At 51.1% G+C, this 57,671-nt stretch carries 42 protein-coding genes, 1 tRNA gene and 1 riboswitch (1 of these 44 running past the window's edge); of the genes, 18 read left to right on the top strand and 25 right to left on the bottom strand.

Annotated elements, in window-relative coordinates:
• The 3 genes from ACO0LH_RS24115 to ACO0LH_RS24105 form a co-directional block, all read right to left on the bottom strand.
• On the bottom strand, window positions 1-862 hold the 5' portion of the coding sequence (locus ACO0LH_RS24115) for an efflux transporter outer membrane subunit (protein ID WP_422943692.1). 578 nt of this gene lie to the left of the window's left edge; only the first 862 of its 1,440 coding nucleotides appear in the window; the start codon lies at window positions 860-862; the stop codon falls past the left edge of the window.
• Between the two features lie 2 nt (window positions 863-864).
• The gene (locus tag ACO0LH_RS24110; RefSeq protein WP_422943691.1) at window positions 865-4,020 is read right to left on the bottom strand and encodes an efflux RND transporter permease subunit; all 3,156 of its coding nucleotides are present in this window, start codon (window positions 4,018-4,020) and stop codon (window positions 865-867) included.
• A 97-nt stretch (window positions 4,021-4,117) separates the two neighbouring features.
• Window positions 4,118-5,428 (bottom strand): efflux RND transporter periplasmic adaptor subunit, encoded by a 1,311-nt coding sequence (locus ACO0LH_RS24105; protein ID WP_422943690.1) that lies wholly within the window; start codon window positions 5,426-5,428, stop codon window positions 4,118-4,120.
• A gap of 102 nt (window positions 5,429-5,530) precedes the next feature.
• Between ACO0LH_RS24105 and ACO0LH_RS24100 the strand changes: the two genes are divergently transcribed.
• Window positions 5,531-5,695 carry a hypothetical protein gene (locus ACO0LH_RS24100; RefSeq protein WP_422943689.1) on the top strand — a complete coding sequence of 55 codons (165 nt, stop codon included), beginning with the start codon at window positions 5,531-5,533 and terminating at the stop codon, window positions 5,693-5,695.
• Between the two features lie 431 nt (window positions 5,696-6,126).
• On the top strand, window positions 6,127-6,798 hold the full coding sequence (locus tag ACO0LH_RS24095) for a TetR family transcriptional regulator (RefSeq protein WP_422943688.1): 672 nt from the start codon (window positions 6,127-6,129) through the stop codon (window positions 6,796-6,798).
• Window positions 6,799-6,832: 34 nt separating this feature from the next.
• Here ACO0LH_RS24095 and ACO0LH_RS24090 read toward each other — a convergent pair whose 3' ends face one another.
• A complete protein-coding gene (locus ACO0LH_RS24090; RefSeq protein WP_422943687.1) occupies window positions 6,833-7,462 on the bottom strand; it encodes a trimeric intracellular cation channel family protein in 630 nt (209 codons plus the stop codon).
• A 516-nt stretch (window positions 7,463-7,978) separates the two neighbouring features.
• Between ACO0LH_RS24090 and ACO0LH_RS24085 the strand changes: the two genes are divergently transcribed.
• From ACO0LH_RS24085 to ACO0LH_RS24065, 5 genes are all read left to right on the top strand, one after another.
• Window positions 7,979-8,245 (top strand): type B 50S ribosomal protein L31, encoded by a 267-nt coding sequence (locus ACO0LH_RS24085; RefSeq protein WP_422943686.1) that lies wholly within the window; start codon window positions 7,979-7,981, stop codon window positions 8,243-8,245.
• Between the two features lie 94 nt (window positions 8,246-8,339).
• Window positions 8,340-10,058, top strand: a complete 1,719-nt coding sequence (locus tag ACO0LH_RS24080; protein WP_422943685.1) for an ArnT family glycosyltransferase — start codon at window positions 8,340-8,342, stop codon at window positions 10,056-10,058.
• A gap of 1 nt (window position 10,059) precedes the next feature.
• Window positions 10,060-11,475, top strand: coding sequence for an MATE family efflux transporter (locus ACO0LH_RS24075; RefSeq protein ID WP_422943684.1), 1,416 nt, complete (start codon window positions 10,060-10,062; stop codon window positions 11,473-11,475).
• A gap of 136 nt (window positions 11,476-11,611) precedes the next feature.
• Window positions 11,612-11,696, top strand: a tRNA-Leu gene (locus ACO0LH_RS24070).
• A gap of 404 nt (window positions 11,697-12,100) precedes the next feature.
• Complete coding sequence (locus ACO0LH_RS24065; protein ID WP_422943683.1) at window positions 12,101-12,763, top strand: DEAD/DEAH box helicase family protein; 663 nt, start codon at window positions 12,101-12,103, stop codon at window positions 12,761-12,763.
• Between the two features lie 6 nt (window positions 12,764-12,769).
• Here the strand turns inward: ACO0LH_RS24065 and ACO0LH_RS24060 are convergent, their stop codons facing one another.
• Window positions 12,770-13,135, bottom strand: coding sequence for a hypothetical protein (locus ACO0LH_RS24060; protein ID WP_110257271.1), 366 nt, complete (start codon window positions 13,133-13,135; stop codon window positions 12,770-12,772).
• 234 nt (window positions 13,136-13,369) lie between these two features.
• Between ACO0LH_RS24060 and ACO0LH_RS24055 the strand changes: the two genes are divergently transcribed.
• From ACO0LH_RS24055 to ACO0LH_RS24030, 6 genes are all read left to right on the top strand, one after another.
• Window positions 13,370-15,028 (top strand): VRR-NUC domain-containing protein, encoded by a 1,659-nt coding sequence (locus tag ACO0LH_RS24055; RefSeq protein ID WP_422943682.1) that lies wholly within the window; start codon window positions 13,370-13,372, stop codon window positions 15,026-15,028.
• The gene (locus ACO0LH_RS24050) at window positions 15,007-17,265 is read left to right on the top strand and encodes an ATP-dependent DNA helicase (protein ID WP_422943681.1); all 2,259 of its coding nucleotides are present in this window, start codon (window positions 15,007-15,009) and stop codon (window positions 17,263-17,265) included. The genes ACO0LH_RS24055 and ACO0LH_RS24050 overlap by 22 nt, the downstream gene beginning before the upstream one ends.
• A 300-nt stretch (window positions 17,266-17,565) precedes the next feature.
• A complete protein-coding gene (locus tag ACO0LH_RS24045) occupies window positions 17,566-18,291 on the top strand; it encodes a TetR family transcriptional regulator (RefSeq protein WP_422943680.1) in 726 nt (241 codons plus the stop codon).
• Window positions 18,292-19,653 (top strand): ABC1 kinase family protein, encoded by a 1,362-nt coding sequence (locus tag ACO0LH_RS24040; protein ID WP_422943679.1) that lies wholly within the window; start codon window positions 18,292-18,294, stop codon window positions 19,651-19,653.
• Window positions 19,643-20,041 (top strand): DUF6463 family protein, encoded by a 399-nt coding sequence (locus tag ACO0LH_RS24035; RefSeq protein WP_422943678.1) that lies wholly within the window; start codon window positions 19,643-19,645, stop codon window positions 20,039-20,041. Before ACO0LH_RS24040 ends, ACO0LH_RS24035 begins: the two co-directional genes overlap by 11 nt.
• On the top strand, window positions 20,038-20,547 hold the full coding sequence (locus ACO0LH_RS24030) for a DUF2867 domain-containing protein (protein ID WP_422943677.1): 510 nt from the start codon (window positions 20,038-20,040) through the stop codon (window positions 20,545-20,547). Before ACO0LH_RS24035 ends, ACO0LH_RS24030 begins: the two co-directional genes overlap by 4 nt.
• Before the next feature lie 77 nt (window positions 20,548-20,624).
• On the opposite strand, the gene ACO0LH_RS24025 is transcribed toward ACO0LH_RS24030, so the two are convergent.
• From ACO0LH_RS24025 to ACO0LH_RS23985, 9 genes are all read right to left on the bottom strand, one after another.
• Entirely contained in the window at window positions 20,625-21,908 is a 1,284-nt protein-coding gene (locus ACO0LH_RS24025; protein ID WP_422943676.1) for a glycoside hydrolase family 47 protein, read from the bottom strand.
• Window positions 21,909-22,001: 93 nt separating this feature from the next.
• Window positions 22,002-22,919, bottom strand: a complete 918-nt coding sequence (locus ACO0LH_RS24020) for a carbohydrate kinase family protein (RefSeq protein ID WP_422943675.1) — start codon at window positions 22,917-22,919, stop codon at window positions 22,002-22,004.
• Window positions 22,912-24,141, bottom strand: a complete 1,230-nt coding sequence (locus ACO0LH_RS24015) for an AGE family epimerase/isomerase (protein ID WP_422943791.1) — start codon at window positions 24,139-24,141, stop codon at window positions 22,912-22,914. The genes ACO0LH_RS24020 and ACO0LH_RS24015 overlap by 8 nt, the downstream gene beginning before the upstream one ends.
• A 21-nt stretch (window positions 24,142-24,162) precedes the next feature.
• Window positions 24,163-25,596, bottom strand: a complete 1,434-nt coding sequence (locus ACO0LH_RS24010; protein ID WP_422943674.1) for an MFS transporter — start codon at window positions 25,594-25,596, stop codon at window positions 24,163-24,165.
• Window positions 25,597-25,604: 8 nt separating this feature from the next.
• Complete coding sequence (locus ACO0LH_RS24005; protein ID WP_422943673.1) at window positions 25,605-27,947, bottom strand: GH92 family glycosyl hydrolase; 2,343 nt, start codon at window positions 27,945-27,947, stop codon at window positions 25,605-25,607.
• A 61-nt stretch (window positions 27,948-28,008) separates the two neighbouring features.
• The gene (locus tag ACO0LH_RS24000) at window positions 28,009-30,366 is read right to left on the bottom strand and encodes a GH92 family glycosyl hydrolase (protein WP_422943672.1); all 2,358 of its coding nucleotides are present in this window, start codon (window positions 30,364-30,366) and stop codon (window positions 28,009-28,011) included.
• 54 nt (window positions 30,367-30,420) lie between these two features.
• Window positions 30,421-31,407, bottom strand: a complete 987-nt coding sequence (locus ACO0LH_RS23995; protein ID WP_422943671.1) for a LacI family DNA-binding transcriptional regulator — start codon at window positions 31,405-31,407, stop codon at window positions 30,421-30,423.
• Window positions 31,408-31,854: 447 nt separating this feature from the next.
• Entirely contained in the window at window positions 31,855-34,692 is a 2,838-nt protein-coding gene (locus ACO0LH_RS23990; RefSeq protein ID WP_422943670.1) for a TonB-dependent receptor plug domain-containing protein, read from the bottom strand.
• Window positions 34,693-34,886: 194 nt separating this feature from the next.
• Window positions 34,887-35,213: a hypothetical protein gene (locus tag ACO0LH_RS23985; RefSeq protein WP_422943669.1), complete on the bottom strand. Its 327-nt coding sequence runs from the start codon at window positions 35,211-35,213 to the stop codon at window positions 34,887-34,889.
• Window positions 35,214-35,616: 403 nt separating this feature from the next.
• Here ACO0LH_RS23985 and ACO0LH_RS23980 point away from each other — a divergent pair, with 403 nt between their 5' ends.
• Window positions 35,617-35,763: a hypothetical protein gene (locus ACO0LH_RS23980; protein ID WP_422943668.1), complete on the top strand. Its 147-nt coding sequence runs from the start codon at window positions 35,617-35,619 to the stop codon at window positions 35,761-35,763.
• Between the two features lie 30 nt (window positions 35,764-35,793).
• Here ACO0LH_RS23980 and ACO0LH_RS23975 read toward each other — a convergent pair whose 3' ends face one another.
• The 4 genes from ACO0LH_RS23975 to ACO0LH_RS23960 form a co-directional block, all read right to left on the bottom strand.
• Window positions 35,794-38,985, bottom strand: coding sequence for a CusA/CzcA family heavy metal efflux RND transporter (locus ACO0LH_RS23975; protein ID WP_422943667.1), 3,192 nt, complete (start codon window positions 38,983-38,985; stop codon window positions 35,794-35,796).
• 14 nt (window positions 38,986-38,999) lie between these two features.
• A complete protein-coding gene (locus ACO0LH_RS23970; protein WP_422943666.1) occupies window positions 39,000-40,193 on the bottom strand; it encodes an efflux RND transporter periplasmic adaptor subunit in 1,194 nt (397 codons plus the stop codon).
• 12 nt (window positions 40,194-40,205) lie between these two features.
• Window positions 40,206-41,450 carry a TolC family protein gene (locus ACO0LH_RS23965; RefSeq protein ID WP_422943665.1) on the bottom strand — a complete coding sequence of 415 codons (1,245 nt, stop codon included), beginning with the start codon at window positions 41,448-41,450 and terminating at the stop codon, window positions 40,206-40,208.
• Window positions 41,451-41,602: 152 nt separating this feature from the next.
• Window positions 41,603-41,959 (bottom strand): hypothetical protein, encoded by a 357-nt coding sequence (locus ACO0LH_RS23960; RefSeq protein WP_422943664.1) that lies wholly within the window; start codon window positions 41,957-41,959, stop codon window positions 41,603-41,605.
• A 167-nt stretch (window positions 41,960-42,126) separates the two neighbouring features.
• Between ACO0LH_RS23960 and ACO0LH_RS23955 the strand changes: the two genes are divergently transcribed.
• Both ACO0LH_RS23955 and ACO0LH_RS23950 read left to right on the top strand, forming a co-directional pair.
• Complete coding sequence (locus ACO0LH_RS23955) at window positions 42,127-42,945, top strand: hypothetical protein (RefSeq protein ID WP_422943663.1); 819 nt, start codon at window positions 42,127-42,129, stop codon at window positions 42,943-42,945.
• Between the two features lie 228 nt (window positions 42,946-43,173).
• Entirely contained in the window at window positions 43,174-46,023 is a 2,850-nt protein-coding gene (locus ACO0LH_RS23950; RefSeq protein ID WP_422943662.1) for a M16 family metallopeptidase, read from the top strand.
• 107 nt (window positions 46,024-46,130) lie between these two features.
• On the opposite strand, the gene ACO0LH_RS23945 is transcribed toward ACO0LH_RS23950, so the two are convergent.
• The 6 genes from ACO0LH_RS23945 to ACO0LH_RS23920 all read right to left on the bottom strand — a co-directional run bounded on the left by ACO0LH_RS23945 (window position 46,131) and on the right by ACO0LH_RS23920 (window position 54,811).
• Window positions 46,131-50,327: a translocation/assembly module TamB domain-containing protein gene (locus tag ACO0LH_RS23945; protein ID WP_422943661.1), complete on the bottom strand. Its 4,197-nt coding sequence runs from the start codon at window positions 50,325-50,327 to the stop codon at window positions 46,131-46,133.
• 1 nt (window position 50,328) lies between these two features.
• On the bottom strand, window positions 50,329-52,248 hold the full coding sequence (locus tag ACO0LH_RS23940) for an autotransporter assembly complex protein TamA (protein WP_422943660.1): 1,920 nt from the start codon (window positions 52,246-52,248) through the stop codon (window positions 50,329-50,331).
• A 10-nt stretch (window positions 52,249-52,258) separates the two neighbouring features.
• Window positions 52,259-52,702, bottom strand: a complete 444-nt coding sequence (locus ACO0LH_RS23935; protein ID WP_422943659.1) for an ExbD/TolR family protein — start codon at window positions 52,700-52,702, stop codon at window positions 52,259-52,261.
• A gap of 16 nt (window positions 52,703-52,718) precedes the next feature.
• The gene (tolQ, locus tag ACO0LH_RS23930) at window positions 52,719-53,414 is read right to left on the bottom strand and encodes a protein TolQ (protein ID WP_422943658.1); all 696 of its coding nucleotides are present in this window, start codon (window positions 53,412-53,414) and stop codon (window positions 52,719-52,721) included.
• 91 nt (window positions 53,415-53,505) lie between these two features.
• Window positions 53,506-53,904 carry a tol-pal system-associated acyl-CoA thioesterase gene (gene ybgC, locus ACO0LH_RS23925; RefSeq protein ID WP_422943657.1) on the bottom strand — a complete coding sequence of 133 codons (399 nt, stop codon included), beginning with the start codon at window positions 53,902-53,904 and terminating at the stop codon, window positions 53,506-53,508.
• A gap of 154 nt (window positions 53,905-54,058) precedes the next feature.
• Complete coding sequence (locus tag ACO0LH_RS23920) at window positions 54,059-54,811, bottom strand: SDR family NAD(P)-dependent oxidoreductase (protein WP_422943656.1); 753 nt, start codon at window positions 54,809-54,811, stop codon at window positions 54,059-54,061.
• 235 nt (window positions 54,812-55,046) lie between these two features.
• Window positions 55,047-55,177, top strand: a riboswitch (ZMP/ZTP riboswitch).
• Between the two features lie 90 nt (window positions 55,178-55,267).
• Between ACO0LH_RS23920 and glyA the strand changes: the two genes are divergently transcribed.
• Both glyA and nrdR read left to right on the top strand, forming a co-directional pair.
• Window positions 55,268-56,518, top strand: a complete 1,251-nt coding sequence (gene glyA / locus ACO0LH_RS23915; RefSeq protein ID WP_422943655.1) for a serine hydroxymethyltransferase — start codon at window positions 55,268-55,270, stop codon at window positions 56,516-56,518.
• Between the two features lie 59 nt (window positions 56,519-56,577).
• The gene (gene nrdR / locus ACO0LH_RS23910; protein WP_422943654.1) at window positions 56,578-57,030 is read left to right on the top strand and encodes a transcriptional regulator NrdR; all 453 of its coding nucleotides are present in this window, start codon (window positions 56,578-56,580) and stop codon (window positions 57,028-57,030) included.
• Window positions 57,031-57,382: 352 nt separating this feature from the next.
• Here nrdR and ACO0LH_RS23905 read toward each other — a convergent pair.
• A partial coding sequence (locus ACO0LH_RS23905; RefSeq protein WP_422943653.1) for a hypothetical protein occupies window positions 57,383-57,671 on the bottom strand: 289 nt, incomplete at its 5' end.

Raw genomic sequence — 57,671 nt, 5'->3', positions numbered from 1 at the left:
AATCAGATGGCAGATCTGATGGCATGCTCAGTTGCTGATACAAACCGTCTATTGCATTGCCGCGCGCGATGACAGGATTTGTAATCGCGGTAGCAGAGCGCCCCAGCAATACAGCCAGTGCCGATTCACTATTCGACAAAGCCTGTTTGGCCTGAGCATAACTGATTTCAGCAGCCGCAGTTTCTGAATCAGCCACATGCAAATCCAGGTCACTGGAAGCACCGGCATTCTGGCGCTTCTGTTGCAGACGCAGGTTTTCCTGACGGGTTTTTAGTGTCGAGTCAGCCAAAGCCAGTTGTGCGTCATTGGCGCGCAAGCTGAAATAGCCTTGGGCGATATTGGCATACAAGGTGCTTTGTACCAGGCCACGATTGGCTTCTTGCGACAACAGACGGGCACGTGCGGCTTCATCTGCACGCGCAAGCTTGCCCCAGAAATCAATTTCGTAAGAAGCGGTCAAGCCAACCTGAAAGTCCTTGCTGATAGGGTTGACGCCAGTACCTAGCTTGCCTGCGTTTTCGCTGGTACGGCTGCGCGCACCTGAAAGCGTGCCATCCACCGTCGGATAACGATTGGAGTTTGCACCAATTGCCAGCGCACGCGCTTCTTCTATACGCCCTGCTGCCAATACCAGATCCTGGTTATTGGCGGCGGCCTCATCCAGCAAGCTATTGAGTACAGGGTCCTGAAAACTTTTCCACCAGTTGATGTAATCCACTGCTGCCACTTTGTTTTTTGTGGCAATCGCAAAGCTGGCTGGTGTTTCCAGTGCTGGCCTTTGATAATCGGGGCCAACCGATGCACACCCGGCCAGCACCAGGCTGGCGGTGAGTGTGCTTAAGACAATTTTATATCCAGACATTATTATTCCTTCACATCTGCTGGTGGAGCATTGTGCAAAATATGCACTGGGTGTTCGAAATCTTCATCGGTTGTTTTCAGGCGCTTGTCATTGATCAGCTTGAAGAACAAGGGCACAAAGAAAATCGCCAGGAAAGTCGCGCCCAGCATGCCACCCAATACACCGGTACCCAGTGATTGACGTGCAGCCGCACCTGCACCGTGAGAAAACGCCAGTGGTACCACACCCAGGATAAACGCCAGCGAAGTCATCAGAATCGGACGGAAACGCAGACGTGCTGCTTCCAGCGCTGCTGCCACAGGTGCATAACCTTCATGCACTTTCATGACCGCAAATTCCACAATCAGAATCGCATTTTTGGCGGACAAGCCTAACAGCGTGACCAGGCCGATCTGGAAGTACACGTCATTGTTGAAGTGACGCAGGTACACCGCCATCAGGGCACCAAAGATACCGAAAGGCATGGCCAGCAAGACCGAGAACGGCAAAGACCATTTTTCATACTGTGCTGCCAGAATCAGGAAAATCATCAGTACACCAGCACCCAGGGCAAGACCCGCGGCATTGCTGCTGCGTTTTTCCTGGAAGGATGCACCACCCCAGTCGTAGACAACGTCAGCAGGCAAAACGTTTTTCGCTGCACGTTCCATCGCTGCAATCGCCTGGCCAGAACTGAAACCTGGCTTGGCGTCACCCAGCAATTTGATCGATGGCAAGGCATTGAAACGCTGCACGGAATCAGGCCCGGTAACGAATTTCACTGTCGTAAATGCACGTACCGGTATCATCTGACCAGTGGCAGAACGTACATACATGCTGCCGATATCATCTGGCTTGGCGCGATACTGTCCTTCTGCCTGCAACTGCACGGTATAGATACGGCCGTTCTTGTTGAAGTCATTGACGTAGTAGCTACCCATGGTGGCTGCCAGCGTGTTATAGACATCGGACAAGGCTACACCCATGGAGCGGGCCTTTTCATTGTCCACGTCCACATACAACTGTGGTGAATTGGCTTGCCACAAGGTTTTGACGCCTGCCAGCTCTGGCTGCTTGTTGGCTTCAGCGATCAACAAAGGCAGCAACTGCGCCAGGCGTTTGACACCACCTTCGCCTGCATTTTGCAGATAGAACTCAAAACCACCGGTCTGACCCAGGCCCTGAATGGCAGGCGGGGCAAAGAACAAAGGCAGGCCTTCCTTGATACGGCCGGTTTTCATATAGCTTTCGCCTACCATCTGCTGGGCAGACTGGTGACGTTCTTCCCATGGTTTCAGCGGGAAGAACATCGTTGCAGCAGAAGATTTCAAACCGCCACCGCCCAGGAAATCCAGACCGACCAGAGCAAAAGTGGTATCGATATTCTTGTTGGTTTTCATGATGGACTCAACCTCACGTACCATCGCGTCGGTACGGTCCAGTGAAGCACCATCAGGCATGATCGCAGCACCGATAAAATAACCTTGATCTTCATCTGGCACCAAACCGCCAGGTACGTTCTTCCACAACAAACCAGTCAGGGCAACCATGCCCAGCACCAGTGCGATACCCAATACAGCGCGCTTCATGAAGAAGGTAACGCCATTGGTGTAACTCTTGGTCAGACGCAGGAAGGCGCCATTGAACCATGTGAAGAAACGGTTATGATTTTCTGAACCTGGTTTGAGCAAAATAGCGCACAAAGCTGGCGTCAAGGTCAAAGCAACGATACCGGACAAGACCACAGCAATAGAAATCGTGACCGAGAACTGACGGTACAATTCACCAGCCAGACCACCCAGGAAAGCGATAGGGCCAAATGCGGCAACCAGTACCAGCACAATCGCAATAACCGGGCCGGTTACTTCATGCATGGCTTCAATGGCCGCATCTTTCGGCGACATGCCTTCTTCGTTCATCAGGCGCTCGACATTTTCCAGCACCACGATCGCATCATCCACCACGATACCAATCGCCAGCACCATACCGAACAGTGTCAGCGTGTTGATGCTGTAACCCAGCAAGTGCAAACCTGCCATGGTACCGATCAGCGACACAGGCACAGCCAGTGTAGGGATGATGGTGGCACGCCAGCTTTGCAGGAACAGGTACACCACGATAAACACCAGTACCATCGCTTCAGCCAGGGTTTTCAGCACTTCGGAAATGGATTCAGTAACGAAAGGTGTCGTGTCGTAAGGTGTCGCGTATTCCATACCTTCAGGGAATTTCGCTTTCAGGTCTTGCAGGGTTTTCTCGACTGCCTTGCGGGTTTCCAGCGCATTCGCACCAGTCTGCAAGAACACACCGATATTGGCTGACGGGTGTCCATTGACGCGACCATAAAGGTTGTAATCCTTGGAACCCAGTTCAACACGGGCAACATCGCTGATACGGACAGCAGAACCGCCCTTAGCCGATTTGATGATGATATTGGCAAATTCAGATGGTTCCAGCAAACGGCCTTTGGCAGTCACTGTCATCGTCAGTTCTTCAGTATTGTTAGGTGGTGCACCAACTTTACCGGCGGCATACTGGGCATTTTGCTCGGTAATGGCGGTGGCAATATCATTCACAGTCACACCCATTTGCGCCATGCGGTCAGGCCGCATCCAGATACGCATTGCATAATCTTTTGCACCGAAGATCTGGATATTGGTGGTACCTGGCACACGCTTCAGGGCATCCAGCACGTTTTGCGTTGCATAGTTTGACAAGAACAGTGCGTCGTAGCGGTTATCTGGCGAGAATAAGGCAGCAACGACCAGGAAGTTGGACGAGCTCTTGGACACTGTAACACCCTGACGCCTTACCTCTTGCGGCAACTTGGCATCTGCCTGACGTACACGGTTGTTGACGTTAACCGCAGCGATGTCAAGATCGGTGCCGACTTCAAACGTGACGTTGATCGATACACGACCGTCAGCAGAAGAAACCGAATCCATATACAGCATGTGTTCCACGCCGTTGATCTGTTCTTCGATAGGGCCGGCAACAGTACGTTCAACCACTTCGGCAGACGCACCTGGGTAGACCGCAGTCACATTCACTACCGGCGGAGAAATCTCGGGGTAGCGCGAAATCGGCAGGACGCGCAAGGCGGCCAGACCGGCCAGCACGATGATCAGCGACAAGACAGTCGCGAAGATCGGCCGGTTAATAAAAAATTTTGAGAACATGAATTATTCCTTGTAGCCTTAGCTTTGTTATGCAGCGAATTTCCAGCTTAATACTTTGGCTTATCTATAAAGCTTATATGGCGCTTAGATATAGGGCTTAGTGTTTTGCCTCGACGCTGGCGGCTGCCGATGCTGCTGGCGCTGAAGCCGCCGCACTGGAAGCCGCAGGTTTGCCATCAGCCGCCGGGGCGCCTGGTGGCGCGCCAGTTGGGGCCGCCTGCGTTGCCGACTTGGCCGTAATCGCCACTGGCGTTACCGTCATGCCAGGATCATGCGCTTTGATGAAACCATCCACCAATACACGGTCGCCACCTTGCAAACCCTTGGTTACTATCCATTCACCATGTGACCAGCCATCGAGTTCAACCGGTTTTGGCACCAGTTTGTTGTCAGGCGACACGGTGAATACGATCTTGCCCATGGGGCTGTCAATTACCGCACGTTGCGGTATCGCAATGGCGGCACTGCGGGTAGCACCACTCAATATCACGCGCACGAATTGACCTGGACGCAAAGTACCATCAGGGTTCGCGACCTGGGCACGGGCATCAAAACCACCAGTGTTAGGGTTCACTTTTTCACTGACAAAATTCATTTTGCCTGTGACTGGTGACATGCTGCCGTCAGCCAGTTTCAACTGCACATCAAAAGCCAGGCTGCCGTTATTGGTTTTCTTGCCAGGCAGGGCAATCTTGCCAGCGCCGACATCCTTGCTCAGTTTCAGGTAATCCGCTTCTGGTACGCTGAAGTTGATATACACAGGGTCTGTCTGCACGATGGTGGTCAGCAAACTATCCGCCGCAGTGACCAGGCTGCCGTTGGATTTGGCAGCGACACCAGTCACACCGTCGATAGGTGCCACGACACGGGTATAACCCAGATTGAGTTTGGCTTCATTGACCTGTGCCTGCACTTGCTTGAGACTGGCTTCAGCGGTTTCCAGTGCAGACTTGGCATCATCAAACTCTTTCTGGCTGATGGCTTTTTCTGCCGCCAATGGCGTCAGGCGGGCAAATTCACGTTTGGCCTGGTTCAGTTTGGCTTCAGCTACACCAGCGGCTGCTTCAGCAGATGCCAGTTGTGTACGGTAAGCGCCCTGATCGATCTGGAACAGAACTGTGCCTGCCTTGACGCGGGAACCTTCTTCATACAGACGGTTTTCCAAAATACCGGCAACACGTGCACGTACTTCAGTTTCGCGTGAACCTGCGGTTTGCGCCGCATATTCAAAATCCATACCCAGGTTGCGGGGCTGCACTGTAACCACATTCACTTCAGGCGGCGGCATTTTGCCCGGGCCACCGGCATTTGCTGCGCCTTTATCACCACACGCTGCCAGCACCAGCAAAGGCAGGGCGACAGCGACAATACGCAGAGCAGGCAAGGCCTGTGTCATATGACTTGTCATCGAAGATAGCTTAAATACATTTGTTATTGGTTTTGCAGGGGAGCGCATAGGAGATTCTTTCTTCTAAATGGAAAGGCGGTGTGCTATTATATACATTCACGAATGTTTGTAAATAAAGTTTTTATACAGCCCTACGGTATGACAGGGATTTTTGGTGAAGCTGGATTTATTCCGACCTATGAAAAACCACCGCAACGCGGCTGCAATTTTTCCTGGGTCTTATTTATTGACGCTGAGCTAGCTCTTCGTGAGCCGTTTTTAAATTAACAAAAATTGGGACTAGCCATCCGCGACCTGCATGGGAATACAGTGCCGCATCTTTATCTATATTACTCAATCGCTTATTTATAGCGTGATATGGTTAAAGCCTCATGACAAGCTGGTGATGTGAGTTGGCATGGGCAAAATGTTTAAGCAAGATAACAAGTATAAAGCAGACAAAAAATTTCTGCTTTGCAGCATTAAATTTGATCTGTATCAGTTCCGCGTTAAAAAATATTGTCAGTATCAATCAGTAACAATGCAGGTCTGGCAAATATAAAAAAGGTCTATATATACCTATTCACCAGAGCGAAAATAAGAAAGTGGCCAGCCCTCGGCAATGTCATTTTATGGTGACTCTATATATGACGAAGAGACAGCAAAAAAATTGTACCCGGCGATAAATAAAATTGGCCGTGTACGCAAAGGAAGCAAAAATGGTCAGGAAAACGAAAGAAGAAGCGCAAGAAACCTATAATACGCTGCTCGATGCGGCAGAAAAAGTCTTCGCCGAAAAAGGTGTCACCAGTACCACACTCAATGATGTTGCCAGTGCCGCCGGCATGACACGTGGTGCGATTTACTGGCACTTCAAGGATAAAAACGCCCTCTTCCAGGCCATGTGCGACCGCGCCTTCCTGCCCATGGAAGCCTTGCTCAATGAAATTGTTTCCACTCCGCACAAAGACCCGCTGGCGGGAATCAAGCAGTTAAATGTCCACTTCCTCAATCTGGTCACTGGCAATGAACGTCAGCAAAAAGTCTTCGACATTATTTTTCACCGCTGCGAAAAAAACAGTGAGCTGATCTTTTTCAGCGCAGAAAGCGAAAAGCGGGTTGAATGCCTGGCCAAAGTGCAGGCGATGATCCAGCAAGCCGTTGACCAGGGCCAGTTGCATCCCAACACTGATACGTGGATTGCCATGCAGGCTATCCACGCGTATGTCATCGGCATTGTCCATGAATGGCTGGAAGATTCTTCTGCCTATTGTCTGATGTTGCATGCCGAGGACATGGTCGACATCTTCATGGCTGGCCTGGTGGCCCGTCCACCATTAAAAAAGTCAAAGCCACTTGAGCAACAATGCGAACAAAAAGCGGCGGCTTAATTCACTTTACCACCTGGTTCAGGCGCAGCCGATTTTAAACCGGCAATTTCCAGTCAAAGCGCACTGCCAGCATGCGCAGTGCAAAACAGATACCGACACCAAACAGCAAGGCCGCGGCCTCGGCCACCTGCAACCAGTTCAATAGCAGGTAAACCCAGCAACCGGCAAAAGCACAGGTTGCATATAAATGACTGCGGCGAAATACCAGTGGTATCTCATTGCAGATGATGTCACGCAAGACGCCGCCAAAAATACCCGTAATCACACCCATCATCACACAGATAAACATGGGCATTTCTGCTTCCTGCGCCAGCGAAGCCCCGGTCACGCTGAACAGCCCCAGACCCAGCGCATCGGCAAACACAATCGCGCGCTCTGTCACTGCCTTGCGTAAATGACGCAAGAACGGGATGGCAATCAGCGACAAGACGAAGATAAGGATAGGATATTCCTGGTTTTCCACCCAAAACAGGGGTCGCCTGTCGAGCAGCAAATCGCGCAGCGTACCGCCGCCAAACGCAGTAATGAAAGCCACAGTAAACACCCCCACCACATCCATACGCTTGCGCCGGGCTTCAATGAAGCCAGAACTGGCGAAGGCCAAAATACCAGCCACTTCCACTGTATGCAACATTGAACTCATGCCCAGATAGCTCGTTGTCATGGTTCCCTTTCAAGATTCGGTTTGCAAAATGGCATTTTAGCAAGCTGATGGAGGAAGGAGATAGATATGAATGGAGAAATTAGGCTTAACACCTCTCGCCACAGAGACACCGAGACACCGAGACACAGAGAAGGGCAAAAGAAGGACAAAAACCAGAGGGCCACGTAAAGAAAATTCACTCAAATTCGTCGCTCCTGCGCAGGCAGGAGCCTAGTGGCGTTTGTTGCACACCAATACAAGTCATAACAAAAAGAGTTTAAAACATACACAAAAAACAACATCATATCGCTCAAAACTCACTTATCCACCTCATATTTATCTGCGCTAAGCCCCAATCCCCCACAACATTCCATCGCAAAAAACCCAATTTTCGTTGTATAATCACCGGCTTGGCATTTTGGACACCCGAAATCCAGACAACTATTTAACCTTTGGCAAGTGATAATGCAATCGGGTCAAGAAGCAAGGCGACCGACGAAGTGCTTATTGGCTACCTACATTATTTTCGAGGCAAGCATGAGAGATGGCATCCACCCAAATTATCGCGAAGTGTTGTTCCACGACGTTTCCAATGATTTCAAATTCATCACACGTTCCACTATCAATACCCGCGACAAAGCGGAATTTGAAGGTAAAGAATACCCACTGGTAAAGATCGAGGTTTCTGCAGAATCCCACCCTTTCTACACTGGTAAACATAAAATCGTTGATACTGCTGGCCGCGTTGAAAAATTCCGCCAAAAATTCGGCAAAGTCGGTTCCAAGACTTCCATCGCCGAGTAATCAGCACAAGATTTTTGAGAAAAGGCAGCTTAGGCTGCCTTTTTTGCTGCTGCTTTACCCTACAATAAGCATCCTTTCCTTCCATCATTAAGATATGAAGCCAGTAAGACTTCCAGCCGCCGCTACAGTTGCGCTACCGCGCTGGGGAATTCTCGCCCTGTGTCTGCTCTATATCTTGCCCGGCCTGATAGGCCGCGACCCGTGGAAAGGCGATGATGCCGCCGGCTTTGGCATCATGTGGACGATGGCGCACGGCACCCTGGCCGACTGGCTGTGGCCCCATGTGGTGGGATTGCCCATGCCTGAAGAAGGCCCGCTGGCATTCTGGCTGGGTGCAATATGCATTAAATTATTTGGCGGAATTTTCGGCGACCCCATGGCCGCCCGCCTCAGTACCGGTTTTTTCTTTTTGCTGGGTTCGATCTCGGTCTGGTATGCCACCTATCTGCTTGGCCGCCGTACCGAAGCCCAACCACTGAAGCTGGCATTTGGCGGCCAGCCTGAAGCGCGTGATTTTGGCCGCACCCTGGCTGATGGCGCCTTGCTGATTTACCTGGGTTGCCTGGGTCTGCTGTTACGCAGCCATGAAACCAGTGCCGAATCACTGCAAATTTCGCTGATCGCCTGCACCCTGTATTTCTGCATCCGCCTGCTGGATGAACCCAGCAAACGCACTGCCTTAAAAATTGGCGTCATCCTCGGCCTGCTGGTGCTGACACGTGGCTGGGTCTTGCCCACCGCCTTGTGGCTTAGCGTGCTGACGGTGTGCGCTTATCGCCAGCAAACCCAGCCTTTGCGGCAACTGGTTTTAATTGCCCTGCCCATTGCCTGCGTCGTGGCAGGTATATGGCTGACGGCAATTACCCTGTTTCACCCTTATGACAGCTCGCCCTACCAAGCCTGGATGTTATGGAATTATCGCCAGTTCAGCATACCTAACCTCGACAGCATCAGCTACCTGCTGCGCAATGGAATCTGGTTTAGCTGGCCCGCCTGGCCCTTTGCTGCCTGGGCAATTTACGCGTGGCGCAAGCAAGAAAAAGCCCTGCACATTTCATTACCAGTCGGCTTTCTGGTCTGCTTTATCGTGTTGGCCGTGGTCAACCATAATTCAGAACAAAGCCTGCTGCTGCCGATTTTGCCGCCGCTGGCCATATTGGCAGCCTTTGGCTTGCCCACCATGAAACGCAGCGCCATCAACGCGGTAGACTGGTTTTCAGTCATCGTGTTTACCGGCGCCGCCAGTTTTATCTGGATAGTCTGGATAGCACAACAAACCGGCTGGCCAGCGAAATGGGCGAAGAAGGCGGTGTTGATGGTGCCGGGTTATCAAGCCAGCTTCAGCCCCTTCGTTTTTGTCGTTGCCCTGACTGCCACCGTTGCCTGGTTCTGCCTGGTATATTGGCGCATATCACGGCAGCCAGCGGTATTATGGCGCGCCGTTGTGCTTTCCAGTGGCGGCGTCATTTTAAGCTGGGTATTATTGCTCAGCCTGTGGTTGTCGTGGTTTGATCAACGGGTCAGCTATGCGCCGCTGGCAAAAGAACTGGCAGCGCACATCCCTGACAGTAATTCCTGCATACAGGCCAATATCGATCCTTCGCAACGTGCGTCGTTTGCGTATTTTGGCAAGTTGCATTTTTCCGGTTTTTCTGACAATAACTGCCCGCTGCTGCTGATACAAAATACCAAGGTCGCCTCGCGCGAATCCACGCTGCCGCCAGAATACAAGGCAGCACAATGGAAAGCCATCTGGTCTGGCCACAGGGCCGCCGACAAAGACGAACAGTTCACCCTGTACCAGCGCAAGTAAGATGAAGACCGAACACCCCAGCACGCTACGCGGCAACATCAAGCGCATCGCCTCACTGTCATGGCCCATGATGGTGGGACAGATGGCCGTGGTAGGCAACGGGGTGATAGACACCGCCATGACATCGCGCTTTTCTGCGACGGACCTGGCCGCCCTGTCGATAGGCATCTCGATTTACGTCAGTATCTTCGTCGGCCTGAACGGCATTTTGCAAGCTATCTCACCCGTCGTCGGGCAATTGTTTGGCGCACGCAAATTCAAACAGATAGGCGCAGAGATCAAGCAAGGCGTATGGCTGGGCTTTTTCCTCGCCTGCATAGGTTGCCTGATACTGATCTTCCCGCAAAGCCTGCTATCCATCGCGCAGGCTTCACCCGGTCTGAACCAGAAAGCTGCCCAGTATCTGCAAATTTTGGCCATCGCCCTGCCCGCCACGCTGGGCTTTCGCATCTATGGCGCGCTCAACAATGCGGTAGGCCGCCCTAAGATGGTGATGGCTATCCAGCTGGCAGCGCTGGCCATGAAAATCCCCCTGAACACCCTGTTCATATTTGGTGGCCTGGGCATACCCGCCATGGGTGGCCCTGGCTGCGCCGCCGCTACTGCCGTCAATGCCTGGCTTATGCTGGTTACCGCCTGGCTCATGCTGAAACACGTTAAATATTATGAATTGTTTGCCTTGTTTGGCAGCGGCTTCGTCAAGCCCCACTGGGCAGCCTTGCGCAGCCTGCTGAACCTTGGCATACCCATGGGCTTAAGCTACCTGATCGAAGTGACCGCCTTTGCCTTCATGGCCCTGTTTATCGCCAGACTGGGCGAAGTGGCCGTGTCAGGCCACCAGTTGACTGCCAACTTCGGTACCATTCTATACATGCTGCCACTATCCATTGCCAGCGCCACCGGCACCCTCGTGGCGCAAGCCATTGGTGCCAACCAGATGCAGGCTGCACGTGTCACTGGCAATGCCGGCATCATATTGGCCGCCATGCTGGCCGTACCCATAGGCATTACCATCTGGTTTGCGCGTGACCTGATCTTGCATGCCTACACATCCAACCCCGTCATCATCGCCGCTGCGCTGCCGCTGTTCACCTTCATCTCCGTCTATCAGATTTTTGATGCGATACAGGTCACCGTCGCTTTCATCCTGCGCGCCTACAAGATTGCCATCGTCCCCACCATTTTGTATGCCTTTGCCCTTTGGGGTTGCGGCCTCGGTGGCGGCTTCATCCTGGGCCTGGACCCCTTCCACATCAGCCCTGCCTTCCTGCACGGCGCAGCCGGTTTCTGGATGGCCAACAGCACCAGCCTGGCCCTGGTCGCCTTCAGCCTGTGGTACTACCTGCGCATAGTACAAAGACGCTTCCCCATCCCCGCCATGTGGCGCAGGAATGTGAATATTGATTACCCTGGCTAAACCACCTCACGCGGGGCCAGCAAAGCAAAACCCTGAAAACCCCGCTAAAGAAAATAGGACAAAGCAAGCCAGCAAGGCCAGAATCAACAGACTCTTGCAAAAAACAAGTAGCTCTGTCATAATTTCGGTCTGCGTTGCCGAGATGGCGGAATAGGTAGACGCACGGGACTCAAAATCCCGCGCCGCAAGGCGTGCCGGTTCGATTCCGGCTCTCGGCACCAAAAGCATTTGTAAGGCCCTCCATGTGAGGGCCTTTTTGCTTTTCTTCGATCGACTCTATAGTTCGGGCAAAAATGACACGATTGCCCTGATTTCTTAAAGCGGAAAATCGACGAAAAATCATGTATTCAATTGCGCTACCATCAATTCAGCGCCCATAATTGTGCTCTAATAAGACGTACGAAAAATAGCGAACCTATCCATTGATTGCGACAAGATGCTGTATTCAATAAAGAAACTGCAAATCCCTTAGCAATCACGAAGAACAAGAATTTCCCCACGGTGACTTTACGCTATAAAGAGACAACACAAAAGTGGATTTGAAATCTATTGAGAGACTCTGCCTGCTGTTTAAGCGTTAAGCATGCGATCTGCTTGAACTGACACAACAATAAACAGGAATGTTATGAAGTTTAACGAAGACAGCCGAGTAAAAATCCCGACCACACTCCACCTTATGAGGCTGGGCTATCAATATCTGTCGCTTAAGGGTCAAAGTTGGGATCTGGACACCAACATTTTTCCTGAGTACTTTAAAGCGGCAATATCAAAGATCAATCCGGGTATTGAGTCGGATGCTATCAACCGCTTGCTGGAAGACATTAAACTTGAGCTTGATAACGAAGATTTAGGACGAGCATTTTTCGAGCGCCTCACCGCGCGCGGCTTGACTGTACACACCATTAGTTCCCGTGACGCTTTCGCCAAAGACATTAAAGCGACCCAGGTAATTCACAACCATTCCGGCAAGCCCGAAATCACTGTGGTGAATATCCAGAAGTTTCAGGATGACCCCGATGTGCTATCCACTAAAGACTACGATATCAACATTCAGCGCATCTTTATATTGGATGAGGCCCACCGCAGCTACAACCCCAAGGGCAGTTTTCTGGCAAACCTATACCAGTCAGACCCAAATGCCATCAAGATTGCGCTTACAGGCACACCGCTGATTGTTGATGAAGACAAAGCCAAAAAGAATCCCGATACAAAGGCAATAAGTTCCAAACAGATCTTCGGTGACTACATACATAAGTACTACTACAATGATTCTATTGCCGACGGCTAACCCAGCTCAATACCTATGCTCATCCACCAAATGCTTATTAAAACTATACTTACTCCCGCCTTGCAGCACATCGGTCAGGCGTTTGGGGTTGGCGGATGAGATGAAGATGTCGGCGATGCCGTCCTTGACGCGGAACTTGGTGGCGGGGCTGAGGATGTTGTTGGCTTTGATCATCAGGTGGCGGATGATTTTGGCTTTTTCGCTGCAGATGAGGAAATGGTTTTCTTTTCTGAAATTGGTCAGGGGGATGTTGAGCCACCAGCCTTCGTCGTTGCCGTAGCGGACGACTTGGGAGAATTGGGTGTTGCCTTCGTTGAGGACGTTGGCTTGCAGGGAATCGTTGGCGATTTGGATGGCTTCGGCTTTGTTCATTTTTTGATCTTTTGGAAATTGTGAGCAGATGGGATGGCAAATTGCACCTGGGGTTTTCGACTGAAACCCATCCCCATCCCAACCTCCCACTTGAAGGGGAAGGAGTATGTGGCGGTATTTTAACCGTTGCAGCTTCAATACAGACGGAATTGGTCACAGTTCTCGTTTACCCTTCATGCTACATTGCGTTAAACTGTATGCATATACAGTTATTTAAACGCCATCCCCTGCCTCATGCTTGCCAATCTGGATAATCCTTTTTACTACCTTGAAAACTTCCAGGCCTTTCTGGACTGGGTGGGTGGGCGTTATGCGGATTTGCTGACGGCAGAAGAGTTAGCCTTCATGCAGCAGTTTGCGGGCTTGCCGCAGGCTTCACGGGCTTTGTATGTGCGCATGGTGATGCGCAAGGCCAGTGTGTTCAGGGCCAGCAAGCTTGACTATGTAGAGATTGGTGACACCGCAACCGCCATGCAGGCGTTGGTGGACGTGGGCTGGGTGCAGGCTGACCCACAGCTTGATATTGCTGGCTTGTTTGGTTTATTGCAAAAACCTGAACTGGCGGTGGTTTTTGGCCTGACGCCTGCTGAAAAAAAATTGCCCAAGGCTGAACAACTGGCCTTGCTGGCTTTGCAGCATGTGGCTAGCAAGGCTTTTTCTGCCTGGTCTACGGGCTGTGGCAATGTGGCAGATAGCGCGTATCAGGTGTTGAACAAGGCTTTGTGTGATCGCCTGCGGTTGATTTTTTTTGGCAACCTGCACCAGGACTGGTCTGAATTTGTCTTGTCTGACCTGGGCATTTTTCAGTATGAAAAGGTGGAGTTTTCACCTGCCTCACGCGGTTTTACATCACGGGCAGATATTGATGCTTACCTGGCGCTGCATGCCTGTCGTGAACTGTTTCATGCGGCGGCACCCATGTCTGAGGTGCTGGCACAACTGAGCGAAGCTGCCATCGCCAATAGCTGGCTGGCCAGCCGTCGTAATCGTCTGCTGTTTCAGGTTGGTGAGCACCTTGAAAAACAAAAAGACTGGGTGCTGGCGCATGAGGTGTATGCAGGTTGCACTTACCCGGGTGCGCGCCTGCGTGCCATACGCGTGCTGGAAAAAAGCGGGCAAAGCCAGGCAGCGTTTGAATTGCTGACGCTGGCGCAACAGGCACCAGAAAGCGAGGCAGAACACCAGCAAATGCTACGTATTGCACCGCGCCTGCATCGCAAGCTGGGTCTGGAAAAATTGAGTCCGCAGGCCAGTCCTGCACCTGCCCGGATAGATTTACAGCTCCCCTTTCCCGAACAGGATTATGTGGTTGAATATGTGGTGCGTGACCATTTGCACAGTGTTGATGCGCCGGTGGTCTATGTGGAAAATGCGCTCATCAATTCGCTGTTTGGGCTGCTATGCTGGCCGGCTATTTTCAAGGCAATACCGGGGGTATTTTTTCATCCCTTTCATCGTGAACCTGCGGATTTGTTAAGTGCTGATTTTCATGCGCGCCGGGCAGATGATTTTGCCGCCTGTTTTGCACAACTCGACAGTGGCGATTATCGCCAGACGATGCGGCAAACCTATGCAGGCAAATTTGGTTTGCAGTCACCGTTTGTATTCTGGTCTGTGATGACGGCAGAGGTGCTTGAAATGGCACTGACCTGCATACCCGCCGCGCACCTCAAGCATAGCTTTGCGCGCATCTTGTTTGATATCAAGGCTAACCGCAATGGCTTCCCTGACCTGATACAGTTCTGGCCGCAGGAACAGCGCTATCACATGATAGAAGTCAAAGGCCCAGGCGACAGGTTGCAAGACAACCAGAAACGCTGGCTGGATTTTTGTGCCACACATGACATGCCGGTCACGGTGTGCTATCTGGAATGGCAAGAGGTTGCGCAGTGAGTTATCGCATTGCAGTGCGCGCCCTGTGTGAATTTTGTGCCAAGCAGGGCGATCTGGATTTGCGCTTTACGCCCTCGCCCACTGCCGAGCAAGGCATGGCCGGGCATGCTACCGTGGCGCTGCGCAGAAAGACTGCTTATCAGCGTGAAGTAAAACTGGAAGGTGAACATGGCCTGTTGCATGTGCGTGGCCGTGCCGATGGTTACGATCCTGACTTGCAGCAGGTGGAAGAAATCAAAACCTATCTGGGCGATTTGCATACCATGCCAGAAAACCACCGGCATTTGCATTGGGCGCAGGCCAAAGTGTATGGACATTTGCTATGCCAGAAACTGGGACTAAAAAAAATCACGGTAGCCCTCGTCTATTTCAATATACAGAGCCAGCAAGAAACCCTGTTGAAACAGGAACACACCGCTGTTGAACTGGCGGCTTATTTTACGCAGTTATGCGAGCGCTTTTGTGCCTGGGCGGCACAAGAAGTTGCGCACCGCACTGCGCGTGATCAGGCATTGGCAGGCATGCGCTTTCCCCATGCCGATTTCAGGCCGGGGCAAAGGCAGTTGGCTGAAGCGATGTACAAGGCCAGCACCCGGGGCTGCTGCCTACTGGCGCAGGCACCGACAGGCATAGGCAAGACCATAGGTAGTTTGTTCCCGTTGTTGAAGGCCAGTGCAGAACACAGGCTGGACAAGATTTTCTTTTTGGCGGCAAAAACTTCGGGGCGGCAACTGGCTTTGCATGCGCTGGAGACGATCAAGAAAAGCACACCGGACCTGGGTCTGCGCACGCTGGAACTGGTGGCAAAAAGCAAGGCTTGCGAATACCTGCAAGCAGCCTGCCATGGCGATGCCTGCCCGTTGGCGAAAGGTTTTTATGACCGCCTGCCTGGCGCACGTGCAGCCGCTGCTGCGCATCAAGTGCTGGATAAGGAGGGCTTGCGTGAAATCGCCCTGGCGCACCAGGTTTGTCCCTATTACCTCAGTGTGGAAATGGCGCGTTGGGCAGATGTGATTATTGGCGATTACAACTATTATTTTGATATCCACGCCTTGCTGTTTGGCTTAAGCGTCGTCAATGACTGGCGGGTGGCCGTTCTGGTTGATGAGGCACACAATATGGTTACACGGGCGCGGCAGATGTATACGGCAGAGCTAAGCCGCCATCATTTGAAAAGCCTGCGTAAAGCCGCGCCTGCGGATTTAAAAAAATCGCTGGACCGCCTGTACCGCGTATGGCTGCAACTGGAAAAAGAACAGTCACAAGACTATTCAAGTTATGCAGAAATACCGGAAAAATTGCTGGCTGCCTTGACCCGTCTGTGCACTGATATGGGCCTGTTCTTTGCCGACCAGCCCACGGAACTTGCGCCAGACTTGCAGCAATTCTATATGGATGCCCTGCTGTTTAACCGCCTGGCAGAAAGCTTTGCCGGACATTCCTTGTTTGATATCAGCAAAGAAAACCGTACATCGGTCTTATGCATCAGGAACATCGTGCCTGCGGCGTTTTTGCAACCGCGCTTTGCCGCCAGCCATACGACAGCGCTTTTTTCTGCGACGCTAAGCCCGTGGAATTATTATGGCGACACCCTGGGTTTGCCAGACAATACCGCCTGGGTCGATGTCGAATCACCTTTCACCGCTGACCAGCTTGCCGTGCATGTCATAGACAGTGTTTCCACACGTTTTGCTGACCGTGCACATTCTGTCGCCCCCATTGTTGAACTGATGGCACAGCAATATACGAAACAGCCCGGCAACTACCTGGCTTTTTTTAGCAGCTTTGATTACCTGGAACAGGTCAGCAACAGCTTCATCAAGCAACATCCTGATATCGCCGTACGCCTGCAAACCCGGCGCATGCAAGAAGCTGACCGCGCAGATTTTTTGGCGCAATTTACCGAAACCAGCCAGGGCATTGCCTTTGCCGTGCTGGGCGGTTCATTTGGTGAAGGCATAGACCTGCCCGGCACGCGCCTCATAGGTGCCTTCATCGCGACCCTGGGCTTGCCACAGATGAACTCGGTCAATGAACAGATCAGGCTGCGCATGGAGCAGATCTTTGGTGCGGGTTACGACTATGCCTATCTTTATCCTGGCCTGCAAAAAGTGGTACAGGCAGCAGGCCGTGTGATACGGCAACCCAGTGACCGTGGGGTGGTATATCTGATCGATGACCGCTTTGCACGCAGTGATGTGCAGGCCTTGTTGCCAACCTGGTGGCGGTTGGGGTAAGAAGGAAAATTGTACGATAGATTGCGCCTGGTCTCACAGGGATTCGCTCGGTAGGTTGAGTTTATCTCGTAGGTTGGGCCGGGCTTCGCTGGGCTGCGGTTTACCAGCCCAACGATCGGCTTATAAATCACGTATTCGTTTATCAAAGGCCCAGTGTTGGGCTGATAAAGCGTAGCCCAACCTACAATCGCTCCTAATCAATAAAAACTCTCGTTTAATCAAGTAAACCTTGTTGTTTAAAGAAACAATGTATATATTAACTGCATTGAATTCCATTTTTAACGATAGCGTGTCTTGATTATGAAAACTTCCAAGTCCCAGCAAGAGCAAACCCGGCGTAGTCTGATACGTACTGCGGTCGATCTGATTACAGAGAAGGGGTATGACGCCACCACGATGAAACAGATCGCCCGTGAAGCGGGTATAGGGGATGCGACAATTTATAAATACTTTCCCAGCAAGGAAAAAATCTTGCTGGCCTACTACGAACTCAGCATAGAAATCGTGCTGGAAATGTCGCAGGAAACGCCGGGCTGGGAAGAGTTCAGCCTGCAAGAACGCCTGCAAAGGCTGGTTGATGCGCTGCTGGAATTGTTACTGGGCGACCGGGAGTTTGTCGAAATCACACGTAGCATCGTTGGCCGTTCCCCGTTGCTGATGATGCGCGACAACATGCCAGGTCAGCAAGTGCTGAAAGATGAAATCATCAGTTACCTGACCATGGCAGAAGAAAGTGGCGAGATTGCGCCGTGTGACTTCAAGAATATGCTGGGAGGCTTGTTTGCCGATTACCTGTTTGCGGTGATAGCGTATTGGCTCAAGGACGAGTCAGAAGAGTTTTCTGATACGACACAACTGGTCGACCTGACGCTGGCCATCGTAGTGATGGCCTTGAAGAGTGGGGTCGTCAACAAGCTCACCGAGCTGGCGGGATTTTTAATGCGCAACCAGTTGTCACGACTCATGCAAAATGGTTCTGGCATGCTGGATGTACTGAAGCTGATGCGCCGCGGCATGGGGGCATAAATGGTGAAAGTTCCACCTACCAGCAAACTGGGGCGCACTGCTGTGACTGGTCTTGCGCTGGCACATGCCGGCGCCAGCCGCCTGGGGCACAAGGCACGGCAGGTCATGCGTAGCAATGAAGAAAAATCGTCTGCACAGGAAGAGCATGAAGCACAGCTGGGCCGCATCCTGTTTCGCGCCCTTAATCAATTGAAAGGCAGTGCGCTGAAGATATCGCAACTGCTGAGCATGGAAGCTGATTTCTTGCCAGAAGGCATACGACGCGAACTGGCAAAAGGTTGTCATCAGGTGACGCCTCTGAACCGTGCGCACATACACAAGGTGTTCCAGCGTGAATTCAATGATGCGCCAGAAAACCTGTTTGCCCACTTCGATCCACATGCCTTTGCCGCAGCCAGCCTGGGGCAGGTACATCATGCCAGCCTGGCCAATGGCAAGGCGCTGGCGGTAAAGGTGCAATACCCGGGCATAGCTGCTTCCATCAGCAGTGATGTACGCATGTTGCGCGGCATTTTCATGACCATGTCTGTCGGTACCGACCTGCTGCCAGACAAAAGCCTCATCGACAGGATGACGAATGAACTGGAACAAAAGCTGGGCGAAGAACTCGATTATGAACATGAGGCGGCTGAACTGGCCTGGTTCCGCGAACGCACTACCCTGCCCGGCATAGTCATACCCAAAAGCCTGGATCAACTGTCCAGCAAGCGCGTGCTGACCATGGAAAGACTGGATGGCCTGCACCTGGATGCGTGGCTGGCGACAGCACCCAGCCAGGCACAACGCAATCACTTTGGGCAATTGTTGTTTGACTGGTTCTGGTTCAGTGTCCATACGCTGGGGCGTGTGCATGCAGACCCGCATCCTGGCAACTTTTTATTCATGCCGGATGGGCAATTGGGCGTGCTGGATTTTGGCTGCACTAATGTTGTCTCACCTGAATTTTGTGCGTTGATGGCAGAAAGCTGGCGTGCCCTGTTGATGCCAGATGAAGTTCAACGCAATCTCGTCTTGCGTCGTATCTATATAGACCTTGGGCTGTTTTCAGCAGACCTTACGGCAGAAGATTTTGATACCCAGGTCATACCTGCACTGAAAGAATTACATGCATGGAAAATCGAACCCTACGGCGTACGCAGATTTGACTTTGCCAATAAATCGCCGTATCCAAAATCCATGGACAAGCAGCATGGGAAAGTATTGTCGCGCCAGTTTGCTGGCTACCATGCCGACATGCCCTATTTCGACCGCGCCAATCTGGGCTTGATGAATATGCTGAAAAAGATAGCTGCGGTTGTCAACACAGATAACCCGTGGACCACCACATCCTCATTACAGGAAAGGACATCCTATGCAAGTTAAATCAAGAAAAGTATGGATAGGCCCCTGCTTGCTGGTCATTGCAGGCGTACACACACTATTCGCAGGTTTGATTTATGGCGATGTATTTCTGCACATGCTGGAACGCGGGGTATTCAACACCGTTAACCGTGATCCGCAACGCTCTGCCGCGACCTGGTTCTTATTGTTCGGCTTGGTGCTGGCCCTGCTGGCATTGACGATTACGACGCTGGAGAAGAAACAGGATTTTCCCGAAGCACGCAAATTGGGGATAGGTATATTTCTATTGTGTGCCTTCAGCATTGTGTTGATACCGGCATCTGGTTTCTGGCTGGCTATTCCGCCAGCCATTGCCCTCATGCTAATATCGCCATCTTCCAGAAACTCAAGATTTCAGGTGCAATCATGAAACCTGTCGTTAAAGAGATTACGGTTCCCTCTGGCAGCGAAATCAGCAACAAGGTGGCTGGTGCCTATTTCTACGACAGCTATCAACTGGCGTTTGAGCATGAAGGCATATCGGCCATGCAGCTGTATCTGAATACCTTCGCCAAATCACCGGCATGGGTTAACTTTTTGATGGGTGTGCGTAACCGCGTCGTTGGCCTGTTTGGCCTGAAAAACCTTGGCGGCATGAGGTCTTTAAAGGTGAGCAAACCTGCCAGCGCCTATCGTGTTGGTGACAGGGCCGGCATATTTTCTGTACGTTACCTGAGTGAAAATGAAGTGATACTGGGTGATGACGACAAGCATCTGGATGTGCAGGTTTCAGTACTCAAACAGCTCGTTGATGGGCAACAGTTCATCGTTGTAACGACGGTTGTGCATATCCATAACAACCTGGGCAGGGCCTATATGTTTTTTGTCGGCCCCGCCCATAAACTGATTGCACCTGCGGTATTGGCAAAAGCTTAGCCGGGTCTGTTAATGGCAACTTGTTTCTCTCTTGTGAAATACAGACCAGGACTTAACTCGACCAATACAGCCATGTGCTAATCCAGGCGCAAAGGATGTGCTTCCGTATTAAATGTCACTTTATCAAAATCCAATGCAGATCGGGGCGCAAACAAAAGGTAATAGTATTTGAATGTTTCAGCGAATAAAAAACTTTCCATTGAATCGTCTTTTTCCTTGCTTATTACATTTTTTAAAGCAGCATATCCAGTCTTGCTGCGGCAATGCTTGACGAAATCGTCAAAAAATTCCTTACCCATGACGCGGTATTTTGCATCACCTGTAATGTGATACAAGTAGTAGGCTGACTCAATGATTTCTGGACGCAAATGGTAACTGGGTGAGGTGACTGTCATGGTTTTATAATCCAGGGATTCTGGTTCTATCCCATTTAATCGCCACATCCTCAATCCAGAATCCTGTAATCGCCTGGCGCGTTCAACATCCCCACTCAACACCAGCAAAGCGGGCATGAAGGCATCCAGAGCCCCATAGCGGGTTGCAGTCCGAACCCCACTTTGCATGTTTGCACGCCCATACCAGAATCCACCATCGACCTCGTCACCAAGATAGCGGTTAACGCTGTCTATGCTGGTATCCCACATGGCTTTGCAATCTGTATCGCCAAACAAGCGCCAGCATTTGTAGATATATTCATAGTAAGAATCAATACCACCACCGATGTGGGAATTCTGGTCTGCCCACTCCCCTGTTTCTACATTGATACGCGCACCAACCAGGCCTATGGATGAACGGCGCTCATAGGTTGCCACCAATGCCCTTTTAGCCTTTTGGAAATAGATGGGGTTATTGCTCAGTTTGCTGAGCATGCCAAACTCCAGAAGCAGCGTACCAGTCTCTGCCGGGTTGCTGACATTGCCGCGCACTTGCCCGGTTTTAAGATTGACATGGGTGTAAGGCAAGCCGGTGGGTGTTTCAAATACCGGCAATAATCGATGTCCCAGGTCTTCAGCCAGGTTCAGCAGGCGCTGGTCTTTTGTTATTTGGTAAGAAGATAATAAGCCTCCCAGTAAACGTATGGTGATCTCAAAATTCTGGACATAGATATCCTGATCAAAATTGAGTCTGGTGACGATCAGGTCCTGCGCTTCTTTCGCTTCTTTTTTCAAGCCCATGATCAGGAGGGTATCCAGCGCGTCCACCGGCGTCATCAACAGCGAAGTGCCGTACCAGTCATGCGGTGCCTTGCTTAATGGCATTACCGCATCATGTCCCCAGGCAAATTGCTTATATGCTTGCCATGCATGCTGGGTTTCGTGTTTTACTTTGTTGGCCATGACTTGTGACTGGGCTTCACTCATGCTGTTTTCTGCGTGGGATTGACTGCTCCCAATCGACAAAAAGAAGACGGCACAACTGATACATAGGGTCTTCAACATAAAAAATTCTCCGGATTAAATTTTCTTGATTTTCTCGTACAGGGTCGATACCTGCGTAAGACTTGGTGCTTGCGCGCCGGCTGTCAGGCACGCAGCAGCACCACTGGCGACTGAAAAATTCAGATGTTCTTGCCAGTTTTTTTCTGGTGTCACCTGCAAGCTGAAAAGCAAGCCCGCGATACTGGCATCGCCTGCACCTATGGTGTCAATGACATGGATCTGCGGTGGTAATGCCTGCCAGGCCTGGTCACCCAAGTGCAATGAGGCCCCTGCCGCACCACGGGTATACAGGTAAATTGCCTCAGGATTGAATTCCCGCAATTGTGCCAGGGCCAGGTCGGCATTATCATGGCGAAACAAGCCACGCAAATCTTCGTCGGAAATTTTTATGACGTCAGCCAAATGCGTCATTGTGCGCAAGGTGGCGTCGTACTTTTTATCCATGAGATTGCGGAAATTGGGGTCGTAACTAATCTTCACCCCACTCTCTTTGAGTTGCATTGCCAATGAGATCAATGTTGTTGCCAGTGGTTCACGTGCCAGACTGATGCCGCCAAAATGCACCCATTGCAAATCACGATTCCACCCCGTCGGCAAAGCTTTGGGTGAAAAGTACAGATCTGCGCTGTCCTCACCAATGAAGAAATATTTTGGCGGCGCAGTTTCAGCGACGATGGCAAGTAAGGGCGATTTGCGAAAGCGCTGTAGCAAACGTATGTCGAGGCCAGCCTCTTCGCTGGCGGCGTACAGTGCGTCACCAAACACATCTTCACTGATCGCCCCCGCAAAACCTGTACGCAGGCCGAGCTTTGCCAGGTTACGGGCAACATTCCAGGTAGAGCCACCAACCATGCTTTTCCAGTCATCGACACCCGTACGCAACATATCGGTCAAAGCTTCTCCAGCGCAGGCGAATTGAGGAAAATCAGACATGATGCTTACCCAGGTTCAATACATTCAACACTTCATAACAAGCGCCCATGGTATGGTAATCAGATTTGCCGGCAGGGCTCTTCTCATCGCTGATCTTGAGATTGCTTTTATCCAGAATGCGGTACCAGGCACCGTATTGGTGATCGACAAAATGCATCCAGCTGTATTGCCAGATTTTGTCGTACCAGTCCCAGTATTTTTGCTTGCCTGTACGTTGTGCCAGACATGCTGCGGCTGCGATAGATTCTGCCTGCACCCAAAAATATTTATCGCCATCGCAAATGCTGTGATCTGGCGCAAAGCCATAATAGATGCCGCCATGTTCCGTATCCCAGGCGAGATCGAGCGCTGTATCAAACAGACGTTCGGCCGTTGGTAAAATCCATGCTGAATCACCTTGCAAATTTGCAGCCTGTGCATCCAGCAGCACCAAAAGTTTGGACCATTCTGTGAAGTGCCCGGGCTGGAACCCCCATGGGCGAAATAAATTCGCCTTATCCTCAAGATTGTATTTCCAGTCTATTTGCCAGGCATAGTCGTAATGTTCCCAAATCATGCCGCCGGCTTGTGAGGCTTGTCGCTGGGTGATGGATTTGGCGATTGCTTCCGCACGGTGCAGGTGCATAAGCTCACCAGTTGCCTGATAGGCTGCCAGCATCGCTTCGCAGCTGTGCATATTGGCGTTCTGGCCGCGATAGGTGTCCAGGTGGGACCAGTCCGCACTGGCCTGGTCTGCATAGAGATCAAATTCCGGTAACCAGAATTTATCTTCCATAAGAGCGACAGTTTCATCGAGATACGTCCGTGCCTCATTCATGCCTGCCATGACCGCATGTGAATAAGCGAGCAAAACAAAGGCCAGGCCATAGCAGTGATTATTGTTGTCGATGATATGCCTGTTGCCATTATCCCAGCTCACTTGCCAGGCATAACCACCATTGACAGGGTCACGATGTACATCGCGCAAGAATGCGACGCCATGTTTTACCATATCCAGGTATTGTGGATCAGAAAACTGCCGGTAGGCCATCGCATAGTTAAAAACGAAACGTGTGCTGCTGACTAAATGACGCGTTGTCACATCATAGACCTGACCGTCATCTTTAAAATAATGATAAAAGCCGCCGCTACGATCGATGCAGCGCGGGTGGTAAAAACGCATGGTGTGTGCGATGTGCTCAGTCAGGGTACTGACAGCACGAAAATCTGGGAAAGTCGTCATCATTATTTGAAGTGGTTTGAACTAATGCGGGGAAGTCGTTTTTCTCTGTAAATCTATTCCTTGTCTGGCCAGAATCGCTTTCACCTTCCAGGAATAAAAAGCCAGGTAAGAAAAACACGCTACGCCTACGAGGTAACTCATTTGTATTCCAACTTTGTCGGCAACAAAACCCTGCAGCCAGCTCACCACGCCACCGCCCATGATCATCATGATCAGGAAATTACTTCCCTGTCCGGTATGCTTGCCCAGACCACTGACGGCCAAAGAAAAAATACATGGCCACAAAGTGCTGCAAAACAAACCTATGCTGGTGAATGCATAGATACTGACCATGCCGCTGCTGCTCATACCGAGTATCAAGGCAGAAATGCCCAGTACGGAAAAAATGCCCAACATGCTTGCGGGGTTTCCTTTGCTGGCAAGATCAGCGACAATCAAGAGCAATACAACAGCACCGTACACATAAAATCGGCCCAGTTCATGTTGCGCTATGGCGTTCACCACGAGAAACACGCTGAATGCCAGATAGGGTGCGAGAAATTTCGCCAGCTTTGTCGCGCCGTCACCAAGTTGAAAAGCCTCGACCGCTCCTGTCCAGCGGCCTATCATCAAGCTGCCCCAATACAGGGATATGAATGGCGCGATATCCTTGGTCAAATATCCCTGCGTCAATTCCATATAGGCGGGCAAATTGCTGGCGGTAGATACCTCGACACCGACATACACAAAGATTGCCAGCATGCCCAATACCAATTGCGGGAATTGCAATGCGGAGCTTGCGCCATGTGTATGAACGTCTTGCGCGTCTTCTTCCATTACCGGACGATCAGGTAAAGATGAAAATTTAAGAAGAACAGCAACCAGTAAAAATACCAGCCCCAAAACCAGATACGGTATCTTGACGCTCTCTATACTGGCAATCGCATTGTTTGACGATGGGGTACCGAATATGGCAAAGCTCACTATCAAGGGGCCTATGGTGGTACCAAAATTATTGATCCCGCCAGCGAGGGTCAGGCGTTGTGAGCCGGTTTCACGCGAGCCCAATGCAATTGCCAGTGGGTTAGCCGCGGTTTGCTGTAATGAAAAACCGAGCCCTACAATAAACAGACCTGACAACATCAATGCAAACGAGCTTGAATTGGCTGCGGGATAAAATAACAAAGTACCCAGCGCAGAGATGCAAAGCCCAAGTGCCAGACTGTTTTTGTAGCCTATTTTCTGTATGAGATCCTGTTTAAGGATTGCAGAAACCAGCAGGTACAGCAAGGAACCAACCGTATAGGCCACGTAAAAGGCAAGCGATACAAACTGACTTTGCGTTTGCGACAAATGAAATGCCGCCTTGAACACAGGAATCAAAATATCATTACTGGCTGCGACAAAGCCCCAGAAGAAGAATACCGTCACCAGTGGTATGAACTGTCCCCAGTATGTGTGCGCTGACTTGTTCATCATCGGCCTCATTGATATGGCGTTTGTGTATAGGGTCGTGCATCTTTAGGATTGCCCCACTTCTTGTTTGGCTCGGCCTGCATGACAAACACCAGCTCACCACCAGCCATGATCTGTTCATGACGCAGATAGTTTTGATCCAGCATTTTCCCATTCAGACTCACGCTTCCCACATAGGGGTGCGCGTCGCTCAAATTGTGCGCACGTATGGTGAACTGCTTGCCATTCGGTAATTGCAATGTCGCTTTATCGAGGAAGGGCCGACCAAGTATGTATTCGTTACTACCAGGCGCTACCGGGTAAAAACCAAAACTCGTGAACATAAACCAGGCAGACATCTGACCAAGATCATCGTTGCCAGACAGGCCATCAGGTCTGGCCTGATACTGGCTCTGCATGATTTGCTGCAGGCGTTGCTGGGTTTTCCATGGCGCACCGAAGTAATTGTATAAATAGGCGACATGATGCGAGGGTTCATTACCATGCGCATAGTGCCCTATCAGGCCGGAAATATCTTCCATGTGTGCATAGACTTTTTGATCGACTTTTGCATCAAATACCTGGTCGATTTTTGAGATGGCAGCGGCGTCACCGCCCAGCAGACTGATCAGGCCGGCATTGTCATGCGGCATATACCACGAATATTGCCATGCACTGCCTTCAGTGTAATCACTGCCAAAATTGGACGCGGTGGGATCAAAAGGCACGCGGAATTCACCATCCGATTTGCGCGCGCGGATAAAGCCAGTCCTGGTATCAAACACATTACGGTAATTCTGGGCACGGGCATAATATTTCCTTGCGATATCAGCCTTGCCCATCTTCTCGGCCATACGCGCAATTGTCCAGTCATCAAACGCATACTCCACAGTTTTGGAAGCTGCTTCTGGTTCCAGATCGGTTGGCACATAGCCCATTTTCATATAATGTTTCAAGCCGCCATAGGGACCGTATTCAGCGCTGGCCATCATCGCATTCAGGGCGCTGTCTGCATCAAACCCGGGGATACCCTTCATGTAGGCGTCGGCGATGACTGGCACGGCGTGATAGCCGATCATGCACCAGGTTTCTAGACCATGGAATTGCCATACCGGCAGTATGCCCTCAGGACTGTATTGCTGCGATGCCAGCAGCGAACGCACAAAATCGACGTTACGCTGTGCTGGCTGTATCAGTGTCAATAAAGGGTGCAGCGCGCGGTAAGTGTCCCATAACGAAAAGGTGGAATGAAAACGGAAGCCATCCGCCTGATGCACCTGACTATCTGGCCCACGGTAACGGCCATCCACATCCATAAACAGGCTGGGGGCCATCATGCTATGGTACAGGGCGGTATAAGCCTTGGTACGCATCTCAGGTTTTGCTTCTATGCTGACTGCTGACAGGGCATCGTCCCAGGCCTGTTTCGATTTGGCGCGCTGCGCTGTAAAGTCCCAGTCCTGGATTTCAGACAGGTTGGCAATCGCACCTTCTTCACTGACAGCCGAAATCGCCACTTTGACCATCAGAGTCTGGTCGTCGGGCACACCAAAATCCAGCGCAGCAACCAGTGCCTTACCCTCGACTTTGGCTTTATCCTGAGGGCCACTGCCCGGCCCGGCAAAGCCCCGGTATTCCACTGCGTCTTCCCGGTTATGGATTTCACGAGACAACAATGGCCTTGAAAATTGCATGGCAAAATAAACCTGGCGCCCAGCCGCCCAGCCACGGGTTTCTCGCATGCCGGTAATGATGCCGTCCTTGCGCACGCGCATGCTGGACCACAGGTTCTTTGTCTTGTAATCATAAATACTGCTGCGCAAATCGACGATCAATTTGGCGGCTTCACCTTTGGCAAAACGATAGCGATGCATCCCTACCCGTTCGCTTACCGTCAATTCGACATCAATTTCATGATCCAGTAATTTCACTGCGTAATAGCCAGGTTCGGCATGCTCTTCTTTATGGCTGAAACGTGAGCGGTAACCGCTGAAAGGACGTTCTGGATAACCCGGCTCCAGTTTGGTGTCACCGCTATAGGGCATCAATAACACATCACCCAGATCAGAATGTCCTGTGCCAGAAAAATGCGTATGCGAGAAACCGAGTATGGAATCATCTTCATATCGATAACCTGCAGCCCAGGGGTAACTCTGGCGGAAATGTCTTACCTGCGTATCCGGGCTTAATTGCACCATGCCAAAAGGGCGTGTCGCCCCCGGGAAGGTGTGACCATCACCACCAGTGCCTATGAATACATTGACCGCATCAACCGGGCGTGAACTACTGACAGGCGCGGCGTCAACATCATGAGATATCAATGCACAGAACAATGCACAAAATAACGCAAACCCGCAAATACGAAACATCATAGCTAGCCTTTAAAATAGATTTTTTACCGTTACGACAAATAGCAAGCGTTTCAATTCAAAATTATTCAAATGAAGGAGGTAATTCGCCAGATTTGATGGCCCATTTTTTATTGGCTTGTTCACCCAACCTGAAATCCAGGTTCAGCTTACCGTCCAAAGCAGTTTCATCGAGCCAGGATTTGGCCATTGATTTCCCGTTCAACATCAGGCTCTGCACATATTTAAATTGTGCGCCAGTTTGATCTGTCTGAATGGTCAGTGGCCCTTGTGAGCGTTGAACCACGATCTTCCTGAAAGTCGGGCTGGCGATCAGCAATTCTGCACGGCCCGGATATTGTGGATACAGGCCCATCGCTGCCCATACATACCATGCTGACATCTGACCCAGATCATCGTTGCCAGGGATACCATCCGGGCGATTGTGCCAAAGCTGTTGCAACACTTCACGCACGACTTCCTGGGTTTTCCATGGTTGTGCTGCATAAGAATACAGCCAGGCAGCACCGATGGAAGGTTCATTATCCATTTCTGAATGATGTGCACCAGAGACAGTCAGTGCCCATGCGCCTTGATCATTCTTGAAGAACTTATCCAGTCGCTGGGTGGATTTTTCGACGCCACCCAAGGTGCGGATCAAACCGCCCGCATTGAATGGTACCATCCATAGGTACTGCGCACCGCTTCCTTCGACCATGCCCTCATCTGAAGCAGGATCAAATCCAGATACGAACTGACCATCCTGTTTGCGCTCCTGCAGATAACCAGTGGCGGGATTAAAGTGATTTTTCCAGTTTTGTGCACGAGCAAGGAATTCTTTCTTTGCAGCATGATCACCGAGTTTTTCAGCGAACGACGCCAGGGCAAAGTCAGCGCTGGCATACTCCAGTGCATCCGACACCATGCCCCAACCGGGCGCTGATTGTGGCATATAGCCATACTTTATCCATTGGTCCAGGCCCGGTCTTTGTCCCACACACATGACTGGGCAACCGTCCCTGGTCAGGTCCTGGCTTGTAGGAGTCCGGGCAGCTTTGCTGAGCGAGGCAAAAGCGCTAGACACATCAAAATCACGTGCACCGAATGCATACATGCTGGCAACCGAAGCAGCCGCGGGATCACCATTCATGACACCGGTGGCACCGTTGTTATGCGTCCATCTGTCCCATACACCATTGTTTTGCTGCGACTGATTCAATAAAGATTGCGCAATGTCACTGGCGATTTTGGGTTCGATCAGGGCAATTAATTGTACTTGTGAACGGTAAATATCCCAGCCTGAAAAATTGGCATATTGCGCCAATTGCGGAGTCTTTACCTTATGCACCTTTTGATCAAAGCCTGCATACTCACCATTGACATCACTAAAGAGATTCGGGTGCAACAGGGAATGGTACAGGGCGGTATAGAAAATCGTTCGCTGGTCTTTGTCCCCACCCGTCACATGGATCTTTGCCAGTTGCTGATTCCAGGCCTGGCGACTATCTTTTACTACTGCCTCGAATGATTTTTCCGCCGTTATTTCTGCATTTAAATTTTCTGCTGCGTTTGCTACGCTGACATAGGAAATACCAATGCGAGCTTCAACATTTCTGGCTTTACCAAAATCTATCCAGGCACCTGAACCCTTGTCAAGTTGCGGGAAACCTTTATCATCCAGCCCGGTTGCGCCTTCCGCACTTATCCCATTGGGAATGATTTTCTCGTTTTGCCAGGTGGCGGTCGCGGCAAATTTCTGCTTAAAGCGGGCTACGAAATGAATTGTGTAATAGGGTCTGCGTGTTACAGGATGCAGGTATCCGCAAAAATTGCCGCTGCTGACTGAGCCGCTGACGGTATTGTTCTCGGTATCTATTTTTAAATTGGCAGCAAAACTGCCTAATTGTGAATCAGAATTACGTATCAAAATAGCTGCCTTGCCCTCTGCCGGATAGGCAAAGCGCGCAATGCCTGCACGCAGGCTGGCGCTTAATTCAGTCTGTACGCCATTTTCCATGCGCACGCGGTAATAGCCTGGTTGCACTGTTTCATTCAGGTGAGAATAGCGGCTGGTATAAAGTTCGTCTTTGCTGTCCAGTGAAGGTGACGTGCTCAGCTCTGTCGTGACAGGCATAAAAGGTATGTCACCACTGGCACCACGACAACCGGTGCCTGACAAATGTGTGAGACTGAAGCCACGTATTTTTCTGGCTTCGTACAAATATCCTCCAGGCGCTGCGGCCTTATTTTTTTCACCTTTACTGGTCTCTGGGCTGAAACTGAGCATGCCAAAAGGCATGACCGCTCCAGGAAACGTATTGCCCAGGTTGGTAGTACCTATCAGCGGATTGACCTCAGCAGCAAGATCTGTCCCCGCATTGGCATGCAGCTGTGGTAAACAAAGTAGCGTAATCGAAGCAAATAAAATGGTAGAGCGACGCATGTTTTTCCCGGAAATTTTTTAGGGTTGATAGTTGAGTCCGACGTTGTTCAGTTTTTAAACAGAAAGCACACTACTGCCCCGCACAATCAATTGCACGGCAAGTGTTGTCTCCAGGTTTTCTGGTTGCGCATGGCGTAGCAGCATGGCCACTCCTTCTGCCCCTAGTCCTTCCTTATCAACGGCAATGCTGCTTAACGCTGGTTGGGCTTTTGCTGCCGCGCGGATATCGTCAAAACCGACGATGGCAATATCATGAGGAACTTTCAAACCCAGATCGAGGCAGGTATTCATGGCGGTCAATGCGGTATTGTCGTTGTAACAAAATAGGGCATCTGGTGGCTCAGACATGGCCAGTAAATCTGTGACTGCCTGCCTTACCATTTTTTCTTCCTCTGCCTGATGCGGAATCGCAATTTCATAGTCAGGATTGGCCAGCATTTTTGCTTCAAACAAGGCTTTACGAAAACCATGTACACGTTCTTGTATGCTGTAATGTGCATGCGGTCCACTGAGCATACCTATCCGCTTACGCCCGGATTTGATCAAATGCTGCGTAGCCAGATAACCGCCCAGCCGGTGATTGGGGTTAATTGAAGTAAAGCCTGGCAAACGCATATCAATCAGCACCATGGGCTTTCCTGATGTGCGTATCGCCTCCAATAATTCTGTTTCGAAAAATCCCGCACACACAATGGCATCTGGCTGATGCACCCTGATTTGTTCCATCACCGGCTCAGATGGACCAACTGCAACAAATGACAAAGCAATTCCAGCCCGCCGGCAAGCAGCTTCGACCCCGTGCAAAACGATAGAATAAAATGGGCTGCTCGATAAATTATTATGCTGACGGTGCAAGAGAAAAGCGATGCGGCGCAGGCGTCCATGCTTTAACTTTGACAGGTCATAACCCATTTCCTGCGCAGCGTGAAAAATCATTGCACGCGTGGTTTCAGTCAAACCAGTCTGGTTTTTGAGCGCACGGGAAATCGTGCCCACTGAAAAACCAGTGGCTTCGGCCAGGTCGCGTATGGTGATGCTCATGCCAGTGAAGGAAAAAACAAAGTCATCATGATTTACTAAACAAATTGAAGGAATTGCTGTAAAAACGATATCTGATGTTAGCTTTATCGAGAAAAACCGGTCAATCAATGTCTGATTGTGACTTTTAGTTTAGTTGGTTTACTAAACAAGAATGATGGTTTTCAACAACGGCTTATGGTTATCGGCAGAAGATTGAACAAAGCAATCGCAGCACGTCACATTATCTGCACGATATGGCTGACGCGCTGCCTGGCGCAGTGAGGGCGAAACCTGTTCCCCACATACGCATGCTAATGCCTGTCAGTCGCCTTATACGGAATTGGAGTGCCCTTCACCAGATTTCATTCATCGTTGAAGAGATACGTAAAAATAATAACGGGTGTCGACGTCCCTCATCGACGCCCGTTACATCCACGGCCACTTCAAAATACAAGGTTTCTTCTCGCATCAGAACTTGTAGATCGCACCGATATTGATGAAACGCCCAACCGCACCGGCCGAGTGCAAGGACAGATTGTATGGACGCCCGCTGCCATAAGTGCTGACGTCAACCGGTGGAGCTTGATTGAACAAATTGGAGACCGAGGCATGCAAGGTCCACTGTTTGCCCAACTGGTAGTTCAACGACAGATCCGTTTCCAGGAAGGATGCAACCCTGCAAAAACGCGCAGGTGTATTTCCTTCAGGGAAGACACCATTCATTTTGCCACCCTCACTGCATGTTGACTGTCCAAGGGTAGGATCAGTCAAATCGTAGCCAGAGATCCAATGCAGGCTGGTGGCAACCTCCAGTTGGCCCATATTCCATGTCAGATCCAGCTGTGCGCGGTCTTTCGGGTTAGCCGTATCTGCGCCGATACCGGCCGGACCGTGGGTACCCGCCAGTTCGTACGTCTTGCCGTCGATAGTCATGGCATAGCTGAAGGCGTGGGTATATTGAAATTCGGCTTTTAGGCTGCCATAGTCACCCAGCTTGAACTTGTAGCGGGTATCGAATTCGATACCGCGGGTACGCGTGCTGTTGGCATTGATTGGGGTCGCTGGATAGTAGGCGATCCGGCCAACACTGGGTGTACACGTGGTGCTGCCACCATTACCGTCAGCGCAATCGCTGAGTTCAGGCGTATTGCGCACCGGTGTGCCGGACAGGGGGCCGCCAATAATCTGATCCTTGACGGTGATCTGGTAGAGATCAATCGCCGTGCTCCAGCCTTTCACTGGCTCCAGTATCACGCCCAAGGTGGCTGACGTTGACTTCTCGGGCTTCAGATCCGGGTTGGTGGTGGTCAGACCGATCAGCGACTCGTTGCAAGAGGCGATGACAGTCCCTTTTGGATACATGCCATTGGCCATATAGCCGCCTGGGCAGAGCAGCGGATCGTTCGCATTACCGACCCCGCCGCTGCTGGCAGAATTGCCGTTCTCGGCTGGACCTGGCGCACGGAATCCTTTCGACATAGTGCCCCGCAGCGCAAATGCATTGCTCGGCGTCCATTTGAATGCCAGCTTGGGCGTGCTCGAATTGCCAGCCAGACCGTAGTGATCAAAACGGACGGCACCGTCGATTTCCAGGCTCTTCAATACCGGCGCGGTGAATTCCGCGTAGGCTGACGTTGCCGTCTCAGAACCAAAGGCATACGCGCCATTGGTATGGCCATCCGCCTGCGGCATGGAAGGCGCCGACAACCTTGTGTGAAAAGACTGCGCGCCCAGACTCACCATCAGATCGCCGCCTTCCAGGTGTGTCAACGCGCGCGCAGCACGCAACTCGGCAAACGAGAGTTCAGAGGTATCGAACGAAGAAACGGTCCGGAAGATGTCTGCCATGTCGGCCGCACTATTGCCCCCCGTCACCGAGTAGGGATTGGTGCTACGACTCAAGGCCGCACTCATTGCCGGCACATTCACATTGCCCGTGCTTACCCGGTTCAGATTGTTACGCGTATAGCCAAGCGAGGCATCGAGATCCCACGCCCCCCAGGTACCGCTTAACTCAGCCACCAGACGGTAGGCCTTGGAATCGGTAGTGATGTTACGTGCCGGTGCGCCTGGGATGGGGCCCCGTACGATGGCTGGTACGCCAAACGGATTTCCTGGATAGTCGGCAGGCACGCGGATGGAGGGAATGGCGGTACCAGCGATATAGTGCGGTGCCACGCCGGACACCATTTCCAACTGGGTGGCATAGGATGAAGGGAAGTTACTGAAACCCTGTGGCAGGGTAGCCTTGCTCTCGAACAGGGACGCCTTGATATCAACTTTCCAGTCCTGACCCAGATTCCTGGTATAACTGCCCACAATATTGATGTTTTCCGTCTTCGGCTGTAGTTGTTTAAACGGGTCATCATAGGCACAGCCGCCAGATGCCAGTTGGGTGTAGCTGCCGCAAACCGTGCCGGGCAAGAAAGCGAAAGCAGCGCTATTGTCAGCGCCGGCTATCCGCTTCACGTTAGGATTCAACAGATAAGGCGATAGCACGGTGGGAGCCGTTGATTGCGGCGTCACGACACCCAGCGCTTTGTTCGCGCCACCGTAGGCCGACATATCCAAAGACTGCCACAGCCCGGAGTCACGGCGCTGGGTATAGTAAATAGGATCCTGCTTGCGATATTCCACGCTGACATAAGTATTAAAACCGTCGTGGTCCAGATTGCCGACGCCGTGGCTGAACGTTGCATGAGTTGTGCTGCCGCCGCCCTGGCTGGTGGTGCCCGTCTCGGCCGACAGCGTGGTGCCGACCAGATTCTTTTTCAAAATGACGTTGACCACCCCGGCCATGGCGTCGGAGCCGTAGACAGCCGACGCACCGTCTTTGAGAATTTCAATCCGCTCGACGGCATCGAAGGGAATATTCGAAATATCCACAAACGAGCGCGAGCCATCATCGGCCAGCGGGTAGCCTGCCATGCGGTGACCGTCGATCAGTACCAGGGTCGCGTTGTTGTTCAGACCGCGCAGTGAAATGCCGCTGCCGCCCGCTGCAAAGCCACCGGAAAAGGTTTGGCTCAGTGTTCCCGCGCCGTTGGCCGTGATGTGCTGTAATACCTCAGACACCGAGGTGTAGCCGGAATTTTTCAGGTCGGCCGCGTTGATTACTTGCACCGGACTGGGGGTCTCAGCATCGGCGCGACGTATGTAGGAGCCTGTGATCTCGACGCGATGTACAGGGGCTGCCTTGGGGTCAGTATCTTGTGCGATTACGACACCGGGGAACGAAGCAGAAAATGCTCCGGCGGCAATGAGAGATGCAATCGTCTGGGGTAATACCTTCAATTTATTGTTCATATAAAATCCTTTAGGTTTATTCAAGTCTCCGTGTTTACACCCTATACAGGCCAGCTATCGCTCGGCAACGATTGCCATACCAATTCCTTGATGCTTGAGTTTTAACAAGGGCGGGAACGATGGCGGAGCATCCCCCTTTGTGCCACACCAAGCCAAGCCAAGATCGCTTGCTACGACATGCGTGCCGCCAAATGTCAGGCTCGCAATACCAGCTCAGCCGGTAAAAACGGCATCTGATAGTCTTTACCACCCATGCCGGCATGGGTGCCGTACACGTCTTTATGAAATGTCTTATGAAGAAGCGAGCGACAGAGCCCCGCATAGAAAGCGCTTGACTGACCGGCCATACCGTCGATGAAAAAAATCCGGCGCGGCATGACATTGCACACTGCGGTGACGCGCTGATTACTGGCGTCGATGTCGGCCAGGTTTGCGCGGTCCTTCTGGTTTTTCAACCTACGCGAAAGAACGCCCACAGCAACAGCGATGGCTTCAGCGAAATTAGGTATGATCAGGCTCATATTAATAAAATTCGCAATCACTAAACACGAACAAAAGACATCAATGCAAACGATATCTGATGGTATCTTTGTGCTGAAAATTCAGTCAATCAAGGCCTGCTGATGGCTTTCAGTTTAGTGTGTTTACTAAACCACGCTGATGGATTTCAACAACGATTTTTTGGAACAAAGGGCATACGACAAGCGCTCTCCATCCATCTTCAATTCAGGTATTTTCCGTCTATCTTTCGCACAGCTTTGCCTGACCGGAATCTCCTGAAATGAAGCTTTATTTTCCCCGGTGACATGAAGCATTTAAAGCTCAGCAAACCTGTCAGCGCCTATCGCATTGGTGACGGGGCTGACATATTTTCTGTGCTTTACCTGACTGAAAATGAAGTAAAAATGGAGTGAAAATCGAGTGATGCAACGTGATGACGACAAGTATCCGGATGTGCAGGCATCGGTACTCAAGCAGTTTGTTGATGGCCGCCAGTTCATCGTCGTAACGACGGTTGTGCTTATCAATAACAAACTGGACAGGGCCTATATTTTTTGGCCCCGCCCATAAACTGATTGCACCTGCTGTATAGGTAAAGGCTTAGTTGAAACTGATCACCGGTAAATTTTTTGCTTCTTCGTTCTTATGCAACAAGCGATAAAGTAAAGGGAGCACCAACAAGGTCAGCACGGTAGAAGACAAAATGCCGCCTATCACCACCGTAGCCAAAGGCCGCTGCACTTCTGCCCCAGTACCGGTCGCAATTGCCATGGGAATGAAGCCCAGTGAAGCTACCAGCGCTGTCATCAGTACCGGCCTTAAACGTGTCAGCGCGCCGGTATTGATGGCCTGGTCCAGCAACATGCCTTCATCGCGCAGACTGCGTATGAAAGAGATCATCACCAGCCCGTTGAGTACCGCCACTCCAGACAAGGCGATAAACCCCACTGCTGCCGATATCGACATGGGTATATCGCGCAAATAAAGTGCAACGACGCCACCCGTCAACGCAAACGGAATGCCGGTAAACACCAGCAGACCATCCTTGATATTGTTGAACATCACAAATAGTAAGATGAATACCATCAGCAAAGCCACAGGCACCACCACTTGCAGGCGCTGGCTGGCGGATTGCAATTGTTCGAAAGTGCCGCCCCAGCCAAGCCAGTAAGCAGCCGGGATACGAACTTCTCTCTCAATCAACTGTGCTGCTTCTGGTACAAAACTGCCTATGTCACGACCACGCACATTGGCACTGACAACAACGCGGCGCTTGCCATTCTCACGGCTGATCTGATTGGGGCCGGGTGCAAAATCCAGGCTTGCTACTTCAGTCAACGGGATATAGCTGAGCTTGTTGCTGTTGTTACTGCTGTTGACGCTGTTGCCGTTATCAACACGTGCAAATGGCAGAGGGATGGGCAAACGCTTCAATGCTTCCAGATCGCTACGCATGTCTTCTGGCAGGCGTACCAGGATATCAAAGCGGCGGTCGCCTTCAAACATTTTTCCGGCCTCCTTGCCACCCGTGGCGATTGCCACGGCATCTTGCACATCGGCCATATTCAAGCCATAGCGTGCTGCCTTTTCCCTGTCTATATTCACCGTCAGCATGGGCAGGCCTGAAGTTTGCTCTACCCTGACTTCGGTGGCACCAGGTACACGTGCCAGCACTTTGGCGATCTTGCTCGCAATCTCATTCAAGACCTGCATATCATCGCCAAACACCTTGACGGCAACATCGGTACGCACACCGGAAATCAATTCATTGAAGCGCAATTGTATCGGTTGAGAAAATTCATAGCTATTGCCCGGATAAAGACCCGCTTCCTTTTTGATTGCCTGCAAAAGTGCATCGCGTGATTTTTTCGGTGTGGGCCATGCAGATTCAGGTTTCAGCATGATGTAGGCATCAGAAATATTTGGCGGCATGGGATCAGAAGCAATTTCTGCCGTGCCGGTGCGGGCAAAAATTCTGTCGATTTCAGGAAAATTTTTCTTGAGGCCATTTTCCAGCTGTTTTTGCATTTCCAGTGATTGTGTCAGGCTGGTGCCGGGTATACGCAAAGCCTGCATGGCAAAATCACCTTCGTTCAGGCTCGGCACAAATTCAGTGCCCATGCGCAAAGCGAGCAGGCCAGACAGGAGCATCACCACAATTGCCGTAGCAAACACCGTAGACTGATACTGAAATAACTTACTGAGCAATGGCGCATAGATGCGTCTGGCAAATACCATCAGGCGGTTTTCTTTTTCTGCCACACGCTCACCAATAAACAGGGCGATTGCTGCGGGAATGAAAGTCATCGATAAAATCATTGCCCCCAGCAAAGCGGCTACTACGGTAAATGCCATGGGGTGAAACATTTTCCCTTCCACACCGGTCAGTGCAAAGATGGGCAGGTAGACAATCATGATGATCAACTGGCCAAACAACAAAGGGCGGCGGGCTTCTCTGGCAGCGACAAAGACTTCATGAAAGCGTTCCGCCCTTGTCAGTGCATGCCCCTTGCTCATCTGCGTATGGGCAAGACGACGCACACAATTTTCCACGATCACCACCGCCCCATCAATAATGATGCCAAAATCGAGCGCGCCCAGGCTCATCAGGTTGGCACTGATTTTATAACTGAACATGCCGGTGAATGTGAACAGCATCGCCAGTGGGATCACCATCGCGGTAATAACGGCGGCGCGTAGATTGCCAAGAAACAGGAAAAGTACGGCAATCACCAGCACCGCCCCTTCCAGCAGGTTTTTCTTGACGGTGTGGATGGCCTTGTCGACCAATACAGTGCGGTCATACACGGTGACAGCTTTCACACCCGCCGGTAAAGTGCGGTTAATTTCCAGCATCTTTTTATCAACGGCCTGAGATACCACCCGGCTATTCTGGCCTGTCAGCATGAAGACGGTACCCAACACCACTTCGCGGCCATTTTCTGTCGCCGCACCGGTGCGCAATTCACGGCCAATGCCAACTTCCGCCACATCGGCAATGCGTATCACCTGACCCTGTACATGAGAGAGCATGATATTGCGGATATCTTGCACGGAGTTGATCTGACCGGGTGCGCGTATCAGATATTGTTCACCCTGTTTTTCTATATAGCCAGCAGCGACATTGCCGTTATTACGGTCCAGCGCACTAACAATATCCTGCATGCTCAGGCAGTAAGAAGCAAGCCTGGCAGGGTTGGGGGCGATCTGGTATTCCTTGGCAAAGCCACCAATGGTATTAATTTCTGTAACGCCGGCTACATTACGCAGTTGTGGTTTGATGATCCAGTCCTGTATTTCGCGCAGGTCTGTCGGTGTGTAGGCGGTGCCATCGGATTTTCTTGCACTATCTTCCGCTTCCACTGTCCACAGGTAAATTTCACCCAACCCCGTAGAGATTGGCCCCATCTGCGGTGAGATGCCGGCTGGCAGACGCTCTCTGGCTTCTTGCATGCGCTGGTTGACCAGTTGGCGTGCAAAATAGATGTCGGTGCCATCCTTGAAAATTACCGTCACTTGCGACAAGCCATAACGCGACAGCGAACGTGTCTGTTCCAGATTTGGCAAACCTGCCATGACTGTTTCTATGGGAAAGCTGATGCGCTGCTCCACTTCCACAGGTGAATAGCCCGTAGCAGCAGTGTTGATCTGCACCTGTACATTGGTGATGTCAGGCACGGCGTCAATCGGCAGTTTTTGATAACTGAACACACCGATTACCATCATACCCAGCGTTGCCAACAAGAGCAGCCAACGCTGGGCGATGGAAAATTGAATAATTTTTTCAAACATGCTCATTCTCCCGGTTAATGATCATGTTCTGCACTGTCTTTACCCTGCTCTGCCTTGATGACAAAGCTGCCTGCAACGGCATATGGCGTACCCGGTTTCAGACCCTCTACAATTTCCACATATTTGCCGTCACTGCGCCCGGTTTTTACTGGCAGCGGCTGAAAGCCATTGTCCGTCCTGATGAACACGACGGGCTTGTCCTTGATTGTTTGCAGTGCCTCAGCCAGTATGGCTACCGGTACTTCGGTTTCATTGATCATCAGCACCACGTCAACAAACAAGCCCGGTCGCCAGGCCATGCCGGGGTTTGCCAAAGTCACGCGTGCCTTGGCGGAGCGGGTTTGCTCACCGAGTAGTGCGCTTACATAAACTATTTTTCCGCTCGCCGTCGCTGTAGAGGCTGTCGCCTTGACCGTAACAATTTCACCCGTACGAACAAAATCCAGATCTTTGGCTGGCACGGTAATTTCTGCCCATACCGAAGATAAATCAGAGATGGTAAAAGCACTGCTGTCTTCCTTGACCATTTCACCCTGCGACAAATGTTTTTCTACAATCACACCGTCGAAAGGCGCACGTAATTCATAGCGATTAAAACTACCTGTTGAGCCAGCAGTGGCACCCAGCGCAGCCAGTTTTTGCCGTGAATTTTGTATGGCGATTTCCAGTTCTTTGAGATTTTGGCTTGCCTGCAAATAGTCTTGTTCAGCCGAGATTTTTTCTTGCCATAATTTCCTCTCACGCTCAACATTGATTTGTGCCAAGGCTTGTCGTTTTTGCGCAGACAATAATTCACTGCGCAATTCCGACAGCTGAGTGCTGGCTATGACGGCCAACAGCTGTCCCTTTTTAACTATTTGGCCCAGGCTGGCGGGTACGCTTTCCACCACGCCGCCCAGTCGTGGAACCACGTGCGCAGTCAAATCTTCGTTGAAGCGGATTTCGCCTGTGAGTTGCACAACATTGCCTATATTCGCTGGCGCTGCATTGCTGATGGCGATGCCAGCCTGTTTGATTTGCGCCTCAGTGAGTGCAATTATTTCTGGCTCACTTTCTTCATGATGTTGTGCTGTCGGCGTGACAAGCGATGCATCCGGCGCCGCTTGTGGTTTGCCAGAAAAGATAATCAAGGCAGCCAGTATCAAACCGGTCAGTAAAACGAGCGCAATAAGGATGCGTTCTTTTTTGTGAAGATGGAATATTTTCATGATGGGGTGCGATCAAGGTTGTGTGCTGATATGTTCATTGCGACGGCTGCCAGTCAGACGCTGGATTTCTGCGCTGGTGCGATAGGACTCGGCAAGGGTATTCAGGTATTGGAGTCTGCTTTGCAACAGACTTCGTTGTGCATCCTGCACTTCGAGAAAACTGAATTTCCCCAGCTCAAAGCCCTTGATGCTTGCATCGACAAGCATCTGTGCAGGGGGCAAAATTTCATTTTTCAATACCTGCAATTCATTCATGGCAAGCTGATGCTGCTGATAGATTTCAGCCAGTGCCAATGTCAGTTTTTTTTCAAGCATGGCCTGCTCTTCACGTGCCCTTTCGGTTTTACGTAAAGCGCCCAAGACATTGCCCTGGTTATTGTCAAACAGCGCAAGTGGTATGGAAAAACCGACAATGACCTGACTGCGCCCAACCTGTTCATCACGTTTGCCGCCAAGGCTGATGGTCAGGTCGGGGATACGCTTGCTGCGCTCCTGACGCACTATGGCCTGCTGCTTTTGAATTTCCAGTGCCGCACGTTGCAGGGCCGGGCTGCTTGCAAGCCGCCTGCTTAATTCTGGCAAGGCTGGCAGATGCCCTTCCCCGGCATCCGGCATGGCTACTTCGGCAAAGTCCGTAAGGGTATTGCCCCATGTGGCAGCCAGCTTTTGCCTGGCAACAAGCAGTTCGCTGCTGGCCTGGTTGACACTGATCTTGCTGCTGGTTTCGGCAACTTTGGCACGTACTTCTTCCATCGCGGCGATCTTGCCAGCCGCTACTCGCCGCGAGGCCGCCTCTGTGGCACGCTGCGACAATTGCTGTGACGTCTGTGCCAGCGTCAATTTTTCCTGTGCCATCAAGACTTGAAAAAAAGCGGTCACCACGCTGGCATGTACGTCGATGCGACGCTGATCCAGATCAGCACTGGCAATAGAGCGGTCAAACTCTGCCACATTGATTCTGGCTGCCCGCTTGCCACCCAGTTCGAGTGTCTGATTCAATTGCACAGTACTCGTGCGGTTCTCTCTTTGTAAGCCCTCTGCAAGTACGGATAATTCTGGGTTACGCCAGGCACCGGCTTGTTTGAGCTGCGCGTCGGCAATCTCCAGGTCTTTTAAAGCCAAGGACAAGTCAGGGCTGTTTTGCAACGCACGTTGCAAAGCATGGGCCAGTGTCAGAGAAGGAAGCGTTTGCGCAAAGGCAAACAGGGGCTGGACAAACAAGATCGCCAGGCCCATTGATACATATAAGGATCGCAAGGAATTCTCCTGTAAATAAAAGGAAAAATCCGGCGACAAAGCACCTGTCCGCCAATGCGCAAATGCGTTAGCAGTTCATCAATCATCGTATGCGTGAAATACAGGCCGAAGTCGCCGTAATTTTCGTGTGGCGCAATAAGCGCTTGTGAAAATTAAGCGAGAGCCATCCACTGAGGGCGATCTGGCATGCCCATATAAGGTGCGGGAGGGGTAAATAGTGGGAAAGCGAGCTGGTGGCTTAAGCCAGGCAAGGGGCTGGCCACAGCAGCATGCCAGGGCATTGCAGTCATTGCGCTGTGCACACATGAATCACAATCTGCATGCGTAGCTTTCTGCCTGGAATCCGGAGATTTTTCATCATCTTGTGCAGCATTATCATGCTGGTGAGGATGATGCCCAAAATGACTGGCTGACTTGTCTGTCTCATGCAGGCAATACGCACTGGCAACCGTCCAGTTAAACTGGATAGTCAGCGCAAGTATCAGCATGGTCAGGATTTTTTTCAGCATGGCTAAATTATACGCGGAATTGAAATTGGCGTTTTTAAACACCATCCACTTTCAATGCCACAACACAAGGACTACGTATTTCCCCTCATCATTTTTGTCATGCAATTGTCATATTTCTCGCATATAGTAAAATGACTAAAACAAAAGAGAAAAGGAGATTAAAGACAATGCTAAGTCAATTAAAACAAAAATATCAAATGATGCGCGCCAGGAACATCACCAAGTCTTCGGATTACAGGCGTCAGTTAAGCGAGATCCCCAATGCGGTATTTTTGCATTGGCAAAAAAACGCGATGAAAGAATTTCCCGGCATCCCTCGTGATGCCATTTTTTTTGCCCGCGCAGCCGAGGGGCTGATGATGTTCTTCGAGTATGTCAGCCACAGCAAACAAAGCTGCGCCTTGCCGTCGAAGGCAGCGGATTCTGTCTGGCATGCATGGTATGCGTGGTCCTCAGCCAATCTGGATAATTTCTGCCTGAAACACTACAAACGCTGCATACCGCATATAGAAGCGGCGCAAATGGCAGGGGCGATGGATGCCGCACTGGCCAGCTGTCTCATCACCGCCCAAAAAGCCGAAGGCAAAGACCCCGGTAGCGCGACCGTACCGCGTTTATTCGCCCTTGACAGCAAATTGCGCATGCCTGATGGCTATGCCTACTTTGCCAGGGTGAGCCGTATCGGCTTCCAGAACATGGATAGCCGTGGTGTGGCAACCGGTAAATCCACCTATCCAGAAAGCTTTGACGCAGCCCAGTTGCTGGCAGCCGGCCTGATTACTGCCCTGATTTATGAGGAAATGATGGCAAAACAAGCGAAGGCCGCTACCGCAGGCGCATCTTGCGGTGGCAGTAGTTGTGGCAGCAGCGGCGATTCAAGTGGTGGTGACAGCGGCGGTTGTGATGGCGGCGGATCGAGTTGCGGCAGCAGTTGTGGTGGTGGCTGTGGCGGCGGGGGATGCGGCGGCGGGGGATGCGGCAGTTAAGCGATCTTTCAAACAGCCTCAAAATTCCTTTCGTCATACTTTCACCCTGTCATACTGAATGAAAAGAATGGAATTCATGACGGTTTTACACAAACAGATGCGTCCTGCCAATTTATCAGCAGATCTGTTCCAGCGTTATGGCTGATCTGTAGCAAATCGATACAAAGCCTTCACTGCCGGCTTTCCAGCAACAGGGTACACTGGCATTTTTGTCCAGCGCCCCTGACCATGCCGATCACCTCCTCTTCCCCGTATCACAGCAAAGCATTGAAGCTGGCTGCTGCGCTGACTGTATGCCTGGCTGTCTGGCCAGCTTATGCAGCAATCAGCCTGACTGACCCTATCCCTGTCAATCCTGACCTGAAAATGGGCAAGCTCAGCAATGGCCTGACTTATTATATACAGCGCAATGAATCGCCACGAAAAAAAGTGGAACTGCGCCTGGTTGTGAAAGCTGGCTCTGTGCTGGAAGACGATGATCAGCAGGGCCTGGCACATTTTACCGAACACATGGCTTTCAACGGCTCGCGCCATTTCAAGAAACATCAATTGATTTCTTATCTCCAATCGATAGGTGTGCGTTTTGGTGCTGACCTGAATGCTTATACGAGTTTTGATGAAACCGTCTATACCCTGCCGATTCCTACTGGCAAGCAAGCCTACTTGAAGACAGGGTTTCAAGTCCTGGCTGACTGGGCGCAAGGCGTGCAGATGAAAGATGTCGATATCGATAAAGAGCGCGACATCATCCTGGAAGAAGCCCGGCTGGGCAAAGGTGCGGGTGACCGCATGACGCGGCAGTTATTGCCAGAGGTGTTCAACGGTTCGAAATATGCCGAACGCCTGCCCATAGGCAAGGAAGACATCGTCAAGAACTTCAAGCATGAGGCCTTGCGTCGCTTTTATAAAGACTGGTATCGCCCCGATTTAATGGCCGTGGTGGTGGTGGGTGATGTTCAGCCAGTTGAAGCTGAAAAAATGATACGTGAGTATTTTTCGGGCTTGCAAAACCCGGTACCTGAACGCCCGAGGACAGATACCAGCATCCCCAAAAATGTAGCATCCAAAGCCCTGGTGATTACCGACAAGGAAGCGACCAGTAATTTGCTGATGATACGCTATCCTTTGCAGGCGGCAATAGTGCATAACACCATCGGTGATTACCGCCAGGATATCATCAAGGGCATGTATAAATCCATGCTCAACAAACGCCTTGACGCCTTGACGCAGCAACTGCAGGCACCGTTTCTGGGTGCCTCTGGCGGTGCGCAACAGGTCATCAGTGGTTATGAATCATTTGTCTCGGTTGCCGTGGTTGCCAAAGCCGGCATCCCTACCGCCATGAATGCGTTGATACAGGAAACCAATAGCATACGGCAATTTGGCTTTACCGCTGCTGAGCTTGATACTGTCAAGAAAATTGAATTGCGCGATTATGAAACCATGTATAACGAGCGCAACAAGTCGGAATCTTCAGAGTTTGCGGCAGAATATATACGCAACTTCCTCAACGGTGAATCGATACCCGGCATCGCCAATGAATATGCTTATTTCAAGGAGTTTTACCAGGGTATTTCGCTGGAAGAAATCAATCAATATGCAAAACAGGCCACACCTGATGGCATGCAAAAACTGGTCTTCTATGTAGGTTCAAATAAAGCGGGTGAAGTCATCCCTACCAGCGCCGAATTATTGGCCATGGCAGACAAGTCAGAGCAGCAAGCCGTGTTTGCCCGTGCAGATACTGCGGTGACAGCGAACCTGATGACTACCCTGCCCACGGCAGGACAGATTATTTCTGAAAAAGAAAACAAGTTATTGGGTGTGACGGAAATGACCTTGTCCAACGGTGTCAAAGTCACCTTGAAAAAGACAGATTTCAAGAACGACCAGGTATTGATGAGTGCACGTCGGTTTGGTGGCATGTCGCTATATGCAGACAATGATTTTTACAGCGCCTGGTATACCAACCCGATCGCCTGGAGCATGGGCTTAAGCAACTTTGCACCAAAAGATGTGCAGGAAACTTTGGCTGGAAAATCTGCCAATCTCAGGACCAGCATCGATAACTACACTGAAACTTTCGGCGGTGTTTCCAGCAGTGGTGATATAGAGACCATGTTGCAGTTGCTTTACCTGCGCATGACCAGCCCACGCAAGGACGAAGCCCTGTTCCAGGCTTTTATCAGCTCGCAAAAAGAAATGGCGCGTAACGTCAGCTCGCAACCAGAGTCCATTTTTGCGGATGAGATTACTGGCACGCTGTATCAAAATCACCCTCGCATAACACGCCTGAGCAAAGTCGAGGATTTTGACAAGATCGCGCTTGACCGGGCGATGACAATTTTCCAGGAAAGATATGGCAGTGCAAAAGATCTCAACTTCATCTTTGTTGGTAGTTTTGACCTGGATAAAATGAAGCCACTGCTTGCAACCTACCTGGCCAGTTTGCCGGTGGCTGATATCCCTACAAAATATCAGGACCTGCACATCAACCCGGTGCAGGGCATCGTCAAAAAAGAAGTGCATCTGGGCAGCGAAGAAAAAAGCATCGTCTCGCTTTCATTTGCTGGTGCGGCGACTTATTCAAGGGAAGAGCACAATCGTTTCTACGCAATGATAGATATCCTGAATTTGAAAGTCATTGATGTATTGCGTGAAAAACAGGGCCTGATTTATAGCGGCGGCATCAGTGGCGATTTTGGCCGTACCCCGCAAGGGCATTACTCCATACAGGTAGAATTGCCTTGCAGTCCTGCCAATGCAGACAAGGTGATCAAGGCGATGCTGGCCGAGATACAAAAAATCCAGCAAACCGGCCCATCGGCAGATGACCTGAACAAGGTCAAGCAGGCCTGGTTGAAAGATAACCAGATTTCATTACGCCTCAACGAAAACTGGCTCAATCATTTACAGATGTCGGTGCTGTATCAAACTGACCCGGAAGCGATTCTGACATACGAAAAACGTGTCAAGGCAATTACTGCGGCACAGATAAAAGAATCGGCAGCACGTTATTTCAATTTGCAAAACTATGTACAGGTAGTGCTGTACCCTGAAGTAAAGAAGGAACAGTAATTGGCTTGACTGCTTAATTTCACTAATGCGTTTGACCAATTGAAGTAAATGGCGGTCAGCCAGTGAACTATTCACTGGCTGACCGTTTCAGTTAATCAGCATACATTTTAATTGAAAGAGAAGGTGTAGTTGACATCCACGGCAGACTCACTGCCGGTACGGCCGATGAGACTGATTCTCCGGGTTAATTGCCAGCTCAGCTTGATCGCACCACTGGCATCTGACAAGCCACGCTCTACCGACAGTACCAGGCCAGGCATGATGCGTTTGCCGACACTGACGACCTGGTCAGTGGTGGCCGTGGTGTTGCCCGTAGAGCCGGCGATGGTTTGCCCTGGCAGGCGGCTGGATGAATTATTGCCTGCCGCACCGATGGAGAACTCATCAAAACCCAGGCCCTGTACGATATCGCGCGGCACATTACGGCTGCCATCACCGCCAAATATGGCAGTTGCTGCGGACATGAGCAAAGACGCATCACTGCCTGCCAGTTGATCAGAGCCACGACCCAGCACCAGCCAGGACAGCTTCTCGGAATCAGGCACCGAGGGTTCTGAAACCAGGCGTACCTGAGGAGCGGCAACAGTACCGACAATTTCGACCCCTGCTTCCACTGGCAAGCCCTGGCGCAGGGCGCGGATGTTCAAACCGGGATTGGCAGGAGGCCCCTGAAAATTCAAGATACCGCGTTCTATCGCCAATTGCTGTCCATAGCCTTCGTACATGCCTTTCACCGTGCGTATGGAGCCATTGGCCTGCAATGGGTTGCCATCAATCGAGCGAAGGCGCAGGCTGCCTTCCAGGCCGGTGTCAAGGCCACGGCCAACAAATATAAAATGCGACCCCATGTCAAAACTGACATCAACACGGGTTTTCAAACCTTTTTTGGCGGTATCGGTTTCAGCGGTCTTGACTGCCAGTTTATCGCTTTTGCGTATGACCACGACGTCACTTGACAAGCTGGGCGGCGGCAATTTTGGCAATTTGAAATAAGCGCCATCGGTGAGCACTTTGCCAGTCAGGCTCCAGATATTATTTGCTTCGACGATATTGGCCTGTCCGGAAACGACAAGCCATCTGTCCTTGCGCTGCAATAAAGGAAACTGTTGCCATTGCGCCTGTATGCTGCCGGTCTCCTTGCCTATGTCGACCTCACCGCTGGCCTTGAACTCACCTTTTCTGCCCAGCATATCCAGGCCTTGCAGCTGCGCGTGGCGCGGTATGTTACTGACGGTATTGGAGAATTGCAAATTGCTGAGTTTCAAACGCCCATCTTCAAGCTGTGCATCCATGCTGCCATTCGGTAACAACAAACCTTCAGAAGCAAAAGCCACTTCCAGTTCACGCCCGGTCAGGTCAGCGTGGTAACGTGGCTTGCCCATATTGCCCATCAGGCGCGCATCCACATTCAGCTTACCTTTCAAGACCAGGCCAGGATTGATCCAGGGTCCCAGCCATTGCAGATCAGGAATGGCTGCACTGATCTGCCCATTCAATGCAGCCGTTGGCAATATCTTCCACATTTCATTTTGTTTGCTAAGGACGGTATTCGCCCTGACTTGCCATTGCCCGAGGCGGCTACCATTGGCGTTGATATTCAAGCTCAGGTTTTCGCCATCTGTACCAGCAACCAGCCCACCAACCTTCATCTGCATTTGCAGTTCGCGCATGCCCAGTGCTACTGCTATACCGGTACCATCAGGATCATTAAAACGCAGGTCACCGCTCTGGCGCTGCAATTGAATTTCACCCTGCGCCTGCTCTTTCAAATTCAGATTCCATTGCGCACTAAGTTTCAGGTTACCTGTCACAGAAGACTGCGGCTTGATCAGGTTGGCAATAGCAATGACCTGTGCATCGCTGATACGGCCTGTGGTCTTCAATGCCGAAGGCGTCCATTCCAGTTCATCAAGCATCAGGTTGCCAAGCTCGCTATGAATAGCGAGTGTACCCAGGCGCACTGACTGCGATGAAATTTGCAAGGGGCTGCTGCTTTGCAGGCGCGCATCGGGGTTGCCATGCAAACTCAATGCCTGCAATTGCCCCTGCCAGTTCCATGGTGCACTCTCATTTTTCGCTGCCTGCAAACCACCTGTAGCCACCAGGCTGAGTACCTGCTTGTTGGGGAAGCTGCTCTCCAGTGTCAGCGTATGCGCGTCGCGTCTACCTTTCAGTTGCAGGCGAACTTGCTCCAGCTTGTCGGTTGAAGCAATCTGTTCAGCACTGTTGTTGAGATTCAAACTCGGTAAGTCGCCACCAATATGACTGGCGACTATTTCGCCGTCAAAGCTACCTTGTTCACCGCTGTTGAGCGCCACCGTCGATTTGAGCTGTGTTATATGGAATTGCTGATTGCCGCGCTTGACACTCAGCATTTGCGCGCTCGCATCAAGCTTGCCCGCTGGTTCATTGAAGCGCCCGCGCAAATCGGCTTCGGCTTTCAGGCTGCCCCCCAATGCCAGTTGCAAATTGGTGAGCAAGGGATTCAGGCTGCTCAGGTCCGGGGCATCCAGTTTCAGCTTCAGTACATCATCAGTCCCGCCCCAGTTGCCCTGGGCATTCAGGGCATTTTTACCCCAGTGCAGGTCAAGCTGTTTGACTTGCAATTGCTGGTCTTGCAACCAGCGCATGTCGAGACTGCACTGCACTGTTTGCCCGGCATACTGACCTTGCAACTGTGGCAAATTCAGTTGTACATTCAGGCGCGGCTGAATTTGTCCATCGGCACTAAAATCCGCCTGGAGCCGACCCGGCTGTGTCGCTACCCAGCGCGCCGGGTCGAAATTTTTCAGGCTGGCCTTGAGTTTGAAAGCTTGTTTTCCTTCAAAGCTGATTTCACCTGTACCTTGCAGATGTGAGTCTTCTGCCTGCAAATCAAATTTGCTCAAATTCAGCAACAGCTTTTCAGTGTGGTAACTGGCATCAGCCTTCAGGCTGGCCCTGGCATCTTGCAATTGGGCCTGCAAATTAATGACGTGGTCTTTGGCCGTTTGTGCTGATGTTTGTGCCGATAACTGTCCTTTGATATTGCTGGCATGCAGGCGCTGATCAATTTGTTTCAAATCAATATTCGACACGGCCAGCTGTACATCCGCTGCCAGTTGCTGCGCCTTCCAACTGACATGCGCATTACCCAGTGCCTTGCCCGCAGTTTTATCATTACCCGCCAATTGCACAGCCAGGTCTTTCAGTGTTACCTGATCAGCATCCCAAACAACTTTGGAAGCCAGTGCCTGCACGGGCAAGCCATGTTTGTCTATGGATGTAGCCAAAGTATTACGGATGTTGACATCACCACTGACGACAAATCTTGATGCCTGCCCCTGGCTAAGGGCGGTCACCGATTTCAGCTCTGCCTGTATGCGTAAATCTGCCTGTGGTGCCGCGACATGCCAGGCGGATGGATCAAGATGCTGCACATCAACATGCAATTGACGCACATAGGGGGCGGTAAACGGTGTCAGCAAGGTATTGGCATTGCCACGCAGAGCCTGGGTTTTGGCGGTTTGCTCCGTCAATTGCGCCTGCACGGCAATTTCCAGGTCTTGCAGGCTACCAGCCAAAGCGCCGGTCAGGCTCACTGCCGGTATGTCTTGTATGGCTTGCCCATGCAGATTAAAGTTGCCATCGATTTTGAATGGCCGCAGGCTGGTCAGCCCGGATTTCAGATCCAGGCTACCCCAGGGGCTGGTGAGCGCAGTGGTGATTTGAAATTGATGATTTTGAAATTGCAGGCTGCCTGTCAGTGCGCTCAGCATCACTGTTTCCGTTTGCTTGCCATCTGCGGCCAGGGTGGCAATATGCAATCGTCCGAGTGCCAGTTTGCGGGCATTCACAGTCATGGGCAGGCTCAGGTTTGCAGGCAATTTTGCCGCGTCCTTGCCAGGTAGACTGGCAACAGTCAGTGAACTTGCCTGCAACTGCGTAATGTCGAGGTGATTGCGCCATAAGGCCGCAGGATGCCATTGCAGACGCACCGCACTGGCATCAATTAACAAAGATGCGTTGCGAAAACTAAAGTGCTCCAGCGATATATCATCATCCAGCGTCCCCTTCACGCCCGACACTTTCAGGTTGCCTGCGCTGAAATTCTCCATGACGGCAAACAGGGTCTTGGTACCGCTTTCTGTCTTGTATGCCCACAGCAAAAGCAATGAGAATATCAACAGCAGGGCCAGCATCATTTTCAGTGTAAACAAGGCAGCGCGGGCAGTACGCGAACTGCGTTTTTTTGTTTTTGGTTTTTCCGCCTGCGGCGAAGAGGAGGATGACGAAGCTTTATCGCCGGATTCAGTGGTTTTCATATCAGAAGGCGATCGCAATAGAAAAATCCAGCCTGAATTTTTTAATTTGTCTGCCATAGGCCAGATCAAGCGCAATCGGCCCGGCGGGCGTTTTATAGCGCGCCCCTGCTCCCATGCCCTGACGTAAGCTTATTTCACGCCAGCTATCGGCGGCGTTGCCTACATCAAGGAAAGTCGCTGCGCCCCATGAAGCATTGAGCCAATGTACATATTCAGCACTGGCGGTTGCCAGCACCCGTCCACCCCTGGTGGTATCGGCATGTTGTATCCCCAGGCTTTGATAAGAATAGCCACGCACGGTCGTGCTGCCACCGGTACGGAACAGGTAATCTTCGGGGATACCGTCATAACCGGGAGAAAATACGGTACCCAGTTCGGCCCGCAGGATGACGCTGTCCGTTTTGCGTACCGGTATCCAGCGCTGGTATTTGGCATAGGCGCGGATGAAGCGCTGATCAGACCAGATTGCTTTTTCTGATCCGGCAAGATCGAATTGCAATATCTGACCTTTACGCGGGTCAAAAGGTTGGTCAACATCGCGCCAGGTCCAGCCTATGCTGGCAACCAGCGCGCGGTAAAACTCATCGGGCTCATTGTCACTGAATGAGAGTTTTTCCCTGACAATGTTCAGACCCAGGCGCTGCTCGAGATGACCACGGGTAATGGTGCGTTTGACGCCCAGGGACTGGCGGTTGGTCAACACACCGGCGAGGTCTTCACGTTCTATCAAGACACCAAAAGAATCGAGATAATTGTTTTCACGTGGTGGCAAATAGACATCGGCATAGCCCAGTTGACGGCGTTGTTCCAACCGCAGGGCACTGCGCAGATCCCAGGCTTTGCTGAGGATGTCACGGTCGCGGTAAGCTATTTCACTGCGATAGCCGGTATTGGTGCTGTAACCCAGTCCAAAACTCAGGTCACGCGCCTGACGCTCTAGCACAGTCACGTCCACGGGCACGGCACTGGCTTTTTCCGGATCAGGGTCTATACCTACTGTCACGGTGCCAAAATAGGGAGAATTTTGTAGCGCTCTCTGAAAATCCAGCAGGCGTGAGCGCGAATAGGGCTCACCCATTTTAGGCGCCTGATAGCGGTCTATCAACCAGGCCGGATAACGTTGCAAACCATTTACGCGAATTTCACCCAGGGTAAACGGTGGGCCGCTTTGCACTTCCAGTTGCAATATCCCGCGCTGATTATCCGCATCTATGCGCGCTTCGCTGTCACTGATATTGGCAGCAGCGTAAGCATCAGAACGCAGGCTCTCCAGCATTTGGGTTTTCGCATCAGTCCAGTCGGCTTCGCGAAATGCTTGCCCGACGGCCAGGCCCCAGTCTTCCTGCAAGGCACGGCGCCGTTTGATGGCAGATTTATCGCCGGCATCTATCGCATCAGCAAGCGGACCAAAGACTTTGAGTGAAACATTCTCAATCAGAGTACGCGGCCCTGCATCAACGGTGACATGAATGAGCTTTACAGTGACCGGCGTATTTGCGGGCACCTGTGCTTTGACCAGGTTATCAAAATTTTCAAATTGTATCTGGGGTGAAAAATACCCTTCTGTTGCCAGGATGTTGCTGATATCAAGACGCAGTTTGCGTATCAGTGCAGGTGTAATATTTTGTGCGTCGGCACTGCCGGAAAATTCAGGAATATGCTCTTTGAGCAAATCTGTCCATGCTGATTTAGGTGCCTGCAATTGCAGGCGACCGCTGGTACTGCTGATGGCGATTTCTGTTTCTGGTTCGCTATTTTCTTGTGGACTGACCGTCGTGCCGATTACTGGAACAGAGGGCGGCACAGGTGCCAGAATGGGAGTCGGTTTCGATGGCAAAACAGTCTGCGCCCTGACCTGCCCCATGCCGCAAAGACTGGCAGCACAATATAAAACCAGGAAGGGTCGCAGTTTTCTCTGCATCAGCAAGAACTCATCGTGTAGCGAGACCAACGCGGTTGATGCCCAATTTTTTTGCTTCAGAAATCACTTGTATTACCTCGTCATAAACCATGCCCTTGTCAGCTGACACCAGCACCGACAAATCAGGTTTGGCTTCATGGTATTCACGCAGCTTTTGCATTAACTGCTTGTGGTCTTTCGCTTCTTCCTTGCTGTCCTGGCGATTATTGCCGTTTGCCCCAGCCTTACTATTGATGCTGATGGTGGAAGGCGCTTCAGGACGCAGAGTGATTTCTATGTAATCAGTAGGCGGCTGTGTCGATTGCCCCGCAGTAGGCAAATTGATGACGCTGGGATTGGTCATCGGCGCGCACACCATGAAAATCACCAGCAATACCAACATGACGTCGATATAAGGAACGACATTGATTTCTGCCTTGAATTTGCGTTTACGTTCGCCACGCAGGGTACTCATGCTGATTCAATTCTTCCTAGCGCGACTGGCGTTGAAGAATATTCGAAAATTCTTCAATAAAAGTTTCAAAGCGTATCGCCAATCTGTCGATATCATGTGAGTAGCGGTTATACGCCAGCACTGCCGGGATAGCTGCAAACAGGCCGATTGCCGTGGCAATGAGGGCTTCGGCAATACCGGGCGCGACCGCTGCCAGCGTAGCCTGCTGGACATTGGCCAAGCCACGGAAAGAATTCATGATGCCCCAGACCGTACCAAACAAACCGATATAGGGCGACACAGAACCGACTGATGCCAGAAACGACAAATGCGCTTCAAGCACATCCATTTCGCGCTGATAAGAAGCGCGCATGGCACGGCGGGCACCATCAAGCATGGCGCCGGCATCGAGCGAGGCTTTATTGGCGGTTTTGACTTTATGGTATTCACTCATGCCGGCTTCAAAAATACGCTCAAGCGCGCCCGTACTATCGCGTCCATTGCGGCGACTATTGGTAGCCGATGCATACAAATCAACCAGATTGCCACCTGACCAGAAGTTGCGTTCGAAATCTTCAGTTTGCGCACGCGCTTTCTTGATGGCGAACATCTTGCTGAAAATATAGGTCCAGCTCGTCAATGACACCCCAAGCAGCAGCAACATGACGAGTTGCACCAGTATCGAGGCATTGGTAATCAGGCTTAAGAATGAAAGGTCTTGGGTAACAGTCATATCAAATCAATTAAATAAAACAAAAACGTTAGCCGCGCGATCCGCAATGGCAGTTAAATCAGCTTTAATGTGCGGCAGGATACATAATTATTCAGGCCAATCTTGCCAGCACATCCGTAGGTATAGCAGCAGGACGCACGGTTTCTTTAGAAACGCATCCTACCTTGATATGCCCACTGGCCAGCAGGCGATCACCACACCACGCCTCCTGCACAAACTGCACAGAAGCACGCCCCAGTTTTTCGACCACAACGGTCAGCCTGAGTTCATCATCAAGCCTGGCGGGTGCATGATACTCGACTGCGGTGGCTTTGACGACAAACATTACTCCGGAGTCATCGGCCATTTGCTGTTGATTCACTCCGGCAGACCGCAACCATTCGGTACGGGCACGCTCAAAAAACTTCAGGTAGTTGGCATAGAAAACGATACCACCCGCATCCGTGTCTTCATAGTAGACCCGTACTTGCCATTCAAATTGTGTATTCATATTTTAAAGCTATGGCACGAGTATAGACGCGATGCATTGCAATTCGTTCAATAAAATTGGCGATTTGCCCTGCTTCGCATTTTGCCTCTCTATGCCCTGTTATTGTTTTTCTTATTTCCCTGGCGCATGATCAATGCATCAGGGAAATGTGAAATCAAACTGGTGTGCGTTTGATAGTCAATGGGCCATACCCCTGGCAAGTCGGCATCATTTCTATCTGGTTGATATTGACATGGGGTGGCAGGGTGGCGATCCAGTACGCAGTTTCAGCGATATCCACTGCCGTCAATGGTACGGTACCCTCATATACTTTGGCAGCCGCATCATCATTTCCGCGGAAACGCACATTTGAAAATTCTGTACCACCACACAGGCCCGGCGCAATATTGGTGGCGCGCACGCCTGTACCCACCAGATCCGCGCGCAGATTCTTTGTGAATTGCTCAACGAACGCCTTGGTCGCTCCATAGACGTTCCCACCCGGGTAAGGGGTAGAACCGGCGACAGAACCGATATTGATGACCAGGCCAGTACCACGTGTGACCATGTCCGGCAGCACTGCGCGGGTAACGGTGACGAGTCCTTTGGTATTGGTATCGATCATCGTATCCCACTCGTCTTGCGACGCCAGATGCGCAGGTTCCGTACCCAGTGCCAGACCGGCATTATTAACCAGTACATCGATTTTTTTCCATTCTTCCGGCAAACCAGCGAGAGCCTGGGCAATCGAATCTTTGCTGGTAACATCCAGCGTGACTGGCAATAAGGCGGCACCCAGCTCTTTTTGCAGGGCGGCAAGACGTTCAGCCCTGCGTGCAGCGGCAATTACCTGATGCCCGTGACGCACAAATTTGCGCGCCATTTCTTCGCCAAAACCGGAACTTGCGCCTGTAATCAATACGATCATGCTGATTTCCTTCAATGAGATGGTTAAATCCTGGATAAGGGTATTTTAAGTGGTTTTGCATTTATGTTCTTGTCATCTGCTGAATTGGGTGCAGATCAGGATCACCCCCCCCCTGTTTGGAATATCTGTTGCCCCTGTAAACAGGATTTCAATCAGAGAGACAAGCGCAGAAACCATGTGTATACAGACAGGCACTTGCCCATTCAAACGTCATCACGTAAAATCCATGCACCATTTCGTCTCACGTGACTGGCGAAACGGCCAACATCTGCTTTTTAAGGGATTTCTGGCCAAAGATGGAGATCCATCGGGAAGCGTGAGATTTCGGAGTCGCCATGACTCTAGCCGTGCGCCTGGGTAGCCTGATGGTAAAAGCAATGAGGCTGCCCTTATCCGTTTCAGACACCTCATTGACGACAATCAATTGTTTATTAACAGGAATAATCAGGAACCGCCATGTTTGCAAAAAATCATACTCTCGCCAACGTAGATCCAGAACTGTTTGCTACGATACAAAAAGAAAACGTGCGTCAACAAGAACATATCGAGTTGATCGCCTCTGAAAACTATTGCTCACCTGCCGTCATGGAAGCCCAGGGCTCGCAACTGACGAATAAATATGCCGAAGGCTATCCAGGCAAGCGCTATTACGGCGGTTGCGAACACGTCGATGTGGTTGAGCAACTGGCAATTGACCGTCTGAAGCAATTGTTCAATGCCAATTTCGCCAATGTACAGCCTAATTCCGGCTCACAAGCCAACCAGGGCGTGTTCTTTGCGTTGTTGAACCCTGGCGATACCATCATGGGCATGAGCCTGGCTGAAGGCGGCCATCTGACCCACGGCATGCCCCTCAATATGTCCGGCAAATGGTTCAATGTAGTTTCTTATGGCCTTAATGCTGAAGAAGATATCGATTACGATGCGATGGAAAAACTGGCGCGCGAAACCAAACCCAAACTGATTATTGCCGGCGCCTCTGCTTTTGCCCTGCGTATCGACTTTGAACGTTTCTCAAAAATCGCCAAGGAAATCGGCGCATATTTCATGGTCGACATGGCTCACTATGCTGGCTTGATCGCGGCTGGTGTCTATCCTAATCCCGTACCTTTCGCCGATGTCGTCACGTCGACGACACACAAGAGCCTGCGCGGCCCACGTGGCGGTATCATTTTGACGAATGACGAAGCGATTGCAAAGAAAATCAATTCTGCGATTTTCCCTGGCTTGCAAGGTGGCCCTTTAATGCATGTCATCGCTGGCAAGGCAGTGGCATTCAAGGAAGCATTGACACCTGAATTCAAGGCTTACCAGGAGCAAGTCGTCAAGAATGCCGCTGCCCTGGCAAACACCTTGACTGAACGTGGCCTGCGCATTGTTTCCGGCCGCACTGAATCACACGTCATGCTGGTGGACCTGCGTCCTAAAGGTCTGACAGGCAAGGAAGCGGAAGCCATTCTCGGTTCAGCGCATATCACCTGCAATAAAAACGGTATCCCGAATGACCCGCAAAAACCAATGGTCACGTCCGGCATCCGCTTGGGTAGCCCGGCCATGACCACACGTGGCTTCAAGGAAGCAGAAGCAGTCAAAGTAGGTAATCTGATTGCCGATGTACTGGAAAATCCGCACGATGCAGCCACCATAGAACGTGCGAAAGCCGGGGTCAAGGAACTGACCGATGCTTTCCCGGTCTACGAAGCATAATTCAGCAACAAGAAACGCCGCTCAAATGAGTGGCGTTTTTCAACCTTTAGGCAAACTCCATGAAATGCCCTTTCTGCCACAATGATGATACGCAAGTCATCGATACCCGTGTCTCGGAAGAAGGCAATGTCATTCGCCGTCGCCGTCGCTGTGCCGATTGCGATAAAAGATTCACCACCTATGAGCGCGTCGAACTGGTCATGCCAGTCGTTGTCAAGAAAAATGGCAGCCGTACAGAATATGAGACCGCAAAACTACGTGCCAGTCTGATGCTGGCCCTGCGCAAACGCCCGGTTTCTGCCGAAGCTGTTGAAACAGCCATCCAGCGCATAGAAGAAAAACTATTGTCCAGTGGCGAGCGCGAAGTCATGTCCGGCCATGTCGGCGAACTGGTCATGCGCGAACTGAAACGCCTCGATAAAATCGCCTATATTCGCTTTGCATCCGTGTACAAAAGCTTTGAAGATTTATCAGAATTTGCTGAGGCGATACAAGAAGTGAAGAAGAACTAAGATCTTTCGATCCTCCCCTGGTCATAAATAAACAAAAAGGAGCGTGAGCTCCTTTTTTTATTGTCTATAAGTTCGAGATTCATATCGGTATGAGTGGACAGCACGGCCTTGCGAGTTTCCTACGTCTTCCGACATCATCACTCCTATGTGGGCTGACACTCGTTTTTCCACACATGCTTTATGAGTTCCGGATAAGCAAATATCTGCGTTTATCCACGAACGCCGCTAGGTTCCTGCCTGCGCAGGAGCGACGATTTTAGGTTTCCATTTTGAAGCAGGTACACCCACTGCCAGGTCACCTACACTACTGGCAATGCTGGCAACAAGCCGCTTGAATTACAAGGGTTTAGCCTCAAACCCGTCGCTCCAGCGCAAGCTGGAGCCTGGTGTCGTTGGTCGATGAGCCGTGCGGAGAGCAAAAGAGTGATGGATCAATAAGGATAGCGGTGCGTGCAGCGCACCCTACGTTGAGAGGATTTGACGCCTTCTTCTTTTGATTATTTTCACAAGCACAAAAGCAAAACCCCCGGTCAATTGCTTGATCGGGGGTATGCGGAATACAAGCCTGACGATAACCTACTTTCACACTGGTTGCAGCACTATCATTGGCGCGTAATCGTTTCACGGTCCTGTTCGGGATG

Origin of the sequence: Undibacterium sp. TJN19 (assembly GCF_049339485.1) — a bacterium.
Taxonomy (GTDB): Bacteria; Pseudomonadota; Gammaproteobacteria; order Burkholderiales; family Burkholderiaceae_D; genus Undibacterium.
The sequence above is the reverse complement of the archived record's forward strand: the minus strand, read 5'-3'. Positions and strand labels throughout refer to the sequence as shown.

What these genes read in the sequence shown, in the direction of transcription:
- ACO0LH_RS24110 (WP_422943691.1), bottom strand. Translation starts at nt 4,020, where the DNA reads ATGTTCTCAAAATTTTTTATTAACCGGCCGATCTTCGCGACTGTCTTG.
- ACO0LH_RS24105 (WP_422943690.1), bottom strand. Translation starts at nt 5,428, where the DNA reads ATGACAAGTCATATGACACAGGCCTTGCCTGCTCTGCGTATTGTCGCT.
- ACO0LH_RS24100 (WP_422943689.1), top strand. Translation starts at nt 5,531, where the DNA reads ATGTTTGTAAATAAAGTTTTTATACAGCCCTACGGTATGACAGGGATT.
- ACO0LH_RS24095 (WP_422943688.1), top strand. Translation starts at nt 6,127, where the DNA reads ATGGTCAGGAAAACGAAAGAAGAAGCGCAAGAAACCTATAATACGCTG.
- ACO0LH_RS24090 (WP_422943687.1), bottom strand. Translation starts at nt 7,462, where the DNA reads ATGACAACGAGCTATCTGGGCATGAGTTCAATGTTGCATACAGTGGAA.
- ACO0LH_RS24085 (WP_422943686.1), top strand. Translation starts at nt 7,979, where the DNA reads ATGAGAGATGGCATCCACCCAAATTATCGCGAAGTGTTGTTCCACGAC.
- ACO0LH_RS24080 (WP_422943685.1), top strand. Translation starts at nt 8,340, where the DNA reads ATGAAGCCAGTAAGACTTCCAGCCGCCGCTACAGTTGCGCTACCGCGC.
- ACO0LH_RS24075 (WP_422943684.1), top strand. Translation starts at nt 10,060, where the DNA reads ATGAAGACCGAACACCCCAGCACGCTACGCGGCAACATCAAGCGCATC.
- ACO0LH_RS24065 (WP_422943683.1), top strand. Translation starts at nt 12,101, where the DNA reads ATGAAGTTTAACGAAGACAGCCGAGTAAAAATCCCGACCACACTCCAC.
- ACO0LH_RS24060 (WP_110257271.1), bottom strand. Translation starts at nt 13,135, where the DNA reads ATGAACAAAGCCGAAGCCATCCAAATCGCCAACGATTCCCTGCAAGCC.
- ACO0LH_RS24055 (WP_422943682.1), top strand. Translation starts at nt 13,370, where the DNA reads ATGCTTGCCAATCTGGATAATCCTTTTTACTACCTTGAAAACTTCCAG.
- ACO0LH_RS24050 (WP_422943681.1), top strand. Translation starts at nt 15,007, where the DNA reads ATGGCAAGAGGTTGCGCAGTGAGTTATCGCATTGCAGTGCGCGCCCTG.
- ACO0LH_RS24045 (WP_422943680.1), top strand. Translation starts at nt 17,566, where the DNA reads ATGAAAACTTCCAAGTCCCAGCAAGAGCAAACCCGGCGTAGTCTGATA.
- ACO0LH_RS24040 (WP_422943679.1), top strand. Translation starts at nt 18,292, where the DNA reads ATGGTGAAAGTTCCACCTACCAGCAAACTGGGGCGCACTGCTGTGACT.
- ACO0LH_RS24035 (WP_422943678.1), top strand. Translation starts at nt 19,643, where the DNA reads ATGCAAGTTAAATCAAGAAAAGTATGGATAGGCCCCTGCTTGCTGGTC.
- ACO0LH_RS24030 (WP_422943677.1), top strand. Translation starts at nt 20,038, where the DNA reads ATGAAACCTGTCGTTAAAGAGATTACGGTTCCCTCTGGCAGCGAAATC.
- ACO0LH_RS24025 (WP_422943676.1), bottom strand. Translation starts at nt 21,908, where the DNA reads ATGAGTGAAGCCCAGTCACAAGTCATGGCCAACAAAGTAAAACACGAA.
- ACO0LH_RS24020 (WP_422943675.1), bottom strand. Translation starts at nt 22,919, where the DNA reads ATGTCTGATTTTCCTCAATTCGCCTGCGCTGGAGAAGCTTTGACCGAT.
- ACO0LH_RS24015 (WP_422943791.1), bottom strand. Translation starts at nt 24,141, where the DNA reads ATGACGACTTTCCCAGATTTTCGTGCTGTCAGTACCCTGACTGAGCAC.
- ACO0LH_RS24010 (WP_422943674.1), bottom strand. Translation starts at nt 25,596, where the DNA reads ATGAACAAGTCAGCGCACACATACTGGGGACAGTTCATACCACTGGTG.
- ACO0LH_RS24005 (WP_422943673.1), bottom strand. Translation starts at nt 27,947, where the DNA reads ATGATGTTTCGTATTTGCGGGTTTGCGTTATTTTGTGCATTGTTCTGT.
- ACO0LH_RS24000 (WP_422943672.1), bottom strand. Translation starts at nt 30,366, where the DNA reads ATGCGTCGCTCTACCATTTTATTTGCTTCGATTACGCTACTTTGTTTA.
- ACO0LH_RS23995 (WP_422943671.1), bottom strand. Translation starts at nt 31,407, where the DNA reads ATGAGCATCACCATACGCGACCTGGCCGAAGCCACTGGTTTTTCAGTG.
- ACO0LH_RS23990 (WP_422943670.1), bottom strand. Translation starts at nt 34,692, where the DNA reads ATGAACAATAAATTGAAGGTATTACCCCAGACGATTGCATCTCTCATT.
- ACO0LH_RS23985 (WP_422943669.1), bottom strand. Translation starts at nt 35,213, where the DNA reads ATGAGCCTGATCATACCTAATTTCGCTGAAGCCATCGCTGTTGCTGTG.
- ACO0LH_RS23980 (WP_422943668.1), top strand. Translation starts at nt 35,617, where the DNA reads ATGCAACGTGATGACGACAAGTATCCGGATGTGCAGGCATCGGTACTC.
- ACO0LH_RS23975 (WP_422943667.1), bottom strand. Translation starts at nt 38,985, where the DNA reads ATGTTTGAAAAAATTATTCAATTTTCCATCGCCCAGCGTTGGCTGCTC.
- ACO0LH_RS23970 (WP_422943666.1), bottom strand. Translation starts at nt 40,193, where the DNA reads ATGAAAATATTCCATCTTCACAAAAAAGAACGCATCCTTATTGCGCTC.
- ACO0LH_RS23960 (WP_422943664.1), bottom strand. Translation starts at nt 41,959, where the DNA reads ATGCTGAAAAAAATCCTGACCATGCTGATACTTGCGCTGACTATCCAG.
- ACO0LH_RS23955 (WP_422943663.1), top strand. Translation starts at nt 42,127, where the DNA reads ATGCTAAGTCAATTAAAACAAAAATATCAAATGATGCGCGCCAGGAAC.
- ACO0LH_RS23950 (WP_422943662.1), top strand. Translation starts at nt 43,174, where the DNA reads ATGCCGATCACCTCCTCTTCCCCGTATCACAGCAAAGCATTGAAGCTG.
- ACO0LH_RS23945 (WP_422943661.1), bottom strand. Translation starts at nt 50,327, where the DNA reads ATGAAAACCACTGAATCCGGCGATAAAGCTTCGTCATCCTCCTCTTCG.
- ACO0LH_RS23940 (WP_422943660.1), bottom strand. Translation starts at nt 52,248, where the DNA reads ATGCAGAGAAAACTGCGACCCTTCCTGGTTTTATATTGTGCTGCCAGT.
- ACO0LH_RS23935 (WP_422943659.1), bottom strand. Translation starts at nt 52,702, where the DNA reads ATGAGTACCCTGCGTGGCGAACGTAAACGCAAATTCAAGGCAGAAATC.
- tolQ (WP_422943658.1), bottom strand. Translation starts at nt 53,414, where the DNA reads ATGACTGTTACCCAAGACCTTTCATTCTTAAGCCTGATTACCAATGCC.
- ybgC (WP_422943657.1), bottom strand. Translation starts at nt 53,904, where the DNA reads ATGAATACACAATTTGAATGGCAAGTACGGGTCTACTATGAAGACACG.
- ACO0LH_RS23920 (WP_422943656.1), bottom strand. Translation starts at nt 54,811, where the DNA reads ATGATCGTATTGATTACAGGCGCAAGTTCCGGTTTTGGCGAAGAAATG.
- glyA (WP_422943655.1), top strand. Translation starts at nt 55,268, where the DNA reads ATGTTTGCAAAAAATCATACTCTCGCCAACGTAGATCCAGAACTGTTT.
- nrdR (WP_422943654.1), top strand. Translation starts at nt 56,578, where the DNA reads ATGAAATGCCCTTTCTGCCACAATGATGATACGCAAGTCATCGATACC.